We start from the raw sequence: 57,671 nt of genomic DNA, 5'->3' as shown, positions 1-57,671 counted from the left end.
GCTCGACCAGCAACTCGGTCGGCACGTCCAGCTGCACCGCGTAATCGAACGGCTGCCTGATGCGGGTGAGCAGGCCATCCAGCGCATCGGCCTGGGCCAGGTTGCGCGGGTAGCCGTCGAGGATGAAGCCGCCGGCGGTGTCCGGGCGCGAGAAGCGGTCTTCCAGCATGCCGAGCAGGATGGCGTCGCTGACCAGCTCGCCGCGCGCCATCACTTCCTTGGCTTCCAGCCCCAGCTTGCTGCCGGCGGCCACTTCCGCGCGCAGCAGGTCGCCGGTGGAGATGTGCGGCACCTGCAGGTGTTCCTTCAACCGTGCCGCCTGGGTGCCCTTGCCGGAGCCGGGCGCGCCCAACAGAACCAATCGCATCGAATCGCTCCAGAATCGCCAGGCGGAAGCGGCGCTAGACTGCGCCTGAGCCCGCAATGCGGCCAGCTTACCGTATCCCGACCCGAATTCAGGCACTAAAACCCGATCGAACCGGCCCCGAAGGACCCCCCATGCCCGCAGGCACCCTGCTCTATGCCCAAAGCGGCGGCGTCACCGCCGTCATCAACGCCTCCGCCTCGGCGGTGATCCAGGCCGCCCGGGCCAGGAAGGTCCGCGTGCTGGCCGCGCGCAACGGCATCCTCGGCGCCCTGCGCGAGCAATTGATCGACACCACGTCGATGCCGCTGGCCCAGGTCAAGGCGCTGGCGCACACCCCGGGCGGCGCCTTCGGCAGCTGCCGGCTCAAGCTCAAGTCGCTCGACGCCGACCGGGCCAAGTACGAGCGCCTGCTGGCGGTGTTCAAGGCCCACGACGTGCGCTGGTTCCTCTACAACGGCGGCAACGATTCGGCCGATACCGCGCTCAAGGTCTCGCAGCTGGCGGCGGAATACGGCTATCCGCTGACCTGCGTGGGCGTGCCCAAGACCATCGACAACGACCTCGCGGTCACCGACTGCTGCCCGGGCTTCGGCTCGGCGGCCAAGTACACCGCGGTCTCCGTGCGCGAATGCGCGCTGGACGTGGCGGCGATGGCCGAGACCTCGACCAAGGTGTTCGTGTACGAGGCGATGGGCCGCCACGCCGGTTGGCTGGCCGCCGCCGCGGGCCTGGCCGGCGCAGGCAAGGACGATGCGCCGCACCTCATCCTGTTCCCCGAGCGCGCCTACGACGAGGCCGACTTCCTCGCCAGGGTCGACGCCGTGGTGAAGCGGGTCGGCCATTGCGTGGTGGTCGCCAGCGAAGGCATCCGCACGGCCGATGGCCGGTTCGTCGCCGATGCCGGCGGCGGCAAGGATGCGTTCGGGCATACCCAGCTGGGCGGGGTGGCCTCGCAGCTGGCGGGCCGGGTCAAGGATGTCCTCGGCTACAAGGTGCACTGGACGCTACCGGATTACCTGCAGCGTTCCGCGCGCCACATCGCCTCGAAGACCGACCTCGAACAGGCGATGGCGGTCGGCCGCGCCGCGGTGGAATGCGCGCTCAACGGGCAGAACGCGGTGATGCCGGTGATCGTGCGCGAAGCCGACGCGCCCTACCGCTGGCATGTCGACATCGCCGCGCTGTCGGCCATCGCCAACCACGAAAAGACCATGCCGAAGGGTTTCATCCGCAAGGACGGCCACGGCATCACCGCCGCCGCCCGCCGCTATCTGCAACCGTTGATCGAAGGCGAAGCGTATCCGCCTTATGGCCGGAATGGGCTGCCGGATTACGTTGTCCCCAAGCATGCGGCGCTGCGCCGCAAGCTGCCTGCCTGGCAGGGTTGAGCCCGAAGCGCACGGCCATTGGCCCAGCCAGCCACACGTTCAAGCCATCAAGACACAATCCAAGGGGATACCGATGAAAAAGCTGTTGTTGGTCGCGGGCGCCTGCCTGCTGTTGAGCGGCCCGGCCCTGGCCCAACGCAACAAGACCGGCCCGCAGGGCGCCGCCGCCGGCGGCCATGCGGAAGGCGCCTCGGCGACGCTGGAACGCTGCGACGAACCGCTCGGCACGGTCGGCGTGGTCGAGGAACAGAGCGGCGACTGGTACCGCTACCTGACCTCCGACCTGCGCCTGCCCTCCACCATCCCGCTGATCCGGATGATGATCCAGCAATCGAACTGCTTCGTGGTGGTCGAGCGCGGCCGCGCGATGCAGAACATGATGCAGGAGCGCGCACTGGCCGACAGCGGCGAATTGCGCGAAGGCAGCAACTTCGGCAAGGGCCAGATGGTCGCGGCCGATTACTCGATGAACCCCAGCATCAATTTCTCGCAGAGCGATGCCGGCGGCATCGGCGGCATGCTCGGCGCGTTCGGCGGGCGCAAGCTGGGCGCGATCGGCGCGGTGGTCGGCGGCCTGAAGTTCAAGAAGGCCGAAACCATCCTGACCATGATCGACAACCGCTCGGGCGTGCAGATCGCCGCCGCGCAGGGGCAGGCGCGCAAGACCGACTTCGGCGGCGGCATCGCCGGCTGGGGCGGCTCGGGCTATGGCGCGCTGGGCGGCTATACCAACACCCCGGAAGGCAAGGTGCTGGCCGCGGCCTTCGCCGATGCCTACAACAACCTGGTGCGCGCGCTGCGCAACTACGAGGCGCAGGAAGTCCAGGGCGGCCTCGGCAAGGGCGGCAAGCTCAAGGTCGGCAACTGATCCACGCCGCCGCGCGGCAGCTGCGGACGCCCGGCGATGCCGGGCGTTTTCGCGACTGCCGGGGCAGTCGGCACCGGGTGAACTGAGCCAGCGACTCCAGGCGGCCGCGCATCGACCGGAGCAGGCAGGGATTCCGCCATCCTCCGCATCACGGGTTCCGCCATGCGATCGAACCCCTTGCCTGCCTTGCATGCGATGCTGTCGGCATGCCGATCCTGATGGTCAAGGCCAAGCCGAATTCGCGCGTGTCGTCGCTGTCGCAACAGGAGGACGGCACCTGGCTGGCGCAACTGAAATCGCCGCCGGTCGACGGCAAGGCGAATGCGGAGCTGATCGAGCTGGTCGCGCGCCGGTTCGGTTGCGCGAAATCCGCCGTGTCGATCAAGACCGGCGCCGGCAGCAAGCTGAAGCGGGTGACCGTGCCGGATTGAGCCTGGTTACTTGCAGGCAATGCCCTCGACCGCCATCGCCGCGGCATAGACCGGGACGGGCCTGATGTCGCCGGCACGCGCGGCATCCAGGCCGTCCTTCAGGTAGATCCGCGAACGGCCCTGCGCGTCCAGTTTCGGCGGCGTGTTTTTCACGTCCTTGCGCCAGACCCGCACCACCGCCTGCTGCGCCTTGCAGGATGCGCTCGGCACGCGGATCACGTCGTTCAACACCCAGCCGTTGGCGGCGGAGGCTTTCGCGCCGGCAGCATCGACCAGACGCGCGCGCGCCTGGCAGCGCTCGCTGGTGCGCACCGCAGCGAACCTGTAAGGCATCTTCGCATCGCCGGTGAACTGGCCTTCCAGGCGCGCGCAGGCTTCCGGGATCACGCGCAGGGTATGCACCGCGCCGACCGCCTGCGGCGCGCCTGGCTTGCGCTGGATTTCGGGCGCCGGCTCGCTGGCGATGGCGGGGATGCTCGCGGCGAGCAGGGCGGCGAAAAGCATGTGCGGTCGCAGCATCGGGGCACCTCGGATCATCGAAAACATCGACAGGCTGGCACGATTGGGCTGAACCCCGCGTTCATGGCCCGGTTCATGCTTGCCGCGGCATCCACGGGCCGCATGGCTGTGCCATAGTCGAGGCGTTGCCCGCCACCCGGGCACGCCATCGATGCAGGTCCGTTCATTCCTTCGAAAGACTCCGGGGAGGGGTTTCATGCTGGAGCAATACGGTTTGGTACTGGCGCTGGTCTGCGCCGTCGTCGCAATCGCCTACGGCCTGTGGGCCGCGGGCTGGATCAACAAGCAACCCGCCGGCAACCCGCGCATGCAGGAGATCGCCGGCGCCATCCAGGAAGGCGCGCGCGCCTACCTCAACCGCCAGTACACGACGATCGCCGTCGCCGGCGTGGTGCTGTTCGTGCTGATCGGGGTGTTCCTGAGCTGGCATACCGCGATCGGCTTCCTGATCGGCGCGGTGCTGTCCGGCGCCGCCGGCTACATCGGCATGAACGTCTCGGTGCGCGCCAACGTGCGCACCGCCGAAGCCGCGCGCAGCGGCATGGGCCCGGCGATGAACGTCGCCTTCAAGGGCGGCGCGATCACCGGCATGCTGGTGGTCGGGCTGGGCCTGCTCGGCGTGGCCGGCTACTACTTCGTGCTGCAGAAGCTGGGCATGTCGCAGGAAAAGAACCTGCATGCGCTGGTCGGCCTGGCCTTCGGTTCCTCGCTGATCTCGATCTTCGCGCGCCTGGGCGGCGGCATCTTCACCAAGGGCGCGGATGTCGGCGCCGACCTGGTCGGCAAGGTCGAGGCCGGCATCCCCGAGGACGACCCGCGCAACCCGGCGGTGATCGCCGACAACGTCGGCGACAACGTCGGCGACTGCGCCGGCATGGCCGCCGACCTGTTCGAGACCTACGCGGTCACCGTGATCGCCACCATGCTGCTCGGCGGGATGATGGGCGCAGAGGCCGGCCACAATGCGGTGCTGTACCCGCTGGTGCTGGGCGGCGTGTCGATCCTCGCCTCGATCACCGGCGCGGCCTTCGTCAAGGTCAGCGGCGACAAGCCCAACATCATGGGCGCGCTGTACAAGGGCGTGATCATCTCGGCGGTGCTGGCGGCGATCGCGTTCTACCCGATCACCACCCAGCTGATGGGCGACAACGCGCATGGCGCGATGAACCTCTACATCTGCGCGCTGATCGGCCTGGTGCTGACCGGGGTGATCGTGTGGATCACCGAGTACTACACCGGCACCCAGTACAAGCCGGTGCAGCACGTGGCCAAGGCCTCGACCACCGGCCACGGCACCAACATCATCGCCGGCCTCGGCGTGTCGATGAAGTCCACCGCGCTGCCGGTGATCGCGGTCTGCCTGGCGATCTGGTTCGCCTACCTGCACGGCGGCCTGTACGGCATCGCCATCGCCGCGACCTCGATGCTGTCGATGGCCGGCATGATCGTGGCGCTGGACGCCTACGGCCCGATCACCGACAACGCCGGCGGCATCGCCGAAATGTCGGAACTGCCGCCGGAAGTGCGCAACATCACCGACCCGCTGGATGCGGTGGGCAACACCACCAAGGCGGTGACCAAGGGTTACGCGATCGGTTCGGCCGCACTCGCCGCACTGGTGCTGTTCGCCGACTACACCCACAACCTGGAAGCCGCGAACAACGGCATGAAGTTCGCCTTCGACCTGTCCGACCACCGGGTGATCATCGGCCTGCTGATCGGCGGCCTGATCCCGTACCTGTTCGGCGCGATGGCGATGGAAGCCGTGGGCCGCGCGGCCGGTTCGGTGGTGGAGGAAGTGCGCCGCCAGTTCCGCGAGATCAAGGGGATCATGGACGGCACCGGCAAGCCGCAGTACGACAAGGCGGTGGACATGCTGACCAAGTCCGCGATCAAGGAAATGATCGTGCCCTCGCTGCTGCCGGTGGCGGTGCCGATCGTGGTCGGCCTGCTGCTGGGGCCGGAGGCGCTGGGCGGCCTGCTGATCGGCACCATCGTCACCGGCATCTTCGTGGCGATCTCGATGACCACCGGCGGCGGCGCCTGGGACAACGCCAAGAAGTACATCGAGGACGGCAACTTCGGCGGCAAGGGCTCCGAGGCGCACAAGGCCGCGGTCACCGGCGACACCGTCGGCGACCCGTACAAGGACACCGCCGGCCCGGCCGTGAACCCGCTGATCAAGATCATCAACATCGTGGCCCTGTTGATCGTGCCGCTGTTGCCGGTTTCGTCGACCGGCGGCGAGGCGGCGGCGCAGGCCCCAGCGGCGATCGCGGCACCGGCAACGGCAGCCATGGTCGAAGCCGCACCTGCAGCGGCGGTGCCAGCCGAAACCGCGCCCGCCGACACCGCCGTGACGCCGGAAACCCCTAAGGCGGATGCGCCGGCGGAAAGCCCGGCGCAGTAAGCCCGAGCCTCATGCGTCACCGGAACGGCGGCTTCGGCCGCCGTTTCCTTTTCCGGCGGTGGAGCCCGTGCTCGACGCCCACTCCGGTAGAATGCGCGCCCCCACACCGCCCGCCGCGTACGATGCGCGGGCACACCGCAACGGAGCACGCACATGGGCCTGGACCTCGTCCCCACCGGCAAGAACCCGCCGGACGAACTCAACGTCATCATCGAGATCCCGAAGGACGCCGAGCCGGTCAAGTACGAGGTCGACAAGGCCTCAGGCGCGATCTTCGTCGACCGCGTGCTGTCCACCCCGATGCGCTACCCCTGCAACTACGGCTACGTGCCGCACACCCTGTGCGGCGATGGCGACCCGGCCGACGTGCTGGTGCTGATGCCGCTGGCGCTGATCCCCGGTTCGGTGATCCGGGTGCGCCCGGTCGGCGTGCTGCGCATGGTCGACGAGGCCGGCAGCGACGAGAAGATCCTCGCGGTGCCGATCAGCAAGGTCTACCCCGGCTACGACCACATCGCCGATGTCGGCGACGTGCCCAAGCACTGGCTGGACCGCATCGGCTACTTCTTCGAGCACTACAAGGATCTCGAAGTCGGCAAGTGGGTCAAGCTCGACGGCTGGGGCGGCCGCGACGAGGCGCGCCAGGTGCTGATCGAGTCGGTCGAACGCTACGAGGCCTCGGCGGACAAGCCGAAGTTCTGAACCCTGCGTCGCCGCGCCACGAAAAAACCCCGGCCGAAGCCGGGGTTTTTCGTTGGCGCATGGTGAACGCGGATCAGTCGAACTCGTAGCGGATCCCGACCGTGAAGTAGCGGCCGACCGCGCCGCTGTAGTGCATCGGGTTGTAGTTGACCGCGCCGTAGGTGGTCGGGTCCAGCGGGGCGATCTTGTCGAACGCGTTCTGCAGCGACGCCGACAATTCCAGCTTCGGCAGCACCTTCCACTTGCCCGACAGGTCGACCGAGGTGAACGACGGGATGCGGCAACCGTTCGGCGCGTTCGAGCCATCGGCGAACTGCGTGGCGCATCCCCCGCCTTGCTGCAGGGTGTTCTCGAAGCCGCCGATGTAGTTGGCGACCGCGCTCACGCTCCATCGGTCCTTGCTCCAGGTCAGGCCGGCGTTGGCGCGGTTCTTCGGCGTGCCGGCGCAGTTGGTGATGTCGCAATTGCCGTGGGTGCCGGCGTAGTCGAAGGTGGTGCCATCGGCCTCGATGCGGCGGAACTTGTTGATCCGGCTCCACTGCATGTCGAACGCCAGCTTGCCCATCGCATCGAGGTCGAACTCCTGGCGCAGGTCGAAGTCGACGCCCTGCATGGTGCTGGACGCCGAATTGACGTAGTTGGCGCGCGCCGCCAGCAGGGTGCCGCTGTTCGGGATGCCGGGCAGGTTGTTGTCGTTGCGCACGACGTTGCCGGCGCGGATCGCCGCGGCGGTGCTTTCCTGGTTGATCTCGTTGCTGCGCTTGATCTGCCAGGCGTCGATGGTGATCGAGGTGGAGGGCGTGGGGTTGATCACGAAGCCCAGGGTGTAGGACTTGGATTCTTCCGGCTTGAGGTTCGGATTCGGCGAGGTGATGACCGCCAGCGGCGCATTGCAATCGGCCTGGGTGCCGCCATTCGGCGCGGGCACGCCATTGGGGCAGCGGATCGGGTCGGGCGCGGTGGTGAACGCGGCCAGGCCGCCATCGCCGGATTCCGCCGCGTTCGGCGCGCGGAAGCCCTCGCCGTACGTCCCGCGCAGGGCGAGCCATTCGACCGGGGTCCATTTCAGCCCCACCTTCGGCGTCACCGCGGTATCGCCGCCCTGGTAGCTGTCGGCGCGCAATGCCGCGGACAATTCGATCGACTCGGCGATCGGTGCCAGCACTTCGGCGAAGGCCACGCCCACTTTCTCGCTGCCCTTGTAGGCCGAATAGCCCAGGCCGATGATGTCGCCGATGTCGGTATAGGTCAGCGGCGTCAGTTCCACCTTCTGGGTGCGGTACTCGGCGCCCACGGCCAGCGCCAGCGGCCCGCCGGGCAGGTCCCACAGCGTGCGGTTGGCCTTGAAGTCGAGCATGTCCAGGCTGGTGGTGGCCTCGGCCTGGATCAGGGGCGAGATGTAGTCGTACATCGCCTGGTTGTTCAGGTGGGCATCGTCGCCCAGCCGCCAGTAGGCGTGCAGCGGATTGTTGTCGCTGGCCAGCACTTCGCGCACGCGGCTGTAGCGCAGGTAGCCGGTGCGGCGGCCGACCAGCTGGGTGCTGGAATGCAGGTAGCCGACATCGTAGTTCCACTCGCCCCAGGCGCCGTTGACGCCGAACAGCAGCCGCTGGAACTGGTTCTTGTTGTTGGTCACGCGCGGGCCGATGTCGAACGTGGCATAACGCGGACGCGCGGCATAGCCCAGCGGGTTGTCCGGGTGGTTCGGGCCCAGCACGGTCGCCCCCGGCCCGGAGCTGGCGTTCACCGGGCCGCCGGGGAAGCCCCAGGAACCGGATACGCCGCCGGGCTGCACCTGCCAGCGGGTCTTCTTCTCGGAGAAACCGACTTCCGCGTAGAACTCGGCGTTGTCGTTGATGCGCACGGTGGCGCGGCCGAACAGGGTCAGGTATTTCTCGTCCGGCACCAGGCTGCGCCACGGCGCCACGTCCCACAGGCAGCCGCCGCCCGGATCCGGCGGGGCGATGTCGGACACTGCGCTGCATCCCGGCAGCGAGAAGTACGTGCCGTCGTTGCGGCGCAGGTTCACCACCGGGCTGTTGGTGCCGACGGTGCCCCCGCTCTGGATGCTGCCGCCCAGCGTCGGGCTGCCCTCGACCGAATAACCCCAGGGGCGCAGGTCGCTGGTGCCGATCCATTCGCGGTTGCGCCGCGAGGACATCAGCGTGCCGTCGTTGTTGCCCACTTCCATGGTGAAGAACACGTTGGCGCCATCGGCCAGGTCGCCGAAGCCGGCGATCGCCGAGACCTTGCGGTTGGCCATGTCGTTGTCGCCGGAGATGCCGTAACTGGCGCGCGCGGCGAAGCCCTGGTAATTGGCCTTGAGGATGATGTTGACCACGCCGGCGATCGCGTCGGAACCGTAGATCGCCGAGGCGCCGTCCTTCAGCACTTCGATGGTCTGCACCGCTTCGGTGGGGATCGTGCTGAGGTCGGTGAACACCTTCTGGCCATCGTCGGCCAGGCCATGCGGCGCCAGCCGGCGGCCGTTGAGCAGGACCAGGGTCGAACCCGCGCCGAGGCCACGCAGCGACACGCCGGAACCGCCGGAGGCGAAGCCGCTGCCGAAGCTCTTCGGGATCGAACCCTGGCCGTTCGCGGTCAGCGTCTGCAGGTATTCGCCCACCGTCTGCTTGCCGGTGCGTTCGATCTCCGCCGCGGTGATCACCTGCACCGGCGATGCGGTTTCGCTGTCGGCGCGCGGGATGTTGGAGCCGGTGACGACGATCTTGTCGAGCTCCTTGACCCCCGATCCTTGCTGGTTGTCCTGTGCCTGCGTCGTCGCCGACAACGCCAGCATGATGGCCACGGCCAGTGGTGCGGCCCGTTGTGACCTGTTGTGCATGAGTGTTCTCCGATGTGGTTAGAAATGCGTTAACCGCATCGGAACGATAGTGCCGGGCATCGCCCGCGCCCTTGTCCGACATTGGCGCATTCCTGTTCCGATCCGCACGGAATGCTTGGCCGGAATCCTTGTGCCGATGCCGCCCGCGAACGCGGCCGGCCGGGCTCAAGCGGTCTTGAGCCGCAGGTAGGCGACCAGCGAGCGTGGCGGCGCTTCGTCGACATCGCCATGCAGCAACCGTTCCGCGTTGGATGCATGCAGGTCGCGCAGCTGCAATTGCCGTTCCGCCGCGCGCACGCGCTCCTCGAGTTCGTGCAGGTCGCGGCTGAGGCTGCTGAGGCGCTGCTGGTTCGCGGCCAGCTGCCGGTAGCGGCGCAGCCAGAAGAACAGCGAGCCTTCGCTGACGCCGCATTCGCGCGCGGCATCGCTCACGCTGCGGCCGTCGCGCACCACCCGGCGGACCGCGCGCGCCTTGGTTTCGGCATCGTATTTGTAGTGCGCCAAGCTGCCTCCTCGCACCCTCGGTGCATGCATGGGAATGGGATTCAGGCCACGGCGGCCGCCAGCGGCAGCTGCTGCCGGTAGACCGTGGCAGTGACGTGGTAGTGGCTGCGGAAGGTGCGGGCGAAACTGCAGGCGTTCTCGAAGCCGCAGGCCGCCGCGACTTCATTGATCGACAGCGCCGGTTGGCACAGCAGGTCGCGGGCCTGCTCCAGCCGCACCTGCACGCCGAACTGCTGCGGCCCGATGCCGTACACCGCGCTGAACACCTTGGTGAAATACCAGAGCGAGAAGTTGCTGCCGCGCGCCAGGTCCTGGATCCGCAGCACCCGGTCGGGATTGCCCTGCAGGCGCAACCATGCGCGCTGCATGCGCATGAACACCTGGCGCTTGCGGCGCAGCGAATGCCCGGGGCAGGACCCTACCCCGGCCATCGCGTCGCGCTGCACCGAGGCGAGGAAGGCGAACACCGCGCTGCATTCGCGGATGTGGCGGTCGCGCGGTTCGCCGGCGGGGCCGAACGCACCATGCCGGCGCCACAGGGCCAGCGCATCCCAGCATTCGCGGTGCGACAGCCGGCCGCGACCCAGGGTCAGCACCGAGTTGTGCGCGGACACGCCCAGCGCCGCCACCATCGAAGCCGGCAACGACACCCCGAGCACCAGGCCGGAACGCAGCACCTGCAGGCTGGGATCGGATTCGCGGTCGAGCGCGATCCAGTCGCCGGCTTCCAGCTGGAAGCGGCCTTCCTGCGCCATCACCTGGGCCTGGCCGCGCACCACCAGCCAGACCACCGCCGCATGGTCGCCGAGGGTGAGGAATTCGGAACGCGATGCCGCGGTCAGCCGCGGCGTCGCCGCCTGCCATGCGGCGGGAACAGTGGCTGGATTGGTTCGGAAATCGTGTCGTTGCAGGATCGCGCTCATGATGCCGGCCTCATCCCGTGGGGGTTGCCGGTGTTGTCCGCAATCCGTGTCAGGTCTGCCGGAAATTCCTCCGAAATTTCAGCGAAAGATTCACGAATGCTTGCGAATCAATCGCTTGCGCGCGAGATCAATCCAGCCTGACGGTGCCGATGTCGATGTTTTCGGGCCGCACCGACGCCGAGAAATACAGCCAGCCGGCATCGCGGGTGAGCACCGGCTCGCCGTTGGCGTAGCGCAGTTCGCGTTCCATGCAATAGGCCGGGGTGCTTCCAGGCATGGGCCGCAGCGCCATCGCGCAGCCCGCGCCGGGCTGCACCGAATACGGCTTGCCCTGCGCGAGCATCCACATCCGCATCCAGTACACCCACGGCTGCTCGCGATCCACGTTGGCCTGCGTGGCCAGCGCGGCATCGGTGCGCCACAGGCCGGGGACGTCGGTGCGCACGTACCAGACGGCATCGCTGGCCGGGTCGTAGCGCGCCTCGCCCACGCCATCGCGGCGGGCCAGCTCGCGCCACGGCGTCGCGCCGGCATCCAGCAAGCGCAGCGACAGGCGGCCATCGCCCATGTCGGCGACCAGCAGCACGCGCTGCCGCGGCAGCAACGACAGGCTGACCGGCACCAATCCGGCCGGCAGCGCCTGCTTGCGCACGCGGCCGCTGCGCAGGTCGATGGCGAACAACGCCGGCACCGCGCTCGCACCCGCATCGGTCGGTGCGTAGCCGATCGACAGCACGGTGTTGCCATCCTCCATCCAGCGTACCGGTTGGCGCTGGATCGGCACGTAGTCCTCCACCAGCGCCGGCGAGCCGGAACCGTCGGCATTGCCGAACCACAGCCGCAGTTCGCGCGTACGGTCCGAATAGAAGGCGATGCGCGTGCCGTCCGGCGAGACGCTCGGCATCAGGTCGCTGCCCGAGGATTCGAACAGGCGCCGCGCCGGCGCGGACTTGGGATCGAGCGGCGACGCGCGGCGGAACAGGCCGGTCTGCTGGTCGCTGATCTCGAACGCCATCACCGGCGCGCGCGCGGCGATGTCGGGATGTTGCCCGCTGTCGATGCCGAGTGCAGTGACCTGCCTGCTGGCGAAATCGAAGCGGTACAGGCCGGCGCCGTTGCGCAGGTAGGAAAACACGATGGACTTGCCGTCGGGCATGAAATCCCAACCCCACACATTGCCCTGCAGGTGGGTCAGGCGTTCGGGCGTGCCGCCCGCCAGCGGCACCCGCCAGAAATCGGAATTGCTGATGTTGCGGCGGAACACGATCCACTTGCCGTCCGGCGAGACGTGCGGATCGATGTCGACGTCGCCCGGATTGGCCTTGTACGCCAGTGGGCGCCATTCGCCCGTCTTCAGCGACAGGATGTGCAGGCGCACCTCGGTGGCGCGCTCGTCCTGCATGCCGCCGGCGATGATGCCGCTGCCGTCGGGCAACCAGTCGTACACGCCGGTGGATTGCAACAGGCAGGGGCCGGCCTGCCATGGCGTGCCGCCGCTGGCCGCGACCACCAGCAGGTCGCAACTGCCGCGCTCGCTGGCGCGCAGGAACAGGATCTGGCGACCGTCCGGCGACCAGTGCGGCGCACTGTCGCGCATCCCGGACGGCGGCTCGGTCAGGCGACGCGGCGCCACCGCCGCGGTGGTCTGCACGTAGATCGCCTTGCCGGGGGACTCCCCGGACAACGCCTCGTCGCCCTTCGGCGCCGGGCTCATCGCATAGGCCAGCTGGCTGCCGTCCGGGGACAGGCTGGGCATGGTCTCGAGCCCGGTCTGCGAGGCCACCACGCTGAACGCCATCGCCGGCACCTGCGCGCCGGCCGCATTCGGCAGCGCAGGCCTCGCGGGTGCGGATGGGGAGCGCGCGCCGCGCCAGGCGAAGCCGGCGAACACCGCCAGCAGCGCCAGGCAGGCGGCCGCGGCCAGCGCCATGGCCTTCATGCCGGCCCGACGCGACGGCGCGGCCGGCACGATGGCCGCGGGCGCGACGCCACCTGCTTCGTCCATCGCCGCCGGGGCATCCGCTGCCGCCGCCTGCGCTTGCGGATCGAACCCGGTCATCGGCACTTCGCCGGCGCGGCGCGTCGGCAACCAGGCGACATCGGCCAGCAGGCGATAGCCGCCCTTGGCGATGGTCTCCAGGTAGCGCGGCGCATCGCGTTCGTCGCCGAACGCCTTGCGCAGCTGGGTCACGGCCTGGGTCAGCACGTCGTCGCCCGGCAGCGTGCCGGACCACACCCATTCCAGCAGCGCCTCGCGGCTGACCACCTGGCCGCGGTGCGCGACCAGCACCAGCAGCACCTGCAGCGCCTTCACCGTGATCCGGCGCGGCGCCTCCGCGCCCGGCGCCTGCACGTCGCGGCGGGCGATGTCGACCACGCAGTCGCCGACCTTCAGGTGATCCGACTTGGGGACGACCAGGTTTTCATGCTGGTTCAACATGCGGGGGTCATGCCTTGATCCGGATTGCGGCGGCGCGCACGCAGCGCGCCGCCTGGTTGGATTCGCGAACGCGCGTTTTGGTTGCAAGTCCGGGCATGTCGCATATGCCTACATTCCCGCATATCCAAACGCGATGCACCTGACGGAAGTATGACCCGAAGCCATGCAGCCGTTTGCCGAATTTGTCGGAATGCGTGGGCACGATTCCTGCCGGCGGGGCCGTGCTAGCGTGCGGCATCGCGCCAATCTCCACGGGCATGCACGGAAACCGACACGCGCTGTGGCTGCAGGCCCAGCAACACGCGACCGCCGGCAGGCTGGAGGCCGCGCGCGAGGCCTTCGAGGCGCTGCTCGAACACGAGCCGGGCCATGCCGGCGCACGCGCCCTGCTCGCCAGCGTGCTGCTGGCGCAAGATCGCCTGCGAGATGCCTGCATGCAGCTGTCGCGCGCCGCCGATGCCTTGCCGCCGGATCCGAACTTCATCCTGCGCATCGCCCACGGCCTGCGCAGCGTCGGCGAAACCAATGCCGCCCTGGATTGCATGCGGCATCCGGCGCTGGCGCAATCGCGGGATGCGTCGCAACAACTCGCGCTGGGCCACCTTTACCAGGGACTCGGGCTGAATCCGCAGGCGCTGCGCTGCATGCAGCATGCGCGCGATGCGGGGATGGACTCGCCGGATTTCCGTTATTTCCTGGCGCTGCAATTGCAGTTCAACGGCCGCATCGCCGAAGCGGAGGCGTCGATGGAAGCCTGCCTGCGCATGGGCCCGACCTTCGGCCGCGCCTCGCTGTCGCTGGCGCGCATCCGCAAGCAGACCACGCAGTCCAACCACGTCGGTTTCATCCGTGCGCGATTGGCGCAGGTCGCGCCCGGCAGCGAGGACCATGCCGCGTTCGAATTCGCGCTGTACGAGGAACTCGACGACCTCGGCGAACACGACGCCGCCTGGGACGCGCTCGCCCGCGGCAACGCGATCATGCATTCGCGCACGCGCCATGATGCAGGCGCCGAAAGTCGATTCATCGAGCAACTGATCCGCACGTTCGACACCGACGCGGACTCGCGTACCGATGACCACGATGGTCCGATGCCGATTTTCATCGTCGGCCTGCCGCGTTCCGGCACCACCCTGCTCGAACGCATCCTCGGTACGCATCCGCAGGTCGCCTCCACTGGCGAACTCACTGACTTGCCGAAGCAGCTGCGCTGGACGGCCGACCTGCACGGCCATGCGCTGCTCGATGACGCACTGCTCGCCGCCACCGGCACGCTGGATTTCGCCGAACTCGGCCGGCGCTACCTGCGGCAGACCCAATGGCGCGCGCAAGGTCGTCGCCACTATGTCGACAAGCTGCCGCCGAACTGGATGCTGGTCGGCCACATCCGCCGCGCCCTGCCGCGGGCGAAGGTGCTGCACCTGGTGCGCGATCCGATGGACGTGTGCTTCTCCAACTGGCGCGCGCTGTTCGGCGATGCCTACGCCTACTCGTACGATTTCGCCGCGCTTGCGCAGCATCACGGCCTGTATCGCAAGCTGATGGCGCATTGGCATCGCGTCCATCCCGGCTTCGTGCTCGACGTGCCGTATGCCGAGCTGGTGCGCGAACCCGAGGCCAGCTGCCGCCGCGTGCTGGATTTCTGCGGCCTGCCGTTCGAGGCGGATTGCCTGGACCACACCCGCAACCGCAGCAGCGTGTCCACCCTCAGCAGCGCGCAGGTGCGCGAACCGATCCATGCGCGCGGGATCGGCGAATGGCGGCGCTACGCCGAGCGGCTCGAACCGTTGCGCGCGCTGCTCGACGCCTGAGCTACCGACCCACCCCGCGCAACGCAAGGGCCGGCTTGCGCCGGCCCTTGCCTGCTGCGACATGCGCGTTCAGAGCTTCTGGCCGAAATCGATCTTGTACTCCAGCCAGTAGGAGCGGCCGTAGCCGTTGTACGCGAACACGTTGTAGAACGGCGGGGCGAAACCCTGCGACCCGTCCCAGCTCGGGTCGTTCGGCGGCCGGGAATTCAGCACGTTGTTGACAATCAGGCTGAGCTTGCTGCGGTCGCTCACCTTGAAGTCGAAGGTGGTGTTGTAGACCATCCACGGCCGCACCCGGCCCGGCGCGATGCCGTTGGTGGTGGTGCTGAACTGGCGCGCGTAGTTCGGCAGCGAGCCGTAGCGGATGCCGTGCACGTTGGCGGCGAAGCGACCGATTTCCCAGCCGGCATCGCCGCTGACGATGCTCTTGAATTCGGCGGTCAGCGCCTGGCCATCGGCGAAATAGTCGGTCACCGGATCGTTCGGGTAGGTGCGGGCCTTGTGGTCCAGGGTCAGGTTGTATTCCAGCCCGAGGTTGAAGCGCCCGTACCTGCCTTCGCTGCGGAAGTTGCCGCCGGCGGTGATGCCGCTGACGCGCTCCTCGGCGATGTTGATCGGCTTCACCGTGATCTTGTTGAGGGTTTCGCTGAGCAGCGGGCTGCCGGCGTTGACCGGACCGCGGGTCACCGCCGCCAGCGCGTCGATGCAGGTCTGCGAACCGGCTTCCAGCCGGCCCTGGCGGCATTCGTTCTCCTCGAACAGGATCCGGGTGGTGGATTGCGGCACCACCTTGTCGCTCAGGTAGACGTTGTAGTAATCGGCGTGCAGGTCGAACTTCCGGCTCGGCGACCACACGAAACCGTAGCCGAACGACTTCGCGTTGATCGAGGTCAGGTTCGGATTGCCGGTCTGCAGGCCCTCGATCGAAAGGCCGGTGTAGCGCGCCGCGCAGTTGGCGGGATCGATCTCGCACTTGTAGAAGTCGGTCTGGGTGGTGAAGAACCCGTTCGAGCCGGTGAAGGTGTAGCCCATGTCCGGCGCACGGAAGGCGGTGCCGTAGTTGCCGCGCAGCAGCAAGGTGTCGACCGGCCGGAATTCCAGGCCCAGCTTGTAGGTGGGCTTGGCATCGCTGCCGCCGCCGACATTGCGGTAACGGTCGTAACGCGCCGACAGGTTGGCATTGAGCTTGCTGAACACCGGCACCGAGAACTCGACGCCCGCGGCCCAGTTCTCGCGCTTGCCCTGGCCGCTGGTGCCGTTGATGCCGAAGAAACCGGTGCCGCTCACCCGCGGGTCGACCGGGTTGTCCCAGAACTGGTTGCCGGCCTGCACCACCGCCGCCATGCCCACCGGACCCGCCGGCAGCTGGAACAGGTTGGCGTTGACCAGCTGCGCGTTGAGGTTCTGCGTCCAGGTCCTGGACACGTTGTGGATGATGTCGGAGAAGCCGCGGAACTGGTCGGGGGTGATCGGCTGGTAGAACGCCGCCTTGTTCGGCTCGTACACCGGGTAGCCGTAGTAGGTGCCCAGTTGCGGGCCCAGGAACTGGTTCTGGAAGAACTGGTCCATCGCATCCACCAGCGGCCACCACTGGTCGGAGGTGACCTTGAAGCCGGAGCGGCTGTAGTAGGCGTCGTAGCTCCAGTCGCTGTCGCCCAGCGCGCCCTTGATGCCCAGCGCGGCGCTGTAGGACATCGAGTTGGAATCGTAGAACCCGCCGTCGCGGCCTTGCTCCTCGGGCGCGAAGATGCGCTGGAAGGTTTCCAGGGTCTGCTCGGCGCTGTTCCAGATGTAGCCGCCGGTGCCGGCGTTGTAGTTGGGGATCCAGAAGCGCGAGCCGGTATCCACCGTCACCTTGTTGCGGCTGACGAGCAGGGTGGCGTACAGGTCGGCGTTGTCGCTCAGGGCGAAATTCCCGCTCAGGTAGCCCGCGGTGCCCTGCTCTTCGTTGAGGATGGAGATGAAGGCGGGCTGTTCGCGGCTGCCGCAGAAATTGCCGCGGCCGGGCCTGAAGTCCTTGATGACGGTGCCGCCGTAGAGTTGCGAGAACGCATCGCAGCCGTTGCCGGGATCGTTGTACTGGCCGGTGAAGCCGTCGAGGATGATCGCGATGCGGCTGCCGTAGCGGAACGCCGGGTTCGGGTTGTCGTCGGTGCTGTCGGTGTAGCCGCGCTGGCGCAGGTAGATCGGGTCCTGGTGGCCGTACTGCAGGCCCCAGGTCACATCGAGGTCGCCGAAGCGGTTCCCGCCGGTCAGCTGCAGGCGTTCGTTGCCGCCGCCGCCCTCGGTGTAGCCGCCGGCGCGCAGGTCGAGCTGCACGCCCTCGAGGTACTTCTTGAGGATGATGTTGACCACGCCGGCGATCGCCGCCGAACCGTAGATCGAGCTCTGGTTGCCGGGCAGGATGTCGATCCGCTCGATCATCGCCACCGGGATGCTGGACAGGTCGGTGAAGTTGCTCTGGCCGTTGTACAGCAGCGGGAAATCCGCCAGCGGACGGCCGTCCATCAGGATCAGGGTGAAGCTGGGATCCAGCCCCAGCAGGCTGATCGTGGTCGCTTCCGCGGTGAAGCTGCCGCCGCCGGCGGATTGGTTGTCCTGCACCGCGCCGGTCGCCAGCGGTTGCGCGCGCAGCACGTCGGACACGTTGCGGAAGCCCTGCTTCTGGATCTCCTCGGCGGTGATGCTGAAGGTCGGGGCGGCGGTTTCCTGCACCGCGCGCGGGATGCGCGAGCCGGTGACGACCACGGTATCTAGGTCCTTCGCATCGCGGTTCCGCTCCTGGTCCCCGGCATCCTGCTGTTGCGGGGTGGCGGTCGCCGCCTCCTGCGCCAGCGCCACGCCCGGCGCGCAGGGAATGGCCAGCGCGAGGCAGACGGCCGTGGTCAATAGTTTGCGTTTCATCCTGGTCCCCATCGTTGAGTCCTGCGCTTCGCGGCAGTTACCGCACACGATGCCCCCGACATGCCCGGCGGCGATTGATCCAGGTTGCCGTGCGCATTGACCGACTTTGGCGCTTTTGCATCTCCTTAACGCGAGCGCATCGATGCATGCCTGCGCGCGTGCGCGCCGCGGACAAGCCCGCCAATGTCGATCAAGCGGGCTGGCAGGCGAATGCCGGCGGCGGCGACTAGACTCCACGTTCCGCAACAGGCTCCGTCGCCATGGCCCAGCGAATCCGGCTACCCCTCGGACTTCTTTTCGCCTGCGCATGCCTGTCGTCGCCAGTGGCGGCGCAGGCGCGCTGCGCGCTGGCGCATGAAACGCCCACCGCGCTCGCGCAGTGGAAGGCCTCGGGCTTCGCCATGGCCGATGCCGCCGACCGCAACCGGCGCGCGTACGCATTGGTCGATTGCCTCGGCGATGCCGATCCGCAGCTGCGCGACGGCATCGCCTTCGAGGCGCTGTCGACCTGGATGCGCGGCAAGCAACTCGACGCCGCCGCATTGCGCTCGCTCCAGCGCAAGTTGCTGGGACAGCTCGCAGGCGCGGATGCGGAGGGTTACCGCAAGCCCTTCGCCGCCTTGGTGCTGTCCGAGGTCACGCGCACCGACCGCGTGCAGCCATGGATGACGACGGACGAACGCGCGCGAATGGCGGCGTCGGCCGCGGCATACCTGCAATCGGTGCGCGACTACCGCGGTTACGTCGATGGCGAAGGCTGGCGCCATGGCGTGGCGCATGGCGCGGACTGGGCGCTGCAGCTGGCCTTGAACAAGGCGCTGCCGCCATCGCAACTGATGCCGTTGCTGGCCGCGGTGGGCGCGCAGGTGATGCCCGCCGATGGCCATGCCTACGCGTTCGGCGAAGCGACCCGGCTCGCGCGGCCGGTGGCCTACGCGGCGGCGCGCGGCGACCTCGAACAAGCGGCGCTGGATGCCTGGCTGTCGGGACTGGCGTCCACGCTGGGACCATTGCCTGGCGGCGACCGGCAGGCGGCATGGTGGACGCGCCGCGCCAACCTCGAGAATTTCCTGCAGGCGCTCGGCTACATGGTCGATGGCGATCCGTCGCCCCCGCTCATCGCCTTGGCGGCAAGCGTGCGCAAGACGATGCGCGAACTGCCCTGATGCGCCAGCCGCCAACGGCGCGCGCTCAGCCACGCTCCTTGCGCACGATGGTCAGCCCGATCAGGCGCGACACCACGGTGGCGATGTAGCCGACCCCGGCGAATTGCTCGAGCATGGTCAGCACGCGCGCCGGCGGGCCGACCGGCAACACGTCGCCGAGGCCGGTCGCCGACAGGTTGCTGAAGCTGTAGAACAGCAATTCCATCCAGGTCCGCGGCCGTTCCGGCTCGAAGCCGGTGAAGCTGCCCGGATACCAGGCCTGGCAGACGAAATAGGCGTAGGCGAAGCCCCACGCGAGCAGGGTGAAGGTCGCCGCGGCGGCGAACAGTTCGTCGCCGGTGACCTCGTGGTCGCGCATCATGTAGATGATCAGGCCGCCGGCCGCATAGAAGTACAGCGCCGCCTCCAGCATCGCCGAAATCGGCAGCAGCGCCTGGTGTTCGAACACCACGCCGAACACGGTCATCGCCATCGCCGGGATCGCCAGCAACCAGCCGATCCAGTTCATCAACGGGCTGCGCATCACCACCCACAACGCCAGCGGCACCACCACCAGCACCACCGCGCCGAACAGCAGGCGGCCGCTGGTGCCGCCGTCGATCAGCGGATAGGCCAGCAGGCTCAGCAATTGCGCCGCAAGCAGGAAGGCGGACGGATGCCGCCGCGCGATCTTGCCCCACAGATGCAGTTGCGCGGAGGCTTCCATCTCAGAACACCACCAGCTTGAAGTGGTACCTCAGCGCGTAGTAGAGCACGTACAGCCACGACAGCAGGCCATGCACGATCGCCCACAGCAGCGACTTGTTGGCCGACCACGAGATCACCATCGCCAGCGCGCTGCCGAAGGTGATCCCGGTCTTCACCGCCTCGCCCTTGCGGGTCATGCTCATGCCTCCCGGTAGACCTCGGCGCCCTGCTCGCGGAACTGCGCGGATTTTTCCGCCATGCCCGCCTGCAGCGCCGCGGCTTCGTCGACGCCGTGCTCGGCGGCATAGTCGCGCACGTCCTGGGTGATCTTCATCGAGCAGAAATGCGGGCCGCACATCGAGCAGAAATGCGCGACCTTGTGCGCGTCCTTCGGCAGGGTCTCGTCGTGGAAGGACTTGGCCTTCTCCGGGTCCAGGCCGAGGTGGAACTGGTCTTGCCAGCGGAACTCGAAGCGCGCCTTGCTCAAGGCGTTGTCGCGCACCTGCGCGCCCGGATGGCCCTTCGCCAGGTCCGCGGCATGCGCGGCGATCTTGTAGGCCATGATGCCGTCGCGCACGTCCTCGCGGTTGGGCAGGCCCAGGTGTTCCTTCGGCGTCACGTAGCACAGCATCGCGGTGCCGAACCAGCCGATCATCGCCGCACCGATGGCGCTGGTGATGTGGTCGTAGCCCGGCGCGATGTCGGTGGTCAGCGGGCCCAGCGTGTAGAACGGCGCTTCGCCGCACTCGGCCAGCTGCTTGTCCATGTTCTCCTTGATCATCTGCATCGGCACGTGGCCGGGGCCTTCGATCATGGTCTGCACGTCGTGCTTCCAGGCGATCTTGGTGAGTTCGCCCAGCGCCTCCAGCTCGCCGAACTGCGCGGCGTCGTTGGCGTCGGCGATGCAGCCAGGACGCAGGCCATCGCCCAGCGAGAAGGCCACGTCGTAGGCCTTCATGATTTCGCAGATGTCCTCGAAGTGGGTGTAGAGGAAGTTCTCCTTGTGGTGCGCCAGGCACCACTTGGCCATGATCGAACCGCCGCGCGAGACGATGCCGGTGACGCGCTTGGCGGTCAGCGGCACATGGCGCAGCAGCACGCCGGCGTGGATGGTGAAGTAGTCAACGCCCTGCTCCGCCTGCTCGATCAGGGTGTCGCGGAAGATCTCCCACGTCAGTTCCTCGGCGCGGCCATCGACCTTCTCCAGCGCCTGGTAGATCGGCACCGTGCCGATCGGCACCGGCGAATTGCGGATGATCCATTCGCGGGTTTCGTGGATGTGCTTGCCAGTGGACAGGTCCATCACCGTGTCGCCGCCCCAGCGGATCGACCACACCAGCTTCTCCACTTCTTCCGCGATACCCGACGAAACAGCGCTGTTGCCGATGTTGGCGTTGATCTTGGTCAGGAAGTTGCGGCCGATGATCATCGGCTCGCTTTCCGGGTGGTTGATGTTGTTCGGCAGGATCGCGCGGCCGCGGGCGATCTCGTCGCGGACGAATTCGGGGGTGATGAACTTCTGGATGCTGGCGCCGAAGGCTTCGCCGGGATGCTGCTTCAGCAGCAGCGCATCGCGCACCGCGTCCAGGCGCTGGTTCTCGCGGATCGCGACGTATTCCATCTCGGGGGTGATGATGCCCTTGCGCGCGTAATGCATCTGGCTGACGTTGGCGCCGGCCCTGGCCACGCGCGGCAGCGTGCGGTTGGGAAAGCGGACCGCATCCAGCTTCGGATTCGTTTCGCGCGCGCGGCCGAACTCGGAACTGAGCTTCGGCAGCAATTCGGTATCGCCGCGCTCCTCGATCCACTTCGCGCGCAACGCCGGCAGGCCGACCGCCAGGTCGATGCGCGCATCGGGATCGGTGTACGGGCCGGACGGGTCGTAGACGGTGATCGGCGGATTCGCCTCGCCGCCGAACAGCGTCGGCGTCTGGGTCTGCGCGATCTCGCGCATCGCCACCCGCAGGTCGGGGCGCGAGCCCTCGACGAAGATCTTGCGCGAACCGGGGATCGGCCGGGTCACGGATTCGGACAGCTGTCCGGTCTGCTGCAGCAGGTCGGCGGCGGGCTTGGGAATGGCATTCATCGGCATCGTCCAGTAGGGCTCAGGGACGAAGCGGCGGCGCAGGAGAGTGAATGTGGGAGGGGCTTCAGCCCCGATGCCGGGGCGTTCGGGGCTGAAGCCCCTCCCACATTGCCTGCGAAGCTTCCCTACGCCGGTCTCAACCGGATCAGGTTCGAAGGGTCTGTCTCAACCGCGGGCCAGCTCGGCCCCCGGTACCCCCGCTTCGGCGCGAATTACACCACAGCGGCGACCAACGCGCTCAGCGCGGCAGGGCGTGCACGGCTTTCGCGTGGTCGGCGACGATGCCCAGGGTCGAGGCGTCGCTGTCGAACACGGAAAACAGGCCCTGCGCTTCCTGCGGCGGATCGCCGGTGAACGGGTCGCCGGCCTTCCACATGAAATCCGCATTGGCGCTGCGCCCGCGCCCGCCCCAGGCCCAGAAATTCGATCCGGCGATGGCGTCGCCGGCCTGCATGCGTTGCAGCAGGCGCTGGTAGATCGCGCGGTAGAAGCGGTCGCGCGCGATCGTGCCCGAGCCGGGATCGTAGGAACCGCCATCGCGGTTCAGGCCGAACTCCGACAGCACGATCGGCTTGCCCAGCCTGCCGGCGGCATCGATGTGGCGGTCGATGTAGTCGAGCGAGGATTTCAGCCCGGACTCGAGCCGCGCCGCCGGATCCTTGTGGTCGATCCAGCTCCAGTTCGACGGCCACAGGTGGAAGGTCAGGTAATCGACATTCGGGCTCTTGTGCGCCTGCAGGAACAGGTCGAGGTCGCCGATCGAGCCCATCGCGCCCTCGCTGCCGGTGCTCACCAACTGCTTCGGCGCAAGACGGTGGATGTAACCGGCGGTCTCGTCGATCCAGTTGTCGTAGGCCGCGATGTTGGCGCGGCCGCCATCCTGGCTGCCCGGCCGCGGTTCGTTGGCCAGTTGCCAGGACATCACCGTGGGATCGTCCGCGTAGGCAACGCCGCTGATGCCGTTGGTGCGGCCGATCACGGAGCGGATCGCATCGCGATAGATCGCCTGCGCCTTCGGCAACGCATAGAAGCGCGCCGAATGCTGCATGAAGCCGTTCCAGTCGCCGCTGGCGTCCGGATCGGACAGCGGTTCGCCGGTCGCCCATGCCACGTACTGCGACATGCCGCCCGACCATTGCCAGAAATTGTTGAGGTAGAGCACCGCCTTCATGTCGCGCTTGCCCATCTCGACCAGCAGGTAGTCCAGGCCTTGCAGCAGCGATTCGTCGTACTGCCCCGGCGCGGCCATGAAGGCCGGGCGCACCGCGCGCTTGAAGCCGCTGGCTTCCGACATCGCCAGCACGCGCAGGTTGTCGATGCCGGCGGCCTTCAACTGGTCGAGTTCGGCGCGCAAGCGCGCGCGGTCGCCGATGCCATCGGCCGCAGCGAGGTAGGCGCCGTACCAGAAGTTCGCGCCGGCGTAGCGATATTGCCTGCCGTCGAGCATGAAATGCGTGCCCTGCACGGTCACGAAGCCGGATTGCGGCTTCGCACCGGCAGGTGCCGCGGCAACCGCATCGATCGCGGCCGGCGGCGCCGCGCAAGCGGCCAGCAGCAAGGCCAGGGACAACAGCATGTGCAAGGGACGCATGGACGGGCCTGCCTCGTGACCAGCCCGAACGATAGCCCACCCATCGCGCCGCCAGTAGTGACGACCGCGGCATGGCAGTCGTGCCTTTCGTGATGGCTCGCGGCGCCGCGTCAGACCGCGTCCAGCAGCGCCTTGTCGCGCACCGCGCCCTTGTCGGCGCTGGTCGCCAGCAACGCATAGGCCTTCAGCGCGGCGCTGACCTTGCGCGGGCGCGGCTGCGCGGGCTTCCAGCCATTTGCGTCCTGCGCGGCGCGGCGCACAGCGAGCACGTCGTCCGCCAGCAACAGTTCGATGCTGCGATTCGGGATGTCGATGCGGATGCGGTCGCCATCGCGCACCAGCCCGATCGCGCCACCCGCTGCCGCTTCCGGCGAGACATGGCCGATGCTCAGGCCCGAGGTACCGCCGGAGAACCGGCCGTCGGTGAGCAGCGCACAGGTTTTGCCGAGGCCTTTCGATTTCAGGTAGCTGGTCGGGTACAGCATCTCCTGCATGCCCGGCCCGCCCTTCGGGCCTTCGTAGCGGATCACCACGATGTCGCCCGCCCGCACTTCGTCGTCGAGGATGCCCTTCACCGCCGCGTCCTGGCTTTCGTACACGCGCGCGTGGCCTTCGAACACGTGGATCGACTCATCGACGCCGGCGGTCTTCACCACGCAGCCGTCCAGCGCGATGTTCCCGTGCAGGACCGCGAGCCCGCCTTCCTTCGAATACGCATGTTCGACGCTGCGGATGCAGCCTTCGGCGCGGTCGTCGTCGAGCGATGGCCAGCGCGTGGCCTGGCTGAAGGCGACCTGGGTCGGGATACCTGCAGGCCCCGCCTTGTAGAACGTCTGGATCGCTTCGTCGTCGACGGTGGCGATGTCCCATTTTGCGATGGCTTCGCCCAATGTCGGCGCATGCACGGTGGCGACGTCGGTGTGCAGCAAGCCGCCACGTGCGAGTTCGCCGAGGATCGCCATGATCCCGCCGGCGCGATGCACGTCCTCGATGTGGTACTTCTGCGCGTTCGGCGCCACCTTGCACAGCTGCGGCACGCGCCGGCTCAGCGCATCGATGTCGCGCATCGTGAAATCGACGCCAGCTTCCTGCGCGGCGGCCAGCAGGTGCAGGATGGTGTTGGTCGAGCCGCCCATCGCGATGTCCAGGGTCATCGCGTTCTGGAACGCCTCGAAGGTGGCGATACCGCGCGGCAGTGCGCTCGCATCCTCCGCGCCATACCAGCGATGGCAGAGCTCCACGGCGAGCACGCCGGCGCGCTTGAACAGCGCCTCGCGATCCGCGTGCGTCGCCAGCACGGTGCCATTGCCGGGCAGCGACAGCCCCAGCGCCTCGGTCAAACAATTCATCGAGTTCGCGGTGAACATGCCGCTGCAGGAACCGCAGGTCGGGCAGGCACTGCGTTCCACCGCCGCGACCTGTTCATCGCTCGCATTCGGATCGGCGGCCAGCACCATCGCATCGACCAGGTCGAGCTTGTGCTCCGCGAGCTTGGTCTTGCCCGCTTCCATCGGCCCGCCGGACACGAACACCGCCGGGATGTTCAAGCGCAGCGCCGCCATCAGCATGCCCGGGGTGATCTTGTCGCAGTTGGAGATGCACACCAGCGCGTCGGCGCAGTGCGCGTTCGCCATGTACTCCACCGCATCGGCGATCAGCTCGCGCGACGGCAGCGAATACAGCATGCCGTCGTGGCCCATCGCGATGCCGTCGTCCACCGCGATGGTGTTGAACTCCTTGGCGACGCCGCCGACGCGCTCGATCTCGCGTGCGACGAGCTGCCCCATGTCCTTCAGGTGCACATGCCCGGGCACGAACTGGGTGAAGGAATTGGCGATGGCGATGATCGGCTTGTGGAAGTCGTCGTCGCCCATCCCGGTGGCGCGCCACAACGCGCGCGCACCGGCCATGTTGCGGCCATGGGTGGAGGTTTTCGAACGGTAGTCGGGCATCGGCGTGGGGTCCGGTGATGCGTGGCGAATCGCTGCAAGCCCCGATTCTGCTGGGTTTCCACGGTTTCAGTTGCAACCGTCGTTCATGCGAAATCGGAATGACGGCGACGGTTGACAGTAGCGCATCCGCCGTGTTCTGCTCGCCTCATGTTGCACTGCCGCACATCGCCGACGCCCGCCATGACCGCCTCCGCTGCGGCGTCCATCCTCGTACTCGTCCTTATTACCTCGCCCACAGGTGCGGGACGATCCGGCATGTAACAACGAAACACCGCCAGGAATCGCAAACCCCGCACCGCAAGGTGCGGGGTTTTTCGTTTTGGGCCTTCGAAAACCCCCTCCAACCCAGGAACCAGCACGATGACCAGCCCCACCAAACCGCGCATCGCCATCGTCGGCTACGGCAGCCAGGGCCGCGCGCACGCACTCAACCTGCGCGACTCCGGCTTCGACGTCACCATCGGCCTGCGACCCGGCGGCCCCACCGAACTCAAGGCCAAGGCCGATGGCTTCAGCGTGAAAACGCCGGCCGATGCGGTGAAGGACGCGGAGCTCGTCGCCATCCTCACCCCGGACATGGTCCAGCCGCAGCTGTACGGCGAGGTCATCGAGCCGAACATCGCGCAGGGCGCCTGCCTGCTGTTCGCGCACGGCTTCAACGTGCATTACGGGCAGATCGCGCCGCGCGAGGATCTGGATGTGATCCTGGTCGCGCCGAAGGGCCCGGGCGCGCTGGTGCGCCGCGAATACGAGATCGGTCGCGGCGTGCCATCCGTCTACGCGATCCACCAGGACAAGTCCGGCAACGCCGAACAGTTCGCGCTGACCTACTGCGCCGGCATCGGCGGCGCGCGCCAGAACGCGATCAAGACCAGCTTCAAGGAAGAAACCGAGACCGACCTGTTCGGCGAGCAGGCGGTGCTCTGCGGCGGCGCCACCAAGCTGGTGCAGGCCGGCTGGGAGACGCTGGTGGAAGCCGGCTACCAGCCGGAAGTCGCCTATTACGAATGCCTGCACGAGCTGAAGCTGATCGTCGACCTGTTCTACGAAGGCGGCATCACCCGCATGCACGAATTCATCAGCGAAACCGCGCAATACGGCGCGCTGACCCGCGGCAACTACATCGTCGACGACAACACCCGCGCGCAGATGAAGCAGGTGCTGACCGAAATCCAGGACGGCACCTTCGCCCGCCAGTGGATCGCCGAATACGCCGCCGGGAATGCGAATTACAAGGCGATGAAGCAGGCCGACCTCGACCATCCGATCGAGGCGATCGGCAAGAAGCTGCGCGCCAACATGAAGTGGCTGGCCTCGTCGAATCCGGCGCCGTCGAAACCGGCGACCGACGCCGCGCAACCGCAGAGCGAGGCCGCGTGATGAACGGCGCCCGCTGGCTGGCGCAGGCCCTGGTCGCGGAAGGCGTGGACACGCTGTTCGGGTATCCCGGCGGCACCATCATGCCCTTCTACGACGCCCTGCACGGCACCCCGGCACTGAAGCACGTGCTGGTACGCCACGAGCAGGGCGCGGCGTTCGCCGCCAACGGGTATGCGCGCGCCAGCGGGCGCGTCGGCGTGTGCGTGGCCACCTCCGGCCCGGGCGCGTCGAACCTGGTCACCGGCATCGCCGATGCGATGCTGGATTCGGTGCCGATGGTGGTGCTGACCGGGCAGGTGCCGACCACGCTGATGGGCACCGACGCGTTCCAGGAACTGGACGTGTTCGCGATGACCCTGCCGATGGTCAAGCACAGCTTCATCGCGCGGCGCGTGGATGACTTGCCGATGATGGTGGCCGAAGCGTTCCGGTTGGCGCGCAGCGGCCGCCCCGGCCCGGTGCTGATCGACCTGCCGAAGGACGTGCAGATGGCCGATGCCAGCCACCTGCCGGCGCACGCGCCGCTGCCGGTGGATGCGGTGGAAACGCCGAAGGATGCCTCGCTGCACGAAGCGCTGGCGCTGATCTCGCAGGCGCAGCGTCCGGTCGTCTATGGCGGCGGCGGCATCGCGCTGGGCGATGCATTGCAGGACTTCCGCACCTTCGTCGATGCGACGCAGATCCCGACCGTGTTGACCCTGCGCGGGCTGGGCGCGTTGCCGACGAAGCACCCGTTGAACCTCGGCATGTTGGGCATGCATGGCTCGCGCGCGGCGAATCTCGCCGTGCAGGAAGCCGACCTGCTGATCGTGGTCGGCGCGCGCTTCGACGACCGCGCCACCGGCAAGCTGGCCGAATTCGCGCCGCACGCGCGCGTCGTGCACATGGACCTGGACGCCGCCGAGATCGGCAAGCTGCGCGCCGCCGACGCCGGCGTGCGCGGCGACCTGCGCATCACCCTGGCCAAGCTGACCCTGCCCTGCGCCGCGCACCTGCACGGCCGCAACGGTGCCGCCCGCAAGGCCTGGCGTGCGCAATGCCAGCAACGCGCGCAACAGCACGCCGCGCGGTACGACGCCCCCGGCCACACCGTGTACGCACCCGCGCTGCTGAAGCGATTGTCCGAGCTGGCGCCAGAGGCGATCGTCGCCTGCGATGTCGGCCAGCACCAGATGTGGGTGGCGCAGCACTGGCGCATGGACCATCCGCGCAAGCACCTGACTTCTGGCGCGCTGGGCGCGATGGGCTTCGGCATCCCCGCCGCGATGGGTGCCCAGATGCAGAACCCCAGCGGGCAAGTGATCTGCGTCAGCGGCGACGGCTCGATCCTGATGAACATCCAGGAACTGGCCACCCTGCGCCGCTACGACCTGCCGGTGAAGATCGTGCTGCTCGACAACCAGGCGCTGGGCATGGTCCGCCAGTGGCAGGAACTGTTCTTCGACAAGCGCTATTCCGAGATCGACCTGTCCGACAACCCGGACTTCGTCGCGCTGGCGCAAGCCTTCGGCATCGAGGCGCTGCACGTCGAACGCGCCGGGGACGTCGATGCCGCGTTGCAGGCGCTGCTGGAGGCGACAGGCCCGGCGCTGCTGCACGTCGCCATCGACACCGCCGCCAACGTCTGGCCGCTGGTGCCGCCGAACCGCAGCAACAGCGAAATGATGGATGACATCGAAGCGTCTCCCGCCGTCGCCATTCCTTCCCCGCCCACCCAAGCTCCCTCCCCCCAAGAGGCCTGACATGCGCTACCGACTCGACCTCACCCTGCGCCACGCCGAAGGCGCGCTCGCGCGCGTGCTCGGCACCGCCGAACGCCGCGGCTTCCGCCCGCTCGCGGTGGAAGGCGAAACCCGCCCCGACGGCGACCGCTGGCACCTGCAGATGACGGTGGAAGGCGACCGCACCGCCGACAACCTGCACGAGCAGCTGGCCAAGCTGTACGACTGCCTGGACGTGCAGGTGCAGCCATGCAGTTGAACGATGCACCCGCCACCGAACAACGCAACGACGGCGAAACCGCCGCCGAAGCACCACAGAAACTGTGGTTCGACGGCACGCTGGTCGACCAGGGCGCGCTGCAGGCCACGCTGGGCACGCATGCCCTGCACTACGGCAGCGGCGTGTTCGAAGGCATCCGCGCCTACGCCACCCGCGACGGCGCCGCGGTGTTCCGCCTGCCCGAGCACCTGGAGCGCATGCGCAAGGGCTGCGAGCTGCTGGGCATGGACTTCGACACCGCACGGGCGACCGAGGCGGTGCTGCAGACCCTGCGCGCGAACAAACTCGGCGATGCCTACATCCGCCCGCTGGCCTGGTATGGCGATGGCGGTTTCGGGCTGGACGTCAGCGGCCGCGCGCACCATTTCATGGTCGCCACCGCGGCCACCAACCTGCACCTCAACGGCAACCGCACGCGGGTGTCGGTGTCGAAGTGGCGGCGCAACCCGGCCAGCTCGCTGCCGCCGCTGAAGCTGTGCGGCGCCTACGTCAATTCGATCCTGGCCAAGCGCGAGACCAAGGCGCGCGGCTTCGACGAGGCGATGTTCGTCGACGAGGACAACTACGTCGTCGAGTGCACCGGCGCGAACCTGTTCTTCGTGCGCGACGGCGCGATCACCGCGGTCGAGCACCGCGACGCGTTGCCCGGCATCACCCGCGACACCCTGATCCGCATCACCGGCGCGGACTCGCGGCCGGTGAGCCTGGAGGAACTGCTGGATGCCGACGAGGTGTTCGCCTGCGGCACCGCCGCCGAAGTCGCGCCCATCGCCGAAATCGACGGCCGCAGCTTCGACGCGAACAGCCCGCTGTCGCGCGAGATCGGCGCGGTGTACGCGGCCACCGTGCGCGGCGAAAGCAGCTGGTCCGGCCGCTGGCTGACCCGGGTCTGACGCGATGCAAAGCGACGTAGCCCGCGATGTCCGCATGCCCACCGCCGGCGACGTGCTGGCGGCGCATGCACGGCTGCGTCGTTACCTGGACGTCACCCCCGCGCATTATGCGGAACGTTTCGGCTGCTGGCTGAAGCTGGAGAACCTGCAGCGCACCGGCTCCTACAAGGTGCGCGGCGCATTGAACGCGCTGCTGGCCGCGCGCGAACGCGGCGACACGCGCCCGGTGGTCGCCGCCTCCGCCGGCAACCATGCGCAGGGCCTGGCCTGGGCCGGCTATCGCCTGCGCATGCCGGTGATCACGGTGATGCCGCGCTGCGCGCCGGAGACCAAGGTCGCCGGCGTGGCGCATTGGGGCGCGACCGTGCGCCTGCACGGCGACAGCTACGACGAGGCCAAGGCCTTCGCCATCGAGCTGGCCGCGCAGAACGGCTACCGCCTGCTGAGCGCGTTCGACGATCCGGACGTGATCGCCGGGCAAGGCACGGTGGGATTGGAGATCGCGACCGCGCTGTCGCCCGACGTGGTGCTGGTGCCGATCGGCGGCGGCGGCCTGGCCTCCGGCGTGGCGCTGGCGCTGAAATCGCAGGGCGTGCGCATCATCGGCGCGCAGGTCGAAGGCGTGGACGCGATGGCGCGCGCGCTGAAGGGCGACGAGACGCCGCGCGATCCGGCGGCGACGCTCGCCGATGGCGTGAAGGTCAAGGAACCCGGCACGCTGACCCGCGCCCTGCTGCGCGAACTGCTGGACGACGTGGTGATCGTGCGCGAGGCCGAACTGCGAGAAACCCTGGTGCGGCTGGCGCTGGAGGAACACGTCATCGCCGAGGGCGCCGGGGCGCTGGCGCTGGCGGCCGGCCGCCGCATCGCGGCCAAGCGCAAATGCGCGGTGGTGTCCGGCGGCAACGTCGATGCCGGCGTGCTGGCGCAACTCCTGTCCGACGTGCGCCCGCGCGCACCGCGCAAGCCGCGGCAACGCGCGCAGGAACGACTTAGCCCGCCGGCGGCGAAGCGCACGCTTCCCGCCGGCCTGCTGCCTGTCGCCCCCGCTGCGCCCACATGGCGCGCCACCGCCCACATCCTCGAAGAACTCCCCGCATGAGCCACCCAACGACGACGGACCGCATCCGGATTTTCGACACCAGCCTGCGCGATGGCGAACAATCGCCGGGCTTCACCATGAGCGCGTCGCAGAAGATCGCCTTCGCCCACGCGCTGGCCGAGCTCGGCGTCGACGTGATCGAAGCCGGCTTCCCCAACAGCTCCCCCGCCGATTTCGGCGCGGTGCAGGCGATCGCCCGCGAGGTGCGCGGCGCTTCCATCGCCGCCCTGGCGCGTTGCCATCCCGGCGACATCGAGGCCTGCGCGCGCGCGCTCGACGGCGCGGCCGCACCGCGCATCCACGCCTTCATCTCGACCAGCCCGTTGCACCGCAAGCACAAGTTGAACATGAGCCGCGAGCAGGTGATCGAGCACGCATCCATGGGCGTCACCCTGGCCCGCAACCGCGTGGACGATGTCGAATTCTCCGCCGAGGACGCCTTCCGCACCGAACGCGAGTTCCTGGTCGAGGTCTTCGATGCCGCGGTCGCCGCCGGCGCGCGCACGCTGAACGTGCCGGACACCGTGGGCTACGCCACGCCCGCCGAGATCCGCGCCCTGTTCGAATACCTGCGCGCCAACGTCAAGGGCGCCGACGGGGTGGTGTTCAGCGCGCACTGCCACAACGACCTGGGCCTGGCGGTGGCCAATTCGCTGGCCGCGATCGAGGGCGGCGCGCGCCAGGTCGAGTGCACCATCAACGGCATCGGCGAACGCGCCGGCAACGCGGCGCTGGAGGAACTGGTGATGGCGATGAAGGTGCGCCCCGGCTACTTCAACGCGGACACCGGCATCGACACCACCAGGCTGCTGGAGACATCGCGCCTGCTGTCGCGGATCACCGGGATCCAGGTGCAGCGCAACAAGGCGATCGTCGGCCTGAATGCGTTCGCCCACGAATCCGGCATCCACCAGCACGGCATGCTCAAGCACCGCGACACCTACGAGATCATGCGCCCGCAGGACGTGGGCTGGCCGGATTCGCAGATCGTGCTGGGCCGCCACAGCGGCCGCGCCGCGGTCGCCGACCGCCTGCGCCAGCTGGGCTACGTGCTGGAAGACGAACAGCTGGACCAGGTGATCGCCGCCGCCAAGGCGCTGACCCAGACCCAGCACATCATCCACGACGCCGACCTGCAGCGGTTGGTCGAAGGCGAACGTTACGGCCCGGGCTGGCGGATCTCCGCGATGCACCTGTCCGATGCCGACGATGCGACCCATGCGCGCGTCGACCTGTCCGCGCCCGATGGCCGCCACGTGGTGCAGAGCGCAGAAGGCGACGGGCCGATCGAAGCCCTGTTCGCCGCGCTGTCGCATGCGACCGGGGTCGGCTTCGTGCTGGAAAGCTACGAGGTGCACAGCATGGGTGTGGGTGCGGATGCCCGCGGCGAAGCCAACCTGAGCGGCCGCATCGACGGCGAGACCATGAGCGGGCAAGGCACCAGCCGCGACGTGTTGGAAGCCAGCGCGATCGCCTGGCTGGACGTGGCCAACCGCGTGTTGCGCATGCGCCAGGCGCAGCCGCGCGTGGAGGCCGCGTGATGTCGCCGCGCACCCTGTTCGACAAATTGTGGGACGCGCACCTGGTCGCGCCGGAAACCGAGGCCGCGCCGGCCGTGCTGTACATCGACCTGCACCTGATCCACGAAGTGACCTCGCCGCAGGCCTTCGCCGAATTGGAGGCGCGCGGCCTGCCGGTCGCGCGGCCGCAACGCACCACCGGCACGCTCGATCACTCCACGCCGACGCTGCCCGCCGATGCCACCGGCAAGCTGCCATACGCGAACCCCGAGGCCGAAGCGCAAGTGGCGAAGTTGCGCGAAAACGCCGCGAAATTCGGCGTCGAGCTGTTCGACTTCGGTAGCGCGCACCGCGGCATCGTCCACGTGATCGGGCCGGAGCTCGGCATCACCCAGCCGGGCATGACGATCGTGTGCGGCGACAGCCACACCGCCACGCATGGCGCGTTCGGCGCGCTGGCGTTCGGCATCGGCACCAGCGAAGTCGGCCACGTGCTGGCCACCCAATGCCTGCTGCAGCGCAAGCCGAAGACGCTGGCGATCAGCATCGATGGCGAACTCGGCCCCGGCGTGACTGCCAAGGACCTGATCCTGCACGTGATCGGCACCATCGGCGTCAACGGCGGCACCGGCCATGTCATCGAATACCGCGGCAGCGCGATCCGCGCGTTGTCGATGGACGAGCGCATGACCGTGTGCAACATGTCGATCGAAGCCGGCGCGCGCGCGGGCCTGATCGCGCCGGACCAGACCACGTTCGACTTCCTGCGGCAGACGCCGCGCGCGCCACGGGGCGATGCGTTCGATGCGGCAGTGGCGAAATGGCGCACCTTCCACACCGACGAAGGCGCCAGGTTCGACCGCGAAGTGCGGATCGACGCGCGCGACATCACGCCCACCGTCACCTGGGGCACGCACCCCGGGCAAGTCGCCGCGGTCGCCGGGCGCATCCCCGCCGATGCCGGTAGCGACGAGGCCAAGGCGCGCGACTACATGGGCTGGGAGGCTGGTGCGGCGGTGGCCGGGCGCGCGGTGGACGTGGTCTTCATCGGCAGCTGCACCAATTCGCGGCTGAGCGACCTGCGCGAAGCCGCCCGCGTGCTGAAGAACCGCAAGGTGCACCCGCGCGTGCGCATGTTGGTGGTGCCCGGCTCCGAGCAGGTGAAGCAAGACGCGGAAGCCGAGGGCATCGACGCCATCGTGCGCGCCGCCGGCGCGGAATGGCGCGAGCCGGGCTGCTCGATGTGCATCGCGATGAACGGCGACATCGTGCAGGCCGGGCAGTTGGCGGTGTCGACTTCGAATCGCAATTTCGAAGGTCGCCAGGGCAAGGGCGCGCGCACCGTGCTGGCCTCGCCACTGACCGCGGCGGTGTGCGCGGTGACCGGCGAGATCACCGACCCGCGCGCATTCCTCCAGCAACAGGAGGCCGCGTGATGCAGCCGTTCAAGCACCTGCAAGCGCACACCGTGGTGTTGCGCGAACGCAATATCGATACCGACCAGATCATCCCCGCGCGTTTCCTGACCACCACCGAGCGCAAGGGCCTGGGCCAGCATGCCTTCAACGACTGGCGCCGCCTGCCCGACGGAACGCCCAACCCGGAGTTCCCGTTCAACCGCGCCGAGAATGCCGGCGCGCAGATCCTGGTCGCCGGCCGCAACTTCGGTTGCGGCTCATCGCGCGAGCATGCGCCGTGGGCGTTGACCGACCTTGGCCTGCGCGCGGTGGTCAGCAGCGAGATCGCCGACATCTTCCGCAGCAACGCGCTGAAGAACGGCCTGCTGCCGATCGTGCTGGACGATGCCGTCGTCGATGAGCTGCTGGCACAGCCCGGCATCGAACTGCGCATCGACATCGCGGCGCGCACGCTCACCCTGCCCGATGGCCGCAGCTTCGAATTCCCGCTGGATGCGTTCGCGCAGACCTGCCTGCTCGAAGGCGTGGACCAGCTCGGCTACCTGCTCAACCAACGCCCTGCCATTGAACGATTCGAAGCCGCACGCGACGCGGCGGAGGCTGCCTGATGAACGCGAACATCCTTGTCCTGCCGGGCGACGGCATCGGCCCCGAAGTGACTGCCGCGGCGGTGTCGGTATTGCGCGCCATCGCCAAACGCTACGGCCACGACTTCCATTTCGAGGAAAAGCTGATCGGCGGCGCCGCCATCGACGCCACCGGCGAACCACTGCCTCAGGCCACGCTCGATGCGGCGCGCAGGGCCGATGCCGTGCTGCTGGGCGCGGTCGGCGGCCCCAAGTGGTCGGACCCGAAGGCGAAGGTACGACCGGAGCAAGGCCTGCTGGCGATCCGCAAGGCGCTGGGCCTGTACGCCAACCTGCGCCCGGTGACGCCGCACCCGGCCACGCTGGGCGCCTCCCCGATCAAGCCGCACCTGCTCAACGGCGTGGACCTGATGGTGGTGCGCGAGCTGACCGGCGGCATCTATTTCGGCGACAAGACCCGCGATGCCGACACCGCCAGCGACCTGTGCCGCTACAGCGCGGCCGAGATCGAACGCGTGGTGCGCCGCGCCTGCACGCTGGCGCGCGCGCGCCGCGGCAAGGTCACCAGCGTGGACAAGGCCAACGTGCTGGAAACCTCGCGGCTGTGGCGCGAAACCACCGAGCGCGTGGTGCGCGAGGAATTCCCCGACATCGAACTGGAACACCAGTTGGTCGATTCGATGGCGATGCACCTGCTGGCCAAGCCGCGCGAGTACGACGTGATCGTCACCGAGAACATGTTCGGCGACATCCTCACCGACGAAGCCTCGATGCTGGCCGGTTCGCTGGGCCTGCTGCCGAGCGCATCGCTGGGGGACGACAGGGTTGGGATCTACGAGCCGATCCACGGTTCCGCGCCGGACATCGCAGGCAAGGGCATCGCCAATCCGTTCGCGACCATCCTCAGCGCGGCCATGTTGCTGCGCCATTCGCTGGGCCTGGAACGCGAAGCCACCTGCATCGAACAAGCGGTGGGCAAGGCGCTGGATGCGGGCGTACTGACTGCCGATCTCGCACCCGCGGGTCGTGGCGTGCGCACCGCGGACGCGACGCGTGCGGTGCTCGAACAATTGGAAGCGGATTGCTACGTAGCCGAACTACGCGATTGATCCACTGCAAACCGCGGTAAAGATCGGGCGCTCCGGCGCGGGGTGTGCCGGAGCGAAATCAAGGGGGAGGCATCGGCGCTTTTACCGATGCCGGAGGACATTCGCTCCGGCACACCCCGCGCCGGAGCGCATGCCTACTTGGTTAGGCGTGCGACGGCTCCGGCTTCACCCGGAACCACGCCGCATACAACGCCGGCAGGAACAGCAGGGTCAACGCGGTCGCCACGATCAGGCCGCCCATGATCGCCACCGCCATCGGCCCGAAGAACACCGAACGCGACAGCGGGATCATCGCCAGCACCGCCGCCAGCGCGGTCAGCACGATCGGGCGGAAGCGGCGCACGGTGGCGTCGATGATCGCCTGCCAAGGCGCATGCCCGGCGGCGATGTCCTGTTCGATCTGGTCGACCAGGATCACCGAGTTGCGCATGATCATGCCGAACAGCGCGATCGTGCCCAGCATCGCCACGAAGCCGAACGGCACCCGCAGCACCAGCAGGAACAGGCTCACGCCGATCAGGCCCAGCGGCGCGGTCAGCCACACCAGCAGCACCCGCGAGAAGCTGCGCAGCTGCAGCATCAGCAGCGTGGTGACCACCAGCACGAACAGCGGCATGCCGGCGTTCACCGAGTTCTGCCCGCGCGCGGAGTCCTCCACCGTGCCGCCGATCTGCAGCAGGTAGCCGGACGGCAGCGCAGCGCGGATGCCGTCCAGCGTCGGCGAGATCTGCGCCATCACGCTCGACGGTTGTTCCTTGCCGTAGATGTCGGCGCGCACGGTCACCGTCGGCAGGCGGTTGCGATGCCAGACGATGCCGTCCTCGAAGCCGTCCTCCAGCGTCGCGATCTGGCTCAGCGAGACCGCCTTGCCGCTCGCCGTCGGCACCGCCAGCGAACCGAGCATGCCGAGCCGCGTGCGCTCCTCGCCGGGGCCACGCAACAGGATCTCGATCGCCTCGTTGCCTTCGCGATAGGTGCTGACCGAGGTGCCGGACAGCGAACCGGACAGGAACTTCGCCACCGCCGCCGAGCTCACGCCCAGCGCGCGCGCGCGTTCCTGGTCGATGCGCAGGCGCACCACCTTGCTCGGCTCGCTCCAGTCCAGGTTCACGTTGGTCACATGCGGATTGGCGCGCACCTTGTCGGCGACCTGCCGCGCGATCGCCTGCACGCGGTCGATGTGCTCACCGGACACGCGGAACTGCACAGGATAGCCGACCGGCGGGCCGTTCTCCAGGCGGGTGACGCGCACCTGCAGTTCCGGGAACGCCGGCGCGGCTTCCTCGATCAACCATTTGCGCACGGCTTCGCGCGCTTCGATGTCGTGGGTGAGCAGCACGAACTGGGCGAAGTTCGCCGCCGGCAGCTGCTGGTCCAGCGGCAGGTAGAAGCGCGGCGAACCGGTGCCGACGTAGGCGACGTAGCTTTCCACGCCCTCCTGCTTCTGCAGCATCGCCTCCAGCTTCTTCGCCTGCGCCGCGGTCGCCTTCAGCGACGCGCCTTCGGCCAGCTCCATGTCCACCATCAGTTCCAGCCGCGTGGATGCGGGGAAGAACTGCTGCGGCACGAAGCGGAACAGCATGATCGAGGCGATGAAGATCGCCACGGTCACCGCGATCACGGTCTTGCGATAGCGGACGCACCATGCGACCAGCCTGCGGAAGCGCTGGTAGAACGCGCTCTGGTAGGGATCGTGCGCGGCCTCGTGGTGGTGTTTGGCGGTGATGTGGTCGGACAGCGCATTGCCGATGCGCGGGATGCGCGATGCACCGGCGGCAAACGCATCGCGCAGGCGGCGGAACGCGCGCGAGACCCGGCCCTTCGGCGCGGCCTCGGCGCCCTGCTCTTCCAGCAACTGGTAGCCCAGGTACGGGATGAACACCACCGCCGCCACCCACGAGATCAGCAGCGCGATGGTCACCACCTGGAAGATCGAGCGCGTGTACTCGCCGGTGCTGGACGCCGCGGTGGCGATCGGCAGGAAGCCCGCGGCCGTGACCAGCGTGCCGGTCAGCATCGGGAACGCGGTGCTCTCCCACGCGAAGGCCGCCGCCTTGATCCGGTCGTAGCCCTGCTCGATCTTCACCACCATCATCTCCACGGCGATGATCGCGTCGTCGACCAGCAGGCCCAGCGCCAGCACCAGCGCGCCCAGCGAGATCTTGTGCAGGCCGATGCCGAAGTACTGCATCGCGGCGAAGGTCATCGCCAGCACCAGCGGGATCGACAACGCGACCACGGTGCCGGTGCGCAGGCCCAGCGACAGGAAGCTGACCAGCAGCACGATCGCCACCGCCTCGGTCAGCACCTTGATGAATTCATCGACCGAACGCGTGACCGCCAGCGGCTGGTCGGAGACCTTGCGCAGCTGCATGCCGGTCGGCAGGGTCTGCTGCAGGCGCGCGAATTCGCTTTCCAGCGACTTGCCCAGCTTGAGGATGTCGCCGCCGTCGCGCATCGATACCGCCAGGCCGATCGCGTCCTCGCCCATGAAGCGCATGCGCGGCGCGGGCGGATCGGAGAAGCCGCGGACGATCGTGGCGATCTCGCCGAGGCGGAAGGTGCGGTCGCCGGCGCGGATCGGGAAATCGCGGATCGCCTGCACCGAATCGAAGCGGCCGCTGACGCGCATCTGCACGCGTTCGCCGGCGGTCTCGAAATAACTGGCCGGCACCACCGCGTTCTGTTCGTCCAGCGCCTGCTGCACCGTCGTCAACGGAATCCCGAGCGACGCCAGCTTGGTGTTGGACAACTCGATGAAGATCTTCTCGTCCTGCAGGCCGAGCAGGTCGACCTTGCCGACGTCGGGCACGCGCTGCAGTTCCAGTTCCAGGCGTTCGGCGTAGTCCTTGAGCACGGCGTAGTCGAAACCCTCGCCGGTCAGCGCGTAGATGTTGCCGAAGGTGTCGCCGAACTCGTCGTTGAAGAACGGACCGATGGCGTCGCGCGGCAGGGTCGCCTTGATGTCGCCGACCTTCTTGCGCACCTGGTACCACAGCGGCGGGATGTCCTTGCTGCGCAGCGAATCCTTGGCGATGAAGATGATCTGCGACTCGCCCGGCCGCGAATAGGCGCGGATGAACTCGTACTGGCCGGTCTCCATCAGCTTCTTTTCGATGCGGTCGGTGATCTGCCGCGAGACGTCCTCGGCGGTCGCGCCCGGCCAGAGCGTGCGCACCACCATCGCCTTGAAGGTGAACGGCGGATCCTCGGACTGGCCGAGGTGGCGGTACGACCACGCGCCGAGCAGGCCCAGCATCAGGATCGCGTACAGCACCAGGGTGCGGTTGCGCAGCGCCCATTCGGAAAGATTGAAGTTCATGGCGGCTTACTTCGCCGCGGCCGCGGGCGCGGCCTCGAGCACCGGGCGGTTGTCGCGATCCACCGGCGCCACCAGCTGGCCCTCGCGCAGCAGGTGGCCGCCGGCGGCGACGATCCATGCGTTCGCATCGATGCCGCCCAATACCGGCACCGCATCTTCGGCATAGGCGCCCAGTTGCACCGTTGCGAGGTGTACGCGATGCGATTTCGGATCGACCACCCACAACGAGGCTGGCTTGCCGTCGGCTGCACGCTGTACCGCCGACAGCGGCACGCTCAACGCCGCGGCTTCGCCCTGTTCCTGCATGTACACGCGCGCGCTCTGGCCCAGCTCGACCGCACCGGCGGCATCGCCATCCAGCGCGACGCGCGCGGCATAGGTGCGCGCCTGCGGATCGGCGGCGGGGGAAATCTCGCGCACGCGACCCGGCAAACGCTGGCCGGGAGCGCTCCACAGTTCGACCAGCACCTGCTGGCCGACCACCACTTGGCGGATGCGCGATTCCGGCAGGGCGATCGCGACCTCGCGGCCGGCATCGCCGGCCAGCGTGTAGACGGTCTGGCCGGCGGCCACGGTCTGCCCGGCTTCGGCCAGGCGGGTCGCGATCACGCCATCGCGCGGCGCATGCAGGCGGGTATACGCGGACTGGTTGCGCATCAGTTCGTATTGCGCGCGGGCGGCGCGATAGGCGGCCTGCTGCGCGTCGAACGCCGACTGGCTGACCAGTTTCTGCGCGACCAGTTTGCGATAACGCTCGAGGTCGCCGCCGAGGCGTGCCATCTCCGCCTGTGCGGCGGCGACCTGCAGGCCGGCATCGCCCGGATCGAGCTCGGCCAGCAACTGGCCGCGATGCACGCGATCGCCGGCATCGACCAGCCGCTTCACCAAACTGCCACCGATGCGGAACGACAATGCGCTCTCTTCGCGGGCGCGGATTTCGCCGGCATAGGCGCTGAACGCGGATTGCGCGCCGCCGGCGGGATGCACAACCAGCACAGGCCGCGCGGTTTCCGCCTGCGCCTCGGGTTTGGCGCAGGCCGCAAGACCCATCGTGAGTGCCGCCGCCAGCATCGCAAGCTTCGTCCTGTGCCCCATATCGCCCCCGGCGGCATTCGCCAAAAATTAATGAACTTGACGGTATAGTATAAATATCGAACCAAGTAGTCTAGTATTCAAGCATGATCCCGCCGGTCGCATCGCAAACGCCAGACACCACGGTCGCCAAGGCTGCCGGGCCCGGCCGCCCGAAGGATCCGGGCAAGCGCGCGGCGATCCTGGACGCGGCCAAGCGGCTGTTCGTCAGCCAGGGCTTCGAGCGGGTCAGCATGGACCAGATCGCGGCCGAGGCCGGGGTCTCCAAGCTCACCGTCTATAGCCACTTCGGCGACAAGGACAGCCTGTTCACCGAGGCGGTGCGCGCGCATTGCGAACAGGGCATGCCCACCACCCTGTTCGTGGCCGAGCCGGACACTCCGGTGCGCGAGCGCCTGCTCGCCATCGGCACCGCCTTCTTCAGCATGATCATGACGCCCGAGGCGATCGCCGGGCATCGCATCCTGTGCTCACCGCAGGTGGCCTGCAGTTCGATGCCGGCGGCATTCTGGGAAGCCGGCCCGCAACGCGTGCAACAGTCGTTCGCGGACCTGCTGGAGCGCCGCGTGGCCAGCGGCGAACTGGAGATCGACGACTGCCAGCGCGCGGCCTCGCAGTTCTTCACCCTGCTCAAGGGCGAACCGCATGCGCTGGCCGTATTCGGCTTCAGCTGCGGCGGCCATGTCGACACGCCCGCGCAGCATGTGGCCTCGGTGGTCGAGTTGTTCCTGCGCGCCTATGCGGTACGCCGCTGAACGCAGCGCGCCCGCAACGGCCCGGGTGACGCCAGTCCCGGTGACTTCCGGCACTGCGTGCCACTGTGCTAGCACAGCCAAACTGCCCGGCATCGGGGTCGCAGCACCGCTAAAATGACCGGTTCCCCGCAACGGATTCCAAGCGCATGAGCATCGACTACGCCAAGGCACGCGAAAACATGGTGGAACAGCAGGTGCGTCCCTGGGACGTGCTGGACGCGCGCGTGCTGGAGACGATCGCCAGCGTGCCGCGCGAAACCTTCGTGCCGGAGGCGCTGCGCGCCCTGGCCTATGCCGATACCGCACTGCCGCTGGGCCATGGCGAGGCGATGATGAAGCCGGTGCTGCAAGGCCGCGCCCTGCAGGCGCTGCTGCCGCAGGCGGAAGAGAGCGTATTGGAGATCGGCACCGGCAGCGGCTACCTGACCGCCTGCCTGGCCACCCTGGCCCGCGAAGTCGTCAGCATCGAACGCCACCCCGACCTCGCCGAGGCCGCGCGCGCGCGCATCACTGCGCAGGGCATCGGCAATGTGCGCATCGAGACCGCGGACGCGCTGTCCTGGGACAACACCCAGCAGTTCGATGCGATCTGCGTCGGCGGTGCGGTCGAGACGCTGCCGCCGCGCTTCCTCGAATGGCTGAAGCCGGGCGGCCGCATCTTCGCCGTGCAGGGCCGTTCGCCGGCGATGGAAGCGACCCTGGTGCACCGCGAGGTCAACGGCGCGCGCACCGAATCGTTGTTCGAGACCGACCTGCCCTACCTGGCCGGTGCCGCGCCGCAACCGGCATTCGCCCTCTAAGCATCCCTACCCGAAACCATTTCGCGCCCAAGGATTCCCCCATGCTGCGTCGCCCGCTCGCCTTCGCCCTTGCAACCGCCCTGCTACCAGCAGCCTTGCTGCCCGCCGCGGCGCAGGCCGACGACCTGCTGCAGAGCTACACCAACGCGCGCAACAGCGACCCGCAATACGCCGCCGCCGAATCCAGCCGCGCGGTCGCCGCGGAACGCCCGGTGCAGGCGCGCGCGGCGTTGCTGCCGCAGGTGAACGGTTCGGTCGGCTGGAGCCGCAACGGCAGCCCCGGCGATGGCCGCCGCAGCGGCTCGTGGGACGTGAGCGCCTCGCAGTCGGTGTTCGACTACGGCAACTACACCGCACTGCGCGCCGCCAAGGCGCAGGACCGCGCCGGCGGGTTCGACCTGGAAGCGGCCGGCCTCAGCCTGATCACCCGCACCTCGGCCGCCTATTTCAACGTGCTGGTGCAGCTGGAGACGCTGAACGCCGCCGAAGCCGCGGAAACCGCGTTGAAGAAGCAGTTCGACTTCGCCAGCAAGCGCCTCGATGTCGGCCTGGCGCCGATCACCGACGTGCACGAAGCGCGCGCGCAGTACGACGCCGCCCGCGCCAACAGCATCCTCGCCCGCAATGCGGTGCAGGACGCCTACCAGGCGCTGGTCGAGATCACCGGCACCCCGGTCGGCAACCTCAAGGGCCTGCCGGACGACTTCAAGCCGGCATTGCCGGAATCGCGCGATGCCGACGGCTGGGTCGCCACCGCCCTGGCCGAAAACCCTTCGCTGAAGGCGCAGGCTGCGGACCTCGAGGCCGCCGAGCACAACGTCGCCACCGCCCGCTCCGGCCACTATCCGACCCTGGGCCTGCGCGCTGGCTATGGCCAGGCCCTGCCGAGCCTGTACGGCAACCCGGAGTTCAGCGGCGACAAGACCTCCACCAGCGTCGGCCTGACCCTGAGCATCCCGATCTTCTCCGGTTTCGCCACCCAGTCCGGCGTACGCAGCGCGCTGGCCCAGCGCGACATCGCCCGCGACCAGCTGGAACAGCAGAAGCGCGCGCTGGAACGCAACACCCGCAATGCCTACCAGGCGCTGGTCGCCGGCATCAGCGAAGTGGAGGCGCGCCGCCTGGCACTGGTGTCCGCGCAGAGCGCCTACGACGCCTCGCAGGTCGGCCTGGAAGTCGGCACCCGCACCGTGCTGGACGTGCTGAACAACCAGCGCACCCTGTTCTCCGCGCAGCAGGACTACGCGCAGGCCAAGTACAACTTCCTGCAGAACCGCCTGCTGCTGGAACAGGCCGCAGGCACCCTGCAGGTCTCCGACCTGGAGGACGTGAACCGCCTGCTCACCACCGACGAATCGGTGGCCAAGGCGATCGGCGCGCAGTAGCCGCGGACGCACGCCTGGATGCGAAAATCCCCGCGCAGGCGGGGATTTTTTTGCCCGTCACTTCGGCAACGCGGGCTCGATCAGGGCCATGGTGCGCTCCAGCGCGCCGCGACCGGCCTGCAACAGGTGCTGCGCGTTCGCGGCCATGCGTTCGCGCATGGCCTCGTCGGCGAACAGCTCGAGCAGCGCCGCGCCCAGCCCCGCGGCATCGTCGACGACGCGCATCGCATCGGCCTCGCGCAGGCGCTTGGCGATGTCGGCGAAGTTGTGCAGGTGCGGGCCGCTGAGGATGGCGGTGCCGGTCGCGGCCGGTTCCAGCAGGTTGTGCCCGCCGACCGGCTGCAGGCTGCCGCCGACGAAGGCGATCCTGGCGCAGGCGTAGAAGCGCGCCAGCTCGCCCAGGGTATCGACCACGAACACTTGCGTCCCCGGGCGCGGCCAACGCTGTTCGCTGCGCGTCGCCACCGCGAAGCCGGCCTCCGCCGCATGCAGCGCCACCGCGCGGAAACGCTCCGGATGGCGCGGCGCCCACAGCAGCAGCGCATCGGGATGGGCCTTGAGCACCGCGCGATGCGCGTCGAGGACCGCGGCTTCCTCGTCCTCGTGGGTGCTGGCGGCGATCCAGGTCGGCCCGCTGCCGCGATGCGCGCGGAATTCGCGCACGAAATCGGTGTTGTCCACCGGCAGGGTGTCGAACTTGAGATTGCCGGTCACCACGACGCGCTCGGGCTGCGCGCCGAGCCGGGCGAAGCGCTTGCCGTCTTCATCCGACTGCGCCGCGACCAGGTGCACGCTGCGCAACGCGCGCCGGATCAGCGGCCCGAGCACCCGGTAGCCGCGCAGCGAGCGCGCGGACAGGCGCGCATTGAGGATGTACGACGGGATGCCGCGGTCGCGGCAGCCGAACAGCAGGTTCGGCCACAGCTCGGTTTCCACGATCAGCGCCAGGGCCGGCCGGAAATGCTCGAGGAAACGCGAGACCGCGCCGGGCAGGTCGTAAGGCAGGTAGACATGCACCACCGCATCCCCCCACAGCGCCTGCACGCGCTCGGAACCGGTGGGGGTGATGGTGGTGACCACCAGCCGCAAGCCGGGGTGGTCGCGCAGCAGGCGCGTCACCAGCGGCGCGGCGGCATTGACCTCGCCCACCGAAACCGCATGCAGCCACAGCGGCGCCTCCACCGCGATGGTCGGATAACTGGCATAGCGTTCGTTCCAGCGCTGGAAATAGGCGCGCTGGCGGAACCCGCGCCAGATCAGGTGGTAGAGGGTGATCGGCGCAAGGATGTACAGGGCGGCGGAGTACAGGCCGCGCAGCACGCGCTCGGTGAGGTCGGCCCGCATCGCTACAGCATAACCAAGCGCGCCCGCCCGATAGCAGCGCGTGGGTAGAATCCGGGGCATGTCCGCGACCGCAGCACCCGAACTTCCGATCCCGCCATGCGGCCCGCGCCACTGGCCGGTATGGTTCGGCGTCGCCGTCTGCATGGGCTTGGCGCGCCTGCCGTGGCCGGTGCAACGCAGGCTGGGCGCGGCAGTCGGCTGGCTGGCGCTGCGGCTGTCGCGCCGCCGCCGCGATGCCGCACGCGCCAACCTCGCGCTGTGCCTGCCGGAGCTCGATGCGGCGCAACGCGAAGCCTTGCTGCACGCGAACTTCCGCGATGTCGGCATCGGCCTGTTCGAGTTCGCCCGCGCCTGGTGGGGCGATGCCGAACCGATGCGCGGCACCGCGACCATCGAAGGCCTCGGCATCCTGCACAAGCTGCAGGCCGAAGGCCGCGGCGTGCTGCTGGTCTCCGGGCATTTCATGACCCTGGAAATGTGCGGCCGCCTGGTCTGCGACCACGTGCCGCTGGCCGGCATGTACCGCAAGCACCGCAGCCCGGTGATGGAGTGGGCGGTGCTGCGCGGGCGCCTGCGCTACGCCAGCGCGATGTTCGGCAACGGCGACACCCGCGCCGCGATCCGCCACCTCAAGCGCGGCGGCCTGCTGTGGTACGCGCCGGACCAGGACATGCGCGGCAAGGACACGGTGTTCGCGCCGTTCTTCGGCATCCCCGCGGCGACGATCACCGCCACCCACCAGTTCGCGCGCCTCACCGGTTGCGCGGTGGTTCCCTTCTTCCACAGGCGCGAAGGGGATCGCTACCTGCTGCGCATCGGCGAGCCGCTCGCGCCCTTCCCCAGCGACGACGCGGTGGCCGACACCAGCGCGGTCAATGCCGCGATCGAGGCGATGGTGCGCGAAGCGCCCACGCAGTACCTGTGGCTGCACCGACGCTTCAAGCGCCAACCCGAAGGCGCGCCGCCGCGCTATTCGCGCGACTGACGCTGCGCTTCCAGCACCTTCGCGTATTTGAGGAAGGCATAGAACGACTGCGTCTTCGCCGCGAAGAAGCCGGCCCATCCGTTGAGGAAGTAGCGCTTGCCGAAGTACAGCTTCAGGAACGCGACCCCCGGGTAGAACAGCAGCCGCAAGGCGATGAAACGCACGCGCTTGCCGCGCTTGTGCTCGACCAGGCCTGAGGAATAGCGATTGACCTTGTCGACGCGATCGGCGAGCCGCGGCTCACCGTAATGGCGGAATGGCGCGTCGAGGTCGAGCAGGCGCCCATCGACTTCCGGCGCGGCATGCACCGGCACCATGTTCATCCGACCCGCCGTTTTGCGGAACAGGCGCAGCTGCCAATTCGCGCGAGTGCCCGCATGCGGCCAGCGCCAGAACAGCCATTCCTGGCGCGGCAGGCGGTAACCGTCCGCGCGCGGCGCGGCGAGCTCGCGTTCGATGGCGATGCGCCCGGCATCGGTCAGGTGTTCGTCCGCATCCAGCAGCAGGATCCAGTCGCCGGTCGCGAGCTCGATCGCCGCCTGCTTCTGCGGACCATAGCCCGCAAAGGCCTGGGTTTCGATGCGCGCGCCATGCCGGCGCGCGATCTCGAGGGTGGCATCGGCCGAGCCCGAATCCAGCAACACGATCTCGTCGCAGAACCCCAGGCTGGACAGGCAAGCCTCCAGCGTCGCCGCGTTGTCCAGCGTGGTGACGACCGCGGAAAGCCGCGGCTTCACGTGGACTCGCGGCCCAGCAGGCTGCCCGCATACAGCGCGGCGAGCAGCAACAGCACGCCGCCCCAGAAGGTGGAGTACACGGCGAGGTGGGTATTGAAGGGGAACACGGTGACCGCCAGCGCCAGCATCGCCGGACGCGCGGCCTCGCGCGCCGCGGCATCCGCGTAACGCCAGGCGCGCCTGGCCATCGCCGCGCCCGCCAGCCACAGCAGCAGGCCGAAGCCGCCGGTTTCGCTCAGCACCTCCAGCACGATCTGGTGCGCATGCAAGGCCGGGCCGGTGCCCCAGGCCGCAAGCGTGCCGCTCTCCGCATCGCAAGCGGGGAAGGCTTCGCGGAAACCGCGCGCGCCGACGCCGTTGAACGGATGGGTGCGCGCCATGCACAGCGCCGCCGACCAGATCCTGCTGCGGCCGGACAGCGCATGGTCCACGCCCTGCGCGTTGCCGACGAACACCGCGGTGCTGCGGTTGAGGCGTTCGGCCACCGGCGGAGACACCAGCGCCGCGGCCAGCAACAATGCGGCGCCCAGGCCGAACACCGCGAGCAACCGCTTCCAGCCGAGCAGCCGCCAGCCGGTCCACGCCAGCACCAGGCCATAGGTGAGCCAGGCCGCGCGCGCGCCGGCGAGCAGGATGACCAAGCCAACCAATGCCGCGGCGATGAACCAGCCGGCACGGCCATAGCGCCGCCACGCCGCGTCCAGCGCGAACGGCGACAGGCTGGCCAGCACGATGCCGAGCTTGAGGTTGCACGGCCCGAGCACGCCACCGAGCCGGTCCAGCGCGGCCACTTCCTGCACGGTGCACATGCCGTGGCCGCTGATCGCCTGCTTGGCGGAGTCGATCGCCCAGAACAATGGACTGGTGCCGGTAGCGGCTTCGAGCAGGGCATCCAGCGTCCAGACGCCGACGATCACCGCCAACCCGCCGAAGGTGCGTCGCCGTCCTTCCTCGCTGGCCACCGCAGAGGCCACGATCCACAGGAACGGCAGGTAGCGCAGGTCGACCAGCGCTTCGCGCAAGGCGCGCACGCGGTCGGCCGCGTCGATCGCGGAGATCGCCTCCGGCAGCCAGTAGGCGAAGAACAGCACGCTGGTCAGCGCCCAGGCCGGGCCGCTGAGCAGGCTCGCACTGCCGCGGAAACGCGACAGCAACAGCTGCACGATGCCGGCGATCGCCCCCAGCGCCAGCACCGCTTCCGCATAACCGGGCGCCGGCCACAGGGCGACGAACGCGAGCACCCATGGCGGGGCCCAACGCCAACCGGGCGCGGCCGGGCTTGCGCTCATGCGTCCACCAGCGATCGGTACAGCCCCAAGGTCGCCTCCTGCATCGCCTGCAATCGATACGCCTGCATCGTAACGGCTGCCGGCGGATGCGCGAGCAGTTCGCGCGCCGCTGCCGCCAGCGCCGCGGCATCGAACGGCGGCACCGCGCCCCGTGGTTGCAGTTCGCGCAGCAACTCGCCGACGCCGCCGTGCGCCCAGCCCAGCACCGGCCGCCCGACCGACAAGGCCTCGATCACCGTGCGCCCGAACGACTCCGGCTTGCGCGACAGCTGCAGGACCAGGTCGCTGGCGGCATAGGCCTGGGCGATGGCCGGGGTAGTCTCGCTGATCGCGATGGCATCCTCGACGCCGGCTTCACTGGCCAGTTCTTCGAGTTCGGCGATGTACGCCTCGCGACCATCCTGCTGCGCGCCCGGCATCCACAACCGCGCATCGAGGCCCGAGGCGCGCAGGTTCGCCAGCAAGGCGATCGCATCGGCATGGCCCTTCAAGCGCGTGCCGCGCCCGGGCAGCAGCAGCAGCGGGCCCGCGCCGCCGAGTTGCGGATGCCGCGCGGCGATGCGTGCCCGCGCCTGCGGATCCGGCATCGGCGCGCGCGGGAACGCTACGGGATCGATGCCGCGCGGGATGACCGCCAGGCGTGCGGGATCGCTGTTCGGATAGTGGCGGAGCAGGTACTCGCGCACCGCCTGCGACACGCAGATGACGCGCTCGCCGCGGGCCATGATCGCGCTGTAGCGCGAGGGCGAATTCAGGCCGTGCGCGGTGGTGACGAAATGCGGTGGCTTGTCGCCGATGCCGCGCAACGCGAACCAGCCCAGCCATGCCGGCAAGCGCGAGCGCGCATGCACGATGTCGGCATCGACCTCGCGGAAGAGTTTCCGCAGCGCAGGCACGTGGCGGAACGTCAACGGCGACTTGCGGCCGATGTCGAGCGCGACATGCTCCGCGCCCAGCGCTTCCAGCGGCGGCAGCAGGCGCCCGCCCTTCGACACCACGATGGCGCGATGCCCGGCGCGCACCAGCGCGTCGGCGATCTCGAGGGTGGAACGTTCGACACCGCCGGACTCGAGCGCCGGCAGCAGCTGCACCACGGTCAGGCGGCGCATCGGGTCGGGGTCGGCGTCAGTCGACCAGCACGTAGGTCGCGCCGCAGTACGGGCACTGGCAGGTGCCGCCGTCGGCCTCGATCGGCAGGTACACGCGCGGATGCGAGTTCCACAGCGCCATCGACGGCTGCGGGCAGCTCAGCGGCAGGTCGGCGCGGCGCACCTCGTAGCGTTGCTGGGCATTGGCGGGCGACGAGGCGGTCTGGGTCATGGCGATGCGGCGCGGTGGCGGGAACCGCGCCAGTTTACCAGCCGCAGGTCGCGTTCCGACTCAGGCCGGCAGGTCGAACAGCAGCACGTCGCTGGCCTCGCCGATGCCGCGCAGGGCCAGCTCGCCGGCTTCGTCGACGAAGCCCAGTGCATCGCCGGCCACCAGCACGCGCTCGCCCACGGCGACTTCGCCGGCGGCGACATGCAGCCACTGCTTGCGGGCCGGATCGAGCGTTGTGGTCACCGCATCGCCCGCAAGCAGGCGGGTAGCGCGCAGCGTGGCCTGCTGGCGGATCGCCAGCGAGCCGTCCGCGCCATCCGGCGAGACCAGCGTCGCCCAGCGTGCGCGCCGCGCTTCGGGATCGAAGAACTTCTGCGCGTAGTCCGGCTGCGCATTGAGCCGGTCCGGCTGGATCCAGATCTGCAGGAAATGCACCGGCGCCGTGTTCGAGCCGTTGTATTCGCTGTGCTCGATGCCGTGGCCGGCGCTCATCCACTGCACTTCGCCGGCGCGGATCACGCCGTCGGTGCCGCGGCCGTTATTGGACATGTTGTCCTTGTGCGCCAGCGCGCCGTCCAGCACCACGCTGATGATTTCCATGTTGGCGTGGCGATGCGGGGCGAAACCGCCGCCGGGGGCGACGGTGTCGTCGTTGATCACCCGCAACGGGCCGAAGCCCATCCACGCGGGATCGTGGTAATGGCCGAACGAGAAGCTGTGCTTGCTGCGCAGCCAGCCCAGGTCGACGGCGCCACGCGCGGCGGACGGGCGTTCGATGATCACTTGGTGTTGCTCGCCTTGCCGGTCTTGCCCGCCTTGGCCTTCGCTTCCGGCGCGTCGGCCTTCGGCGCGTTCGCCTCGGTGGTGATGCGCAGCGCGATTTCGTCGCTGACCATCGGCACCGCCATGCCCATGCCGTAGTCGGTGCGCTTGATGGTGGCGGTGGCATCGAAGCCGATCTTGGCGCCGCCGTTGTTGCCCTCGCCGCGCTTGTTGAGGGCCACGTCCAGCACCACCGGCTTGGTGATGTCCTTGATGGTCAGCTCGCCGGTGACCTTGAGCTTGCCTTCGCCCGCGGCCTCGACCTTGGTGCTCTTGAAGCTGGCGGTCGGGAACTTGGCGGAATCGAAGAAATCGGCGCTGTTGAGGTGGGCGTTGAACTTCTCGGAGAACCCGTTGAGGCCGGACAGCGGCAGGGTCACCTGCACGCTCGACTTGCCCACGTCGGCGGCGTCGTAGACCAGGCTGCCGTCTACGCCGCTGAAGCTGGCGCTCGGGTTCGAGTAACCCATGTGGTTCCAGCTGGCGATGACGTTGGTGTGGCCCGGGTCGAGCTTGTAGGTCACGCCGGCGGCGAAGGCGTTGGCGCTGGCGGCGACGAGGGCGGCGGTGAGGATCAGGCGCTTGAACATGGGAGTTTCCTTGCGGGAATGGGGGTCAAAGGATCTGGCAGGCTTCGTCGAACGAAAGCCGCGGCGAACGCGGGAAGATGCTGGCCGGATCGCCATGGCCGAGGTTGACCAGGATGTTGGAGCGGATCGAGGTGCCGGCGAAGAAGGCTTCGTCGACCTTGGCGTTGTCGAAGCCGGTCATCGGCCCGCAATCCAGCCCGAGCGAGCGCGCCGCCAGGATCAGGTAGGCGGTCTGCAGGCTGCTGCTGCGCATCGCCACCCAGGCCAGGTTGTCCTGCTCGCGATGCTCGAACCACGGCTTGGCGTCGGTATGCGGGAACAGCACCGGCAGCTTGTCGAAGAAGCGCATGTCGTAGCCGACGATCGCCACGCAGGGCGCCGCCATCGTCTTCTTGTAGTTGCCCTCGCTCAGCGCCGGGCCGAGCTTGGCCTTGGCCTCCTCCGACTTCACGAACACGATCCGCGCCGGGGTGCTGTTGGCCTCGGTCGGGCCGAACTTCAGCAGGCCGTAGAGCTGGTGCAGGGCGTCGTCGGAAACCTCGCCGGTGAAGGCGTTGTAGGTGCGCGCGGTGCGGAACAGCTGGTCCAGCGCGGCATCGTTCAGGGCTTGCGGCATGCGATCCTCGGGGTTGTGCTTGCGACCTCCATTGTAGAGTTCCACGGGTGAATCCAAAGCCACGCAATCGGAACGGATCGGCATCACTCGTGCAACGACACGGGGACCAGGCCGCGTGAGCGCCACCCTCGCCCTGCACGATGGCCGCGCCGGCAATGCCCGCCAGGCGCTGGCGCTGGCGCGGGCGCTGGATGCCGAGGCCGGCGAATGCCTCCTGCTGCCGCACGCGCCATGGCGATGGCTGGCGCCGCGTGCCCTGCCCGGCGCGGCTGGCGCATTCGGCAGCGGATTCGATGCGCAGGCCGCACGGCCGCCGCAACTCGCCATCGGCTGTGGCCGGCAGGCGGCGCTGGCTACGCGGCTGTTGCGCGCCCGCGGCAGCAAGGCGGTGCAAGTCCTCGACCCGCGCATCGACACCCGCCATTGGGATCTCGTGGTCGCGCCGCAGCACGACGGGTTGCGCGGCGGCAACGTCATTCCGATGCTGGGCAGCCTGAACCCGATCGACGACCTGTGGCTGGCGCAGGCGCGCCGCGATGCGCCGCAGATTGCCGTCCTGCCCGCACCGCACACGCTGCTGCTGGTCGGCGCGCCCAGCAAGCATGTCGCACTGTGCGACAGCGACTTCGAATCGCTGCTGCGGCAACTCGCGCAACGCGCCCGCGACGAGCACGGCAGCTTCAGCGCGGTCGCCTCACGGCGCACGCCCGCACGCTGGCGCGAAATGCTGGCGAAGCTTCCCGCGGACGTGCCCGGCATCCGCTGGCGCGACGCGCGCGATGGCGACAATCCGTATGCCGGCCTGCTCGCCCATGCGCAACGCATCGTCTGCACGCCGGATTCGGTGAACATGCTCAGCGAGGCGGCGGCGACCTTGGCGCCGGTGTTCGTGTGGTCGGCCGGCATCGCCAGCGGACGGCTGCGGGTGTTCCTCGATGCCTTGCGCGCCAGCGGGCGCGTGCGCGACCTCGATACTGCGCTGGCGCCGTTCGCGGCGGAACCCCTGCGCGAAACCGCGCGGGTCGCGGACGAGGTGCGCCGGCGGTTGTCCGATGCCGGCCTGCAAGTGCGTAACTCCGGCCAATGAACGACGACAACGCCGATACCAACGCCCCTGCCCATCGCTCGCGCTGGCGGCGGTTCTCGCCCTCGATGGGCTGGAAGGCGTTCTGGAGCGAAATCCTGATCGTGGTGCTGGGCGTGGCGATCGCGCTGGCCGCCAACGAGGCGGCGGAGGACTGGGGCTGGCGGGCCAAAGTGCATGACGGCGAACGTCGCGTGCAAGGCGAGGCGAATCGGATCTTCGTGTGGGGCGCGGAACACTATGCGACCCAGCCCTGCGTCCAGACGCAACTGGATGAGCTCGCACGACGCGTGCTGGACAGCGGTGCCACCCTGATGCCGGCAGCCGTGCATGCCGATGCCACCCCGACCAGTCCGCGCTTCGTGGTGCGCATGCCCATCCGCCCCTGGCGATTCCCGGTCTGGGAGGCATTGGTCGCGAACGGCACCGCCACCCACTTCAGCCAGCGGCGGCAGGACGTCTACAGCATGCTCAGCGACAGCATCGCGGCCGCGCGCGACTACAAGGAGGACGCCAACCGCTTGTCCGGGCGGTTGATGGCCCTGTCCTACCCGACCGCGCTGGACGCGGATGCGCGCCGTGACTACCTGGTGGATATCGAAACGCTGCGTCGACTGAACGCTTCCATCTTGGTCACCGCCCAGCAACAGATGGCCATCATGCTCCGGGACGGCATGGCGCCGACACCGGACTCGGTGGACGCCTACCTCAAGGCGTCCGGGACGGTGAAGTTCTGCAAGGAACAGGGCCTGCCGCTGGCGGACTGGCGCGACGTGAAGCCGGACAGTCCAGGCCGCTAGCGTACGTCAAGCTTGGAAGCGCAGGCCCTGCACGCGCGCCGCATCGCGGATCGCTGCCCGCGCCCGTTCGATGACGTCGCCGTACGGCACGCGCCGTGGCCTGCGATCCAGCGTGCAGCGCATGCCGGCATCCAGCAGCACCGCGTGTGCAGCGAGCAGCGCGGCGTGCGTCGATGCATCGATCGCACCGGCATCGCGTGCGGCATCGAGCAAGGCCGGCGTCGCCCGTGGCCGGAGTAGCGCGGCATGCGTGGCCGCATCGCGCATCACCAGGCACTGCAGCAGGAATTCCAGGTCGACCAACCCACCCTCGCCCTGCTTGAGGTCGAATACCGCGCCATCGCTGCGGTCCAGTTCGGCGCGCATGCGCTGGCGCATCGACGACACATCCCCGGCAAGCGCAACCGCATCGCGCGGTCGCGCCAACACTTCGTCGCGCAAGCCATCGAACGCGGCGATCAATGTGGCATCGCCTGCCACCGCGCGCGCGCGCACCAGCGCCTGGTGCTCCCAGGTCCAGGCGCGTTCGCGCTGGTACTCGGAAAAACTGGCCAGGCTCGAGACCAGCAAGCCTTTCGCGCCATCCGGGCGCAGGCGCACGTCGACCTCGAACAATCGACCGGCGCCGGTGCCGGCGCCGAGCAGGGCCACGATCTTCTGGCCGAGCCGGGCGAACCAGCGCGGCGCGTCCATCGCGCGCGCGCCGTCCGACTGCGCATCGGCGGCAGCGTCGTACAGGAACACCAGGTCGAGGTCGGAACCGAAACCGAGTTCCTCGCCGCCCAGGCTGCCGTAGCCGAGCACGGCGAAGCGCCCGCCTTCGATCGTCCCGTGCGCGGCCTGCATTTCCTCCAGCGCGATGCGCAGCACGCAGGCCACCACCGCGTCGGCCAGCCAGGCCAACCGCTGCGCGCAGGATTGCGCATCGCAACGCGCATCCAGTAAGGCCAGCGCGATGCGGAAGCTCAGCGCCTGCCGCACTTCGTTGAGCGCGTGCAGCGAGGCTTCCGCATCGCCCTCGCGCAACGCGGCCGCGCATTCGGCCTGCATCGCGGTGCGATCCGGCAGGCCGCCGGCCACGCGCCGGTCCAGCAATTCGTCCAGCAGCAGCGGATGCGCGGCCAGCCGTTCGCCGAGCAGCGCGCTGCGCGACAGCGCATCGACCAGGCGCTGCAGCGCGACCGGCTGTTCGTCGAGCAGGGCCAGGTAACTGGCGCGCTTCAGCAGGGTGTGCAACAGCGGCAGCAAACGGCGCAGCGAGGCATCCGGTTGCGAAGAAACGGCCGCCGCCTGCAGCAGCGCGGGCAGCACCCGATCCAGCCGCGCACGCGTGGCATCGGACAGCTCGCGCACGCCGGGCGCGCGCGCGAAATCGCAGAGGCTGCGGTGCAACGCGTCGCCGGCCTCGAAGCCGGCGGCCGCCAGCTGGCCCGCATCGCCATCGTCGGGCAGGCTGCGCCAGTACAGGGCCAGGTCGCTGTCGCCGGTTGCGGCCTGGCGTGGCGCCAACAATGCCGCGAACTCGGACGCGACGCGCGCGCGCACGCCCTGCAGTTCGCGTTCGAGCGCGGGCGTGTCCGCGTATCCCAGCCCACCCGCGATCCGCTCGCGTTGCGCGGGATCGGCCGGCAGCGCATGCGCCTGCGCATCGCCGAGCATCTGGATGCGGTTCTCCAGCACGCGCAGGAAGCGGTAGGCATCCACCAGGGCGGCGCCCGCTTCGGCATCGACATGGCCCGCGTCCACCAGCGCCCGCAGCGCCGGCAGCAGGCGGCGTTCGCGCAGCGCCGGTTCGCGCCCGCCGCGGATCAGCTGCAGCGCCTGCGCCAGGAACTCGATCTCGCGGATGCCGCCCGGCCCGCGCTTGATGTCGTCCGCCAGTTCCTTGCGCGCGACTTCCGCGGCGATCGCCGCCTTCATCGTGCGCAGGCCGTCCAGCGCGCCGTAGTCGAGGTAGCGGCGATACACGAACGGCCGCAACGCGGCGAGGAAGCGTTCGCCGGCCGCCAGGTCGCCGGCCACCGGCCGCGCCTTCTGCCAGGCGTAGCGCTCCCAGTCGCGACCCTCGCGCTGGAAGTATTGCTCCATCGCCGCGAAGCTCAGCGCGACCCGGCCGGCATTGCCGAACGGGCGCAGGCGCAGGTCGACGCGGTGGCTGAAGCCATCGGCGGTGACTTCGTCGAGCAGCTTGGCCAGTTGCTGGCCGAGCCGCGCGAAGTAGTCCGATGCCGCCAGCGGGCGCGCGCCGTCGGATTCACCCTCGTGCTCGTAGGCATAGACCAGATCGATGTCGGAACTGAAATTGAGTTCGCCGCCGCCGAGCTTGCCGAGGCCGAACACCACCAGTCGCTGCGGGTTGCCCTCGGCATCGCGTACCGTGCCGAAGCGCTGCGCGAACTCGGCTTCCAGCGCAGCCAATGCGAGCTGCAGGCAGTTTTCCGCCAATGCGGTGCTGCCGGCGAGGATGGCCTCGACCGGATCGCCGGCGACGACATCGCGCCAGACCAGGCGGGTGGATTCGGCCTGCCGATGGCGGCGCAGCAGGCGCGGCCAGTCGGCGCGGTTGCCGGGATCGAGCGCCGGCAGCGGCGCAGGCGCGGCACCGCCATCGGCCTGCAGGCGCTCGATCAGCGCAGGTTGCGCCGCCAAGACAGCCAGCGCGAAATCGCTGGCGATGGCGAGCCTGCGCAGCTTCGCCATGAAGCCGGCATCGCCGCGCCAGGCGGATTCCGCAGGCAGGCGGGCGAGCTTGCGTTCGACGAGCTGATCGAAATCGTGCATCGCTCGATTCTTGCATGCGCGCATGGCATCCCGTGCCGCGGCATGCGCGCATAAAAAAAGCCCGCTTCGACCGAAGTCTCTGCGGGCTTGCTCCCTCCCCCACGTCGGGATGCGGGGTGATCGTGAAGGAATCGTTATGGGCTTTGCACGCTGCACTGCAAAAAAGGACTGCCCAGTGCAGGAATAACGACTCAGCGCCGATGCGCGGCCAGGCCACGCTGCAGCAGGACCGCCTGCGCGGCCAGCTCGCCGGATTCGCAGCCGCCTTCCATGAAGCCCTGCGCTTCGATCGAACAATGTTCGCCGGCGAAATGCAGGCCGCCGACGGCCTCGCCCATCGCCCCGCCGATCGACGACCAGTCGCCCGGCTGGAAGCAGGCGTAGCTGCCCAGCACCCACGGGTTCGACGGCCAGTGCATGCGCGCCTCCGCGGCATTGCCGCGGGCGGCGGCGATGCCGGGAAACACCCGTTCGAGGTCGCGCACCGCGGCTTCGGCTTGTTGCTTCGGCGTGCCCTGCCCGAGTTCGATGCCGTGGCGTCCGCCGGTGAAATTGGTCAGCGCACCCGCCGTGCCGGCCTGCTTGCGCGAGGTATCCCAACTGGTCTGGTAGCCGAGGTCGCTCATCGATGCGCCGTTGGCGTGCTGTTCGCGCCAGGTGCGGCGCTCGAAGCCGATCATCAGCTTGGCATTGGTGCCGTAGGCCAGGTGGTCGATGGCATGGCGCTTGCGCGCGGGCAGCGCGACATCGATGCGCACCTTGCGCAGCAGGGTGAATGGCAACGCCAGCACGACCTGCCGCGCACGCACCTCGCGCGAGGAATCGCCCTTGCGCAAGCTGAGCACGTAGCCATCGGCATCGCCACGCACCGCTTCCAGCACGTGGCCGGTTTCGATCGCGTCGGACAGTTTCGCCGCCAGCGCCTGCGGGATCAGGTCGTTGCCGCCGCGCACGTGGAAGCGCTCGTCGCTGCCGCCGAAGATGCGGAATGCGTCCTTGTCCTCGGTGCCGATGAAGGTGAGGAAATTCAGCGCCGACTGCTGCTCGATTTCCAGCCCCATCTCGGTGGTATAGGCCACGTCGAGCAGCTTGCGCAGCCAGCCGTTCACGCCATTGCGGTCGAACCACTGGGCGATGCTGAGCGCGTCGAGTTCGCGGAATTTCGGGTTCTGGTCGGTGTAGTCGTAGTCGCCATCGCCCGCGGCGGCGAGGTCGCGCTCGATCGCCGCCGCCACCGGCACGAACGCGCGCACGATCTCGGCCTCGCCGATCGCGCGGCCATCGAAGAACCAGCTGTCATGGTCGCCGTCGCCGTCGAGCAAGTCGTCGAGGGTCAGGCCGAGTTCGCCGGCCAGCTTGCGGATGTGCGCATGCCCGGTGTCGATCAGCTCGCCGCCGAGTTCGATCACCTGGCCATCGGCGAAATGGTTGCGCAGCGACAGCATGCGCCCGCCGATGCGGTTCTGCGCTTCGTACACGCGCACGCGCACGCCGGCCTGGCGCAGCCGCCACGCCGCGGTCAGGCCGGCGATGCCGGCGCCGACGATGGCGACTTCATCGTCCGTCTTCGCGCGCATCGGCAACGGCAGCGATTGGCAACCGGCCAGCAATGCGCTGGCGCCCGCCGATTGCAGCAGGCGACGACGACGATGGTCGATGCGCTGCGCGCGCGCGGCATCGTGGAATTCGTCGAGCGGCATGCGCACGTGGCGCGATGCGCGGGCGATGGCGGCGGCGCGTTGCAGCAGGCGGAACAGCGGGGTGCGGCCCATGGGTGGACTCCGGGGTGCGTCGTCCCGGATCAACGCGCGCAGCGACTCAATCCGGACGCGGCCCCTTGCGCAAGTCCTTCAGGATCTCGCGCGCGGCATTGCGCCCCGGCAGGCCGGTCACGCCGCCACCCGGATGGGCGCCGGAACCGCAGAGATAGAGATTCTTGAACGCACCGCGGTAATTACCCTGCCCCAGCAGCGGGCGCGCGCTGAACATCTGGTCCAGGCCGAGCGCGCCGTGGAAGATGTCGCCGCCGACCAGGCCGATGCGGCGCTCCAAGTCGAGCGGGCTCAAGGCTTCGTAACCGAGCACGCTGCGCGCGAAGTTCGGCGCATAGTCGTTGACGGTATCGATCATCAACCTGGCCACGGTATCGCGGTGCGCGTCCCAGCCGCCCTCCACCTCCGGGTTCACCTGCTGGCAGAACAGGCTGGCGACGTGCTGGCCGGCGGGCGCAAGGGTGTCGTCCAGCGTGGAGGAAATCACCACCTCGACGATCGGCTTGCGCGCCCAGCCGGCGTTGTGCGCCTTCGACTTGGCGTCGAAATACGCCTGCTCGAAATACTGCAGCG

Annotated in this window: 47 protein-coding genes and 1 riboswitch (2 of these 48 cut by a window edge); of the genes, 22 read left to right on the top strand and 25 right to left on the bottom strand. The window is 68.7% G+C overall.

What is annotated here, in order from left to right:
• Positions 1-367: the 5' portion of an adenylate kinase gene (locus tag FHQ07_RS10825; protein WP_139716816.1), read on the bottom strand. It extends 212 nt beyond the left edge of the window; the window shows 367 of its 579 coding nt (coding positions 1-367); its start codon is at positions 365-367; the stop codon falls past the left edge of the window.
• A gap of 131 nt (positions 368-498) precedes the next feature.
• On the opposite strand from FHQ07_RS10825, the gene FHQ07_RS10820 reads away from it, so the two are divergent.
• From FHQ07_RS10820 to FHQ07_RS10810, 3 genes are all read left to right on the top strand, one after another.
• A complete protein-coding gene (locus FHQ07_RS10820; protein WP_139716815.1) occupies positions 499-1,755 on the top strand; it encodes a 6-phosphofructokinase in 1,257 nt (418 codons plus the stop codon).
• Positions 1,756-1,828: 73 nt separating this feature from the next.
• Positions 1,829-2,623: a CsgG/HfaB family protein gene (locus FHQ07_RS10815; protein WP_139716814.1), complete on the top strand. Its 795-nt coding sequence runs from the start codon at positions 1,829-1,831 to the stop codon at positions 2,621-2,623.
• Positions 2,624-2,829: 206 nt separating this feature from the next.
• Positions 2,830-3,054 (top strand): DUF167 domain-containing protein, encoded by a 225-nt coding sequence (locus FHQ07_RS10810; RefSeq protein ID WP_139716813.1) that lies wholly within the window; start codon positions 2,830-2,832, stop codon positions 3,052-3,054.
• A gap of 6 nt (positions 3,055-3,060) precedes the next feature.
• Here FHQ07_RS10810 and FHQ07_RS10805 read toward each other — a convergent pair whose 3' ends face one another.
• The gene (locus FHQ07_RS10805; RefSeq protein ID WP_139716812.1) at positions 3,061-3,573 is read right to left on the bottom strand and encodes a hypothetical protein; all 513 of its coding nucleotides are present in this window, start codon (positions 3,571-3,573) and stop codon (positions 3,061-3,063) included.
• Between the two features lie 196 nt (positions 3,574-3,769).
• Between FHQ07_RS10805 and FHQ07_RS10800 the strand changes: the two genes are divergently transcribed.
• Positions 3,770-5,983 (top strand): sodium-translocating pyrophosphatase, encoded by a 2,214-nt coding sequence (locus tag FHQ07_RS10800; protein WP_139716811.1) that lies wholly within the window; start codon positions 3,770-3,772, stop codon positions 5,981-5,983.
• A gap of 153 nt (positions 5,984-6,136) precedes the next feature.
• Positions 6,137-6,685, top strand: coding sequence for an inorganic diphosphatase (gene ppa / locus FHQ07_RS10795; protein ID WP_139716810.1), 549 nt, complete (start codon positions 6,137-6,139; stop codon positions 6,683-6,685).
• Positions 6,686-6,758: 73 nt separating this feature from the next.
• On the opposite strand, the gene FHQ07_RS10790 is transcribed toward ppa, so the two are convergent.
• The 4 genes from FHQ07_RS10790 to FHQ07_RS10775 form a co-directional block, all read right to left on the bottom strand.
• Positions 6,759-9,530, bottom strand: coding sequence for a TonB-dependent receptor (locus FHQ07_RS10790; RefSeq protein WP_139716809.1), 2,772 nt, complete (start codon positions 9,528-9,530; stop codon positions 6,759-6,761).
• Positions 9,531-9,695: 165 nt separating this feature from the next.
• Complete coding sequence (locus tag FHQ07_RS10785; protein ID WP_168191545.1) at positions 9,696-10,034, bottom strand: transposase; 339 nt, start codon at positions 10,032-10,034, stop codon at positions 9,696-9,698.
• Between the two features lie 41 nt (positions 10,035-10,075).
• Complete coding sequence (locus FHQ07_RS10780; protein ID WP_139716807.1) at positions 10,076-10,957, bottom strand: helix-turn-helix transcriptional regulator; 882 nt, start codon at positions 10,955-10,957, stop codon at positions 10,076-10,078.
• Positions 10,958-11,084: 127 nt separating this feature from the next.
• Positions 11,085-13,397: a winged helix-turn-helix domain-containing protein gene (locus tag FHQ07_RS10775; protein WP_139716806.1), complete on the bottom strand. Its 2,313-nt coding sequence runs from the start codon at positions 13,395-13,397 to the stop codon at positions 11,085-11,087.
• A 257-nt stretch (positions 13,398-13,654) separates the two neighbouring features.
• Here FHQ07_RS10775 and FHQ07_RS10770 point away from each other — a divergent pair, with 257 nt between their 5' ends.
• Positions 13,655-15,208, top strand: coding sequence for a tetratricopeptide repeat-containing sulfotransferase family protein (locus FHQ07_RS10770; RefSeq protein ID WP_139716805.1), 1,554 nt, complete (start codon positions 13,655-13,657; stop codon positions 15,206-15,208).
• Between the two features lie 69 nt (positions 15,209-15,277).
• Here the strand turns inward: FHQ07_RS10770 and FHQ07_RS10765 are convergent, their stop codons facing one another.
• Complete coding sequence (locus FHQ07_RS10765) at positions 15,278-18,112, bottom strand: TonB-dependent receptor plug domain-containing protein (RefSeq protein WP_139716804.1); 2,835 nt, start codon at positions 18,110-18,112, stop codon at positions 15,278-15,280.
• A gap of 260 nt (positions 18,113-18,372) precedes the next feature.
• Here FHQ07_RS10765 and FHQ07_RS10760 point away from each other — a divergent pair, with 260 nt between their 5' ends.
• Entirely contained in the window at positions 18,373-19,278 is a 906-nt protein-coding gene (locus FHQ07_RS10760; RefSeq protein ID WP_139716803.1) for a DUF2785 domain-containing protein, read from the top strand.
• Between the two features lie 25 nt (positions 19,279-19,303).
• Here FHQ07_RS10760 and FHQ07_RS10755 read toward each other — a convergent pair whose 3' ends face one another.
• The 5 genes from FHQ07_RS10755 to ilvD form a co-directional block, all read right to left on the bottom strand.
• Entirely contained in the window at positions 19,304-19,984 is a 681-nt protein-coding gene (locus FHQ07_RS10755) for an ion channel (protein WP_139716802.1), read from the bottom strand.
• A 1-nt stretch (position 19,985) separates the two neighbouring features.
• Entirely contained in the window at positions 19,986-20,168 is a 183-nt protein-coding gene (locus tag FHQ07_RS10750) for a hypothetical protein (protein ID WP_139716801.1), read from the bottom strand.
• Positions 20,165-22,051 carry a phosphomethylpyrimidine synthase ThiC gene (gene thiC / locus FHQ07_RS10745; RefSeq protein WP_139716800.1) on the bottom strand — a complete coding sequence of 629 codons (1,887 nt, stop codon included), beginning with the start codon at positions 22,049-22,051 and terminating at the stop codon, positions 20,165-20,167. Before thiC ends, FHQ07_RS10750 begins: the two co-directional genes overlap by 4 nt.
• A 104-nt stretch (positions 22,052-22,155) precedes the next feature.
• A riboswitch (TPP riboswitch) is annotated at positions 22,156-22,260 on the bottom strand.
• A gap of 29 nt (positions 22,261-22,289) precedes the next feature.
• Positions 22,290-23,627: a glycoside hydrolase 5 family protein gene (locus FHQ07_RS10740; protein ID WP_168191544.1), complete on the bottom strand. Its 1,338-nt coding sequence runs from the start codon at positions 23,625-23,627 to the stop codon at positions 22,290-22,292.
• 125 nt (positions 23,628-23,752) lie between these two features.
• Positions 23,753-25,594, bottom strand: a complete 1,842-nt coding sequence (gene ilvD / locus FHQ07_RS10735) for a dihydroxy-acid dehydratase (protein ID WP_139716799.1) — start codon at positions 25,592-25,594, stop codon at positions 23,753-23,755.
• A gap of 360 nt (positions 25,595-25,954) precedes the next feature.
• Here ilvD and ilvC point away from each other — a divergent pair, with 360 nt between their 5' ends.
• Genes ilvC through leuB form a run of 9 tightly spaced genes read left to right on the top strand, consistent with a single transcriptional unit; the run spans position 25,955 to position 35,604 of the window.
• Positions 25,955-26,974, top strand: a complete 1,020-nt coding sequence (gene ilvC, locus FHQ07_RS10730; RefSeq protein ID WP_139716798.1) for a ketol-acid reductoisomerase — start codon at positions 25,955-25,957, stop codon at positions 26,972-26,974.
• A complete protein-coding gene (ilvG, locus tag FHQ07_RS10725) occupies positions 26,974-28,716 on the top strand; it encodes an acetolactate synthase 2 catalytic subunit (RefSeq protein WP_139716797.1) in 1,743 nt (580 codons plus the stop codon). The genes ilvC and ilvG overlap by 1 nt, the downstream gene beginning before the upstream one ends.
• Position 28,717: 1 nt before the next feature.
• Positions 28,718-28,954 (top strand): ACT domain-containing protein, encoded by a 237-nt coding sequence (locus FHQ07_RS10720; protein ID WP_139716796.1) that lies wholly within the window; start codon positions 28,718-28,720, stop codon positions 28,952-28,954.
• The gene (locus FHQ07_RS10715; protein WP_139716795.1) at positions 28,945-29,868 is read left to right on the top strand and encodes an aminotransferase class IV; all 924 of its coding nucleotides are present in this window, start codon (positions 28,945-28,947) and stop codon (positions 29,866-29,868) included. Before FHQ07_RS10720 ends, FHQ07_RS10715 begins: the two co-directional genes overlap by 10 nt.
• 34 nt (positions 29,869-29,902) lie before the next feature.
• Positions 29,903-30,970, top strand: a complete 1,068-nt coding sequence (locus FHQ07_RS10710) for a threonine dehydratase (protein WP_240703474.1) — start codon at positions 29,903-29,905, stop codon at positions 30,968-30,970.
• Complete coding sequence (locus FHQ07_RS10705; RefSeq protein WP_139716793.1) at positions 30,967-32,511, top strand: 2-isopropylmalate synthase; 1,545 nt, start codon at positions 30,967-30,969, stop codon at positions 32,509-32,511. Before FHQ07_RS10710 ends, FHQ07_RS10705 begins: the two co-directional genes overlap by 4 nt.
• Positions 32,511-33,926: a 3-isopropylmalate dehydratase large subunit gene (leuC, locus tag FHQ07_RS10700; RefSeq protein ID WP_139716792.1), complete on the top strand. Its 1,416-nt coding sequence runs from the start codon at positions 32,511-32,513 to the stop codon at positions 33,924-33,926. Before FHQ07_RS10705 ends, leuC begins: the two co-directional genes overlap by 1 nt.
• Positions 33,926-34,516 carry a 3-isopropylmalate dehydratase small subunit gene (gene leuD, locus FHQ07_RS10695; protein ID WP_139716791.1) on the top strand — a complete coding sequence of 197 codons (591 nt, stop codon included), beginning with the start codon at positions 33,926-33,928 and terminating at the stop codon, positions 34,514-34,516. Before leuC ends, leuD begins: the two co-directional genes overlap by 1 nt.
• Positions 34,516-35,604 carry a 3-isopropylmalate dehydrogenase gene (gene leuB / locus FHQ07_RS10690; protein WP_139716790.1) on the top strand — a complete coding sequence of 363 codons (1,089 nt, stop codon included), beginning with the start codon at positions 34,516-34,518 and terminating at the stop codon, positions 35,602-35,604. Before leuD ends, leuB begins: the two co-directional genes overlap by 1 nt.
• Positions 35,605-35,746: 142 nt before the next feature.
• On the opposite strand, the gene FHQ07_RS10685 is transcribed toward leuB, so the two are convergent.
• Both FHQ07_RS10685 and FHQ07_RS10680 read right to left on the bottom strand, forming a co-directional pair.
• Positions 35,747-38,926: an efflux RND transporter permease subunit gene (locus tag FHQ07_RS10685; RefSeq protein WP_139716789.1), complete on the bottom strand. Its 3,180-nt coding sequence runs from the start codon at positions 38,924-38,926 to the stop codon at positions 35,747-35,749.
• Between the two features lie 6 nt (positions 38,927-38,932).
• Positions 38,933-39,997, bottom strand: a complete 1,065-nt coding sequence (locus FHQ07_RS10680; protein WP_240703473.1) for an efflux RND transporter periplasmic adaptor subunit — start codon at positions 39,995-39,997, stop codon at positions 38,933-38,935.
• Between the two features lie 107 nt (positions 39,998-40,104).
• Between FHQ07_RS10680 and FHQ07_RS10675 the strand changes: the two genes are divergently transcribed.
• From FHQ07_RS10675 to FHQ07_RS10665, 3 genes are all read left to right on the top strand, one after another.
• Positions 40,105-40,773: a TetR/AcrR family transcriptional regulator gene (locus FHQ07_RS10675; RefSeq protein ID WP_139716787.1), complete on the top strand. Its 669-nt coding sequence runs from the start codon at positions 40,105-40,107 to the stop codon at positions 40,771-40,773.
• Between the two features lie 146 nt (positions 40,774-40,919).
• On the top strand, positions 40,920-41,573 hold the full coding sequence (locus tag FHQ07_RS10670; RefSeq protein WP_139716786.1) for a protein-L-isoaspartate O-methyltransferase family protein: 654 nt from the start codon (positions 40,920-40,922) through the stop codon (positions 41,571-41,573).
• A 41-nt stretch (positions 41,574-41,614) separates the two neighbouring features.
• Positions 41,615-42,958 (top strand): TolC family outer membrane protein, encoded by a 1,344-nt coding sequence (locus FHQ07_RS10665; protein ID WP_139716785.1) that lies wholly within the window; start codon positions 41,615-41,617, stop codon positions 42,956-42,958.
• Positions 42,959-43,015: 57 nt separating this feature from the next.
• Here the strand turns inward: FHQ07_RS10665 and waaA are convergent, their stop codons facing one another.
• Entirely contained in the window at positions 43,016-44,302 is a 1,287-nt protein-coding gene (waaA, locus tag FHQ07_RS10660; protein ID WP_139716784.1) for a lipid IV(A) 3-deoxy-D-manno-octulosonic acid transferase, read from the bottom strand.
• Between the two features lie 58 nt (positions 44,303-44,360).
• Here waaA and lpxL point away from each other — a divergent pair, with 58 nt between their 5' ends.
• The gene (lpxL, locus tag FHQ07_RS10655; RefSeq protein WP_139716783.1) at positions 44,361-45,287 is read left to right on the top strand and encodes an LpxL/LpxP family Kdo(2)-lipid IV(A) lauroyl/palmitoleoyl acyltransferase; all 927 of its coding nucleotides are present in this window, start codon (positions 44,361-44,363) and stop codon (positions 45,285-45,287) included.
• Here lpxL and FHQ07_RS10650 read toward each other — a convergent pair.
• Genes FHQ07_RS10650 through FHQ07_RS10620 form a run of 7 tightly spaced genes read right to left on the bottom strand, consistent with a single transcriptional unit; the run spans position 45,272 to position 50,661 of the window.
• Complete coding sequence (locus tag FHQ07_RS10650) at positions 45,272-46,024, bottom strand: glycosyltransferase family 2 protein (RefSeq protein ID WP_139716782.1); 753 nt, start codon at positions 46,022-46,024, stop codon at positions 45,272-45,274. The genes lpxL and FHQ07_RS10650 overlap by 16 nt on opposite strands.
• A complete protein-coding gene (locus tag FHQ07_RS10645; RefSeq protein WP_425476967.1) occupies positions 46,021-47,328 on the bottom strand; it encodes an O-antigen ligase family protein in 1,308 nt (435 codons plus the stop codon). Before FHQ07_RS10645 ends, FHQ07_RS10650 begins: the two co-directional genes overlap by 4 nt.
• The gene (locus FHQ07_RS10640; protein ID WP_139716780.1) at positions 47,310-48,422 is read right to left on the bottom strand and encodes a glycosyltransferase; all 1,113 of its coding nucleotides are present in this window, start codon (positions 48,420-48,422) and stop codon (positions 47,310-47,312) included. The genes FHQ07_RS10645 and FHQ07_RS10640 overlap by 19 nt, the downstream gene beginning before the upstream one ends.
• 16 nt (positions 48,423-48,438) lie before the next feature.
• Positions 48,439-48,633: a zinc-finger domain-containing protein gene (locus tag FHQ07_RS10635; protein ID WP_139716779.1), complete on the bottom strand. Its 195-nt coding sequence runs from the start codon at positions 48,631-48,633 to the stop codon at positions 48,439-48,441.
• 60 nt (positions 48,634-48,693) lie between these two features.
• A complete protein-coding gene (locus FHQ07_RS10630; RefSeq protein WP_139716778.1) occupies positions 48,694-49,416 on the bottom strand; it encodes a pirin family protein in 723 nt (240 codons plus the stop codon).
• Positions 49,413-50,045 carry a YceI family protein gene (locus FHQ07_RS10625; protein WP_240703472.1) on the bottom strand — a complete coding sequence of 211 codons (633 nt, stop codon included), beginning with the start codon at positions 50,043-50,045 and terminating at the stop codon, positions 49,413-49,415. The genes FHQ07_RS10630 and FHQ07_RS10625 overlap by 4 nt, the downstream gene beginning before the upstream one ends.
• 25 nt (positions 50,046-50,070) lie before the next feature.
• Positions 50,071-50,661: a malonic semialdehyde reductase gene (locus tag FHQ07_RS10620; RefSeq protein WP_139716776.1), complete on the bottom strand. Its 591-nt coding sequence runs from the start codon at positions 50,659-50,661 to the stop codon at positions 50,071-50,073.
• Positions 50,662-50,776: 115 nt separating this feature from the next.
• Between FHQ07_RS10620 and FHQ07_RS10615 the strand changes: the two genes are divergently transcribed.
• Positions 50,777-51,748 carry a mitochondrial fission ELM1 family protein gene (locus tag FHQ07_RS10615; protein ID WP_139716775.1) on the top strand — a complete coding sequence of 324 codons (972 nt, stop codon included), beginning with the start codon at positions 50,777-50,779 and terminating at the stop codon, positions 51,746-51,748.
• Entirely contained in the window at positions 51,745-52,545 is an 801-nt protein-coding gene (locus tag FHQ07_RS10610) for a hypothetical protein (protein ID WP_139716774.1), read from the top strand. Before FHQ07_RS10615 ends, FHQ07_RS10610 begins: the two co-directional genes overlap by 4 nt.
• 6 nt (positions 52,546-52,551) lie before the next feature.
• Here the strand turns inward: FHQ07_RS10610 and glnE are convergent, their stop codons facing one another.
• The 3 genes from glnE to FHQ07_RS10595 all read right to left on the bottom strand — a co-directional run.
• Positions 52,552-55,326, bottom strand: a complete 2,775-nt coding sequence (gene glnE / locus FHQ07_RS10605; RefSeq protein ID WP_240703471.1) for a bifunctional [glutamate--ammonia ligase]-adenylyl-L-tyrosine phosphorylase/[glutamate--ammonia-ligase] adenylyltransferase — start codon at positions 55,324-55,326, stop codon at positions 52,552-52,554.
• A gap of 191 nt (positions 55,327-55,517) precedes the next feature.
• Positions 55,518-57,098: an FAD-dependent oxidoreductase gene (locus FHQ07_RS10600; protein ID WP_139716772.1), complete on the bottom strand. Its 1,581-nt coding sequence runs from the start codon at positions 57,096-57,098 to the stop codon at positions 55,518-55,520.
• Between the two features lie 46 nt (positions 57,099-57,144).
• On the bottom strand, positions 57,145-57,671 hold the final stretch of the coding sequence (locus tag FHQ07_RS10595) for a phytoene desaturase family protein (protein ID WP_139716771.1). It continues 1,093 nt past the right edge of the window; 527 of the gene's 1,620 nt are visible here — the last part of the coding sequence; its start codon lies beyond the right edge, outside the window; the stop codon is at positions 57,145-57,147.

The organism is Thermomonas aquatica (assembly GCF_006337105.1).
Lineage (GTDB): Bacteria > Pseudomonadota > Gammaproteobacteria > Xanthomonadales > Xanthomonadaceae > Thermomonas > Thermomonas aquatica.
Note: the sequence above shows the minus strand (reverse complement) of the source record. Positions and strands in the feature narration are given on the sequence as shown.

Bases quoted from the DNA above. Each gene is read 5' to 3' on its own strand.
- FHQ07_RS10775 (WP_139716806.1), bottom strand. From the start codon at position 13,397: ATGTTGAACCAGCATGAAAACCTGGTCGTCCCCAAGTCGGATCACCTG.
- thiC (WP_139716800.1), bottom strand. From the start codon at position 22,051: ATGAATGCCATTCCCAAGCCCGCCGCCGACCTGCTGCAGCAGACCGGA.
- FHQ07_RS10720 (WP_139716796.1), top strand. From the start codon at position 28,718: ATGCGCTACCGACTCGACCTCACCCTGCGCCACGCCGAAGGCGCGCTC.
- leuB (WP_139716790.1), top strand. From the start codon at position 34,516: ATGAACGCGAACATCCTTGTCCTGCCGGGCGACGGCATCGGCCCCGAA.
- FHQ07_RS10640 (WP_139716780.1), bottom strand. From the start codon at position 48,422: ATGCGCCGCCTGACCGTGGTGCAGCTGCTGCCGGCGCTCGAGTCCGGC.
- FHQ07_RS10780 (WP_139716807.1), bottom strand. From the start codon at position 10,957: ATGAGCGCGATCCTGCAACGACACGATTTCCGAACCAATCCAGCCACT.
- FHQ07_RS10755 (WP_139716802.1), bottom strand. From the start codon at position 19,984: ATGGAAGCCTCCGCGCAACTGCATCTGTGGGGCAAGATCGCGCGGCGG.
- FHQ07_RS10715 (WP_139716795.1), top strand. From the start codon at position 28,945: ATGCAGTTGAACGATGCACCCGCCACCGAACAACGCAACGACGGCGAA.
- FHQ07_RS10675 (WP_139716787.1), top strand. From the start codon at position 40,105: ATGATCCCGCCGGTCGCATCGCAAACGCCAGACACCACGGTCGCCAAG.
- FHQ07_RS10765 (WP_139716804.1), bottom strand. From the start codon at position 18,112: ATGAAACGCAAACTATTGACCACGGCCGTCTGCCTCGCGCTGGCCATT.
- FHQ07_RS10740 (WP_168191544.1), bottom strand. From the start codon at position 23,627: ATGCTGTTGTCCCTGGCCTTGCTGCTGGCCGCTTGCGCGGCGCCGCCG.
- FHQ07_RS10790 (WP_139716809.1), bottom strand. From the start codon at position 9,530: ATGCACAACAGGTCACAACGGGCCGCACCACTGGCCGTGGCCATCATG.
- FHQ07_RS10625 (WP_240703472.1), bottom strand. From the start codon at position 50,045: ATGTTCAAGCGCCTGATCCTCACCGCCGCCCTCGTCGCCGCCAGCGCC.
- FHQ07_RS10815 (WP_139716814.1), top strand. From the start codon at position 1,829: ATGAAAAAGCTGTTGTTGGTCGCGGGCGCCTGCCTGCTGTTGAGCGGC.
- lpxL (WP_139716783.1), top strand. From the start codon at position 44,361: ATGTCCGCGACCGCAGCACCCGAACTTCCGATCCCGCCATGCGGCCCG.
- ilvG (WP_139716797.1), top strand. From the start codon at position 26,974: ATGAACGGCGCCCGCTGGCTGGCGCAGGCCCTGGTCGCGGAAGGCGTG.
- ilvC (WP_139716798.1), top strand. From the start codon at position 25,955: ATGACCAGCCCCACCAAACCGCGCATCGCCATCGTCGGCTACGGCAGC.
- FHQ07_RS10800 (WP_139716811.1), top strand. From the start codon at position 3,770: ATGCTGGAGCAATACGGTTTGGTACTGGCGCTGGTCTGCGCCGTCGTC.
- ilvD (WP_139716799.1), bottom strand. From the start codon at position 25,594: ATGCCCGACTACCGTTCGAAAACCTCCACCCATGGCCGCAACATGGCC.
- leuC (WP_139716792.1), top strand. From the start codon at position 32,511: ATGTCGCCGCGCACCCTGTTCGACAAATTGTGGGACGCGCACCTGGTC.
- waaA (WP_139716784.1), bottom strand. From the start codon at position 44,302: ATGCGGGCCGACCTCACCGAGCGCGTGCTGCGCGGCCTGTACTCCGCC.
- glnE (WP_240703471.1), bottom strand. From the start codon at position 55,326: ATGCACGATTTCGATCAGCTCGTCGAACGCAAGCTCGCCCGCCTGCCT.
- FHQ07_RS10600 (WP_139716772.1), bottom strand. From the start codon at position 57,098: ATGGGCCGCACCCCGCTGTTCCGCCTGCTGCAACGCGCCGCCGCCATC.
- FHQ07_RS10705 (WP_139716793.1), top strand. From the start codon at position 30,967: ATGAGCCACCCAACGACGACGGACCGCATCCGGATTTTCGACACCAGC.
- FHQ07_RS10760 (WP_139716803.1), top strand. From the start codon at position 18,373: ATGGCCCAGCGAATCCGGCTACCCCTCGGACTTCTTTTCGCCTGCGCA.
- FHQ07_RS10665 (WP_139716785.1), top strand. From the start codon at position 41,615: ATGCTGCGTCGCCCGCTCGCCTTCGCCCTTGCAACCGCCCTGCTACCA.
- FHQ07_RS10770 (WP_139716805.1), top strand. From the start codon at position 13,655: ATGCACGGAAACCGACACGCGCTGTGGCTGCAGGCCCAGCAACACGCG.
- FHQ07_RS10810 (WP_139716813.1), top strand. From the start codon at position 2,830: ATGCCGATCCTGATGGTCAAGGCCAAGCCGAATTCGCGCGTGTCGTCG.
- FHQ07_RS10680 (WP_240703473.1), bottom strand. From the start codon at position 39,997: ATGCTGGCGGCGGCACTCACGATGGGTCTTGCGGCCTGCGCCAAACCC.
- ppa (WP_139716810.1), top strand. From the start codon at position 6,137: ATGGGCCTGGACCTCGTCCCCACCGGCAAGAACCCGCCGGACGAACTC.
- FHQ07_RS10685 (WP_139716789.1), bottom strand. From the start codon at position 38,926: ATGAACTTCAATCTTTCCGAATGGGCGCTGCGCAACCGCACCCTGGTG.
- leuD (WP_139716791.1), top strand. From the start codon at position 33,926: ATGCAGCCGTTCAAGCACCTGCAAGCGCACACCGTGGTGTTGCGCGAA.
- FHQ07_RS10710 (WP_240703474.1), top strand. From the start codon at position 29,903: ATGCCCACCGCCGGCGACGTGCTGGCGGCGCATGCACGGCTGCGTCGT.
- FHQ07_RS10805 (WP_139716812.1), bottom strand. From the start codon at position 3,573: ATGCTGCGACCGCACATGCTTTTCGCCGCCCTGCTCGCCGCGAGCATC.
- FHQ07_RS10670 (WP_139716786.1), top strand. From the start codon at position 40,920: ATGAGCATCGACTACGCCAAGGCACGCGAAAACATGGTGGAACAGCAG.
- FHQ07_RS10820 (WP_139716815.1), top strand. From the start codon at position 499: ATGCCCGCAGGCACCCTGCTCTATGCCCAAAGCGGCGGCGTCACCGCC.
- FHQ07_RS10635 (WP_139716779.1), bottom strand. From the start codon at position 48,633: ATGACCCAGACCGCCTCGTCGCCCGCCAATGCCCAGCAACGCTACGAG.
- FHQ07_RS10620 (WP_139716776.1), bottom strand. From the start codon at position 50,661: ATGCCGCAAGCCCTGAACGATGCCGCGCTGGACCAGCTGTTCCGCACC.
- FHQ07_RS10750 (WP_139716801.1), bottom strand. From the start codon at position 20,168: ATGAGCATGACCCGCAAGGGCGAGGCGGTGAAGACCGGGATCACCTTC.
- FHQ07_RS10610 (WP_139716774.1), top strand. From the start codon at position 51,745: ATGAACGACGACAACGCCGATACCAACGCCCCTGCCCATCGCTCGCGC.